Source organism: Sphingomonas sp. CV7422 (assembly GCF_027945725.1).
In the GTDB taxonomy this organism is placed as follows: domain Bacteria; phylum Pseudomonadota; class Alphaproteobacteria; order Sphingomonadales; family Sphingomonadaceae; genus Sphingomonas; species Sphingomonas kyungheensis.
In genome coordinates, this window is record NZ_CP115900.1 from 2,115,582 (window position 1) to 2,170,254 (window position 54,673).

Genomic DNA, 54,673 nt, shown 5'->3' on the forward strand with positions numbered 1-54,673 from the left:
CGATGCTGGTGCCCTTTCCCATCGTCGGGTTCGTCGGCGCGCTGATCACCGATCTCGCCTATCTCAATTCGGCCAACGTGCAGTGGAGCAACTTCTCGATCTGGCTGATCACCGGCGGGCTGGTGATGGGCGGGTTCGCGGCGTTGACCGGAATCATCGATTATGCCGGCGACAAGCGGGTGCGCGCGGCGCGGCCGGCGACCGCGCATATGATCATCAACATCTCGGTCTTCGTGATCGAGATCGTCAATGCCTTCGTCCACAGCCGCGACGGCTGGACCGCGGTGGTGCCGACCGGGCTGACGCTGTCGGCGATCGCGGTCGCCTTGCTCGCGGTCAGCGCATGGCTCGGTGGCTCGCTAGTCTACAAGCATCGCGTCGGGGTGCGTTCATGAGCGCGCGTGTCGCGCTGGCCGGCGCATTGGTCGTCGCGCTCGCCGGATGCAACGACGGCGGGCACAAATTCGATCGCAACAGCCAGATCGGGCCGGATCCGGTGCTGCCCGCGCCGAAGCAATATCTCGTGCCGCCGATCCACGTCGCCGAAGTCGTCGGCTGGCACGGCAGCGAGATGCCGACCGCCGCGCCCGGCATGCGCGTGCAGGCGATGGCGCGGAACCTCAACCATCCGCGCAACATGCTGGCCTTGCCCAATGGCGACGTGCTCGTCGTCGAATCGCAGGGCCCCAATCTCGATCCGATCACCCGACCCAAGAACCCGATCGTCTCCTGGGTGCAGAAGCGCGCCACGGGGCAGAGCGGCGCCAAGCCGAGCGGGCCGACCAATCAGATCACGCTGTTGCGCGACGCCAATGGCGATGGCGTGCCCGAGTTGCGCACCGTGCTGCTCGCCAAGCTCAACTCGCCGTTCGGCGTGGTCTTCGCCGACAATCATCTCTACGTCGCCGCGACCGACGCGGTGTTGCGCTATCCCTTCACGCTCGGCCAGACGCGGATCACCGTCGCGCCGACGCGGCTGACCGAACTGCCCGGCGGGCCGATCGATCATCACTGGACCAAGAGCCTGACGCTCAGCCCCGACGGCCGCCTGCTTTATGCGACGGTCGGATCGAACAGCAATATCACCGAGAACGGCATGGAAGCGGAGAAGAACCGTGCCGCGGTATGGGAGATTGATCGTGCCTCCGGCCGAGCGCGCGTCTTCGCGGGCGGCTTGCGCAATCCCAACAGCCCCAATTTCTACCCCGGCACCAACACCTTGTGGGTCGTCGCCAACGAGCGCGACGAACTCGGCCCGAACCTCGTGCCCGATTATCTGACCTCGGTGCGCGACGGCGGCTTCTACGGCTGGCCCTACAGCTATTACGGCCAGCATATCGATCCGCGCGTGATGCCGCAGCGGCCGGATCTCGTCGCGCGGGCGATCCCGCCCGATTACGCGCTGAGCAGCCATGTCGCTGCGTTGGGGCTGACCTTCTACACGGGCACCAGCCTGCCGGCGCGCTATCGCGGCGGGGCGCTGATCGGCGAACACGGCAGCTGGGATCGCGACGAGCTCAACGGCTATAAGGTCGTCTTCGTCCCCTTCACCAATGCCCGGCCGAGCGGCAAGACGCAGGATTTCCTGTCGGGCTTCCTGTCGCCCGACGGCAAGCAGGTGCGCGGCCGGCCGGTCGGCGTCGGTATCGATCGCACCGGCGCGGTGCTCGTCGCCGACGATGCCGGCAACGTGCTGTGGCGGGTGTCGGCCGGCTAACCGGCGACGATGGTCAGACCGTCTGCCTCGGTGGCGACGGTCAGGCCGCGGTAATCGGGGATAGCGGGATGCGCCGTGCCGATCGGGTGCGTGTGCGTCGCGGTGATCGCGACCGCCGCGGCACCGGCGGCATCGGCGGCGGTGAGGCCGGCGATCGTATCCTCGAACACCAGGCAGTCCGCCACGTCGATCCCGAGCCGCTCGGCGCCGAGCCGGAAGCAGGCGGGATCGGGCTTGCCGTGGACGACGTCTTCCGAGGTGACGAGCACCGGCGGGACCGGGATGCCGGCGGCGGCGAGCCGCGCCTCGGCGAGCGGCCGCGACGCGGAGGTGACGATCGCCCAGCGCTCCGTCGGCAGTGCGGCGAGGAACGCCGCCGCGCCGGGGATCGCCGTGACGCCGCTGGTGTCCTCGATCTCGCGCGCGGTGATCGCCGCCGCCTCCTTCTCGGGATCGGCGACGCCGAGCCGCCGCATCGTCTCGATCGTCCGCACGCCGTGCAGGATCGACAGCACGTGATCCGGATCGATGCCATGACCCTGCGCCCATTCGGTCCAGGCGCGATTGGCCGATTCGATGCTGGTGATCAGCGTGCCGTCCATGTCGAACAGGAAGGCGGCGAAGCGGCGGCCGGGATAGGGCGTCGGGGCGGGATCGGTCATGCGCCGCACCCGTAAGGATAAGCGCCGGCCGTGCAACCTATGTAGCGCGGCGGCGATCGCCTGCGTATAGGCGCGCGATGTTCAGCCACACCCGCCTCCGCCCACTCGTTGCCGCCGCGATCCTGCCGATGCTGGCGATCGCCCTTCCCGCCAGCGGCGCGACCGTCCGCAAGCGCGTCCCCGCGCCCGCCGCGCCCAACACTGCGATCATCCCGCTGCCGCTCAACCCGATCGTCCCCGCCGGCCAGCGGCTGTGCAGCGCGACGACGCCGACCGGCCTCGGCTATACGGTCCTGCGCGCCGGCAGCGGCACGATGCCCGCCAAGAGCGACGTCGTGCTGATCAATTACGTCGGCTACCTCAAGGCGACCGGCGCGGTGTTTGACCAGAACATGCGCGCGCCGCTGCCGGTCGACGGCGTCATCCCCGGTTTCTCGCAGGGGTTGCAGATGATGGCGCGCAATGCCGTCGTCCGCTTCTGCATCCCCGCGACGCTCGGCTATGGCGCGCAGGCCTCCGGGCCGATCCCGGCGAACAGCGACCTCGTCTTCCAGGTCGAGTTGCTCGACTATAAGACCGCCGCCGAAGTCGAGCAGATGCGCGCCGAACCGCCGGCCGCCGCCGCCGCCGCCCCCGCCCCGCAGCCGGCGACGCCGCCCAAGCCTTGACGCGCCACGTGCTTGTGCTTTGATCTCTCCCGGATAAGCGAGGAGAGAAAGCGATGACGCAGGCGCCCACGGACCGCAGCTTCGTCGTCGAGCAACGGGTCGCCGCGCCGCCCGCGCAGGTGTTCGCGGCCTGGGCGCGGCCCGAGCTGTTCCGGCGCTGGTGGCTGCCCGAAACGTCCGGGCTGACGCTGGCCGACCTTGAGATGCGGGTCGAGACCGGCGGCCACTACCGGCTGGCGATCGTGCCGCCGGGGCGCCGCGAGCCGCTGGTCTTCCACGGCCGCTATGTCGAGGTGATCGACGCCCGGCGCATCGTCTGGACCAACGAGGAAGAGGCGGACGGCGCGGTCACCACCGTCACCTTCGCCGAGCAGGACGGCACCACCCGCGTCACCGTCACCGAAGTCTATCCGACCGCCGCCGCACGCGACGCCGCGGTCGCGGAGGGCAGCACGAGCGGCTGGCCGGAGCAATTGCGCCAGCTCGACACGCTCGTCACCGGCTGAGGCGGGTGCCGACCGGCACCTGCGTCCCAACCATCAGAACTTCGCCTGCACGCCCGCATAGACGAAGCGGCCGAGCGTATCATATTGCCCGCTGCCCTGGCCGAGGCCGGTCAGGTCGAGCGGCGGATGCTTGTTGCCGAGGTTGGTCACGCCCAGGTAGAAATTGAACTTGTCCGTTGCATCGATGCCGAGACGCAGATCATGGTAGGCGATGACCGGATAATATTTGTAATTCGCATAATAAGGGTCGGTCGGTGCATTGCCGTTGAGCGAGTTATAATAGCTGTAATCGCCGACATACTGGCGGCCGAACCAACGAAGGCGATAGCCGAGCGTGAACGGCCCGGACTTGAAGTCGGCGTTGATTGTAAAGCGGTCGCGCGGCGTACCGAGATTGTCGAGATCGCGGGTGACGTAATCCGGGCGGGTCGGATCGGTGAAATCGTCCCGCTGGAAGACGTGGGTGTAATTGCCCCGCAGCGATACCTCACCATAATCGGCGATCCGGCGATTGTAGGTCACCGACGTATCGATGCCGCGGGCACGCAAGGCGCCGAAGTTGACGCCCGACGACAGCAGCGATCCTTCCAATACCTGGAACGGGATCTCTCCGCTCGGCCCGCCGCTTGCACCCGCTCGCTGGAACAAGGCGCAGAACTGGTTGCTGAGGCTCGGCAGATCATAGCATTGGTTGATGATGGTCTGCGCATCGACCGAGGCGATCGCCTGCCGCACCTTGATGTTGTAATAATCGACGGTGATCGCCAGCCCCGGAATCCAGTGCGGCTGCAACACGCCGCCATAGGTATAGGAGTCGGACGTTTCCGCACTGAGGTTCGGGTTGCCGCCGCTGCGATACAGCAGCGAGTTCGAATATTGGAAGTTGTAGCCGGTTGGTCGGCCGGCGGCGGCGCAATTTGCCTGGCGGTTGGCGGGATTTGACCCCTTGGTGATGTTGTCCGCCGAGCAGGGATCGGTGATGAATTGATAGTTCGTGCCGTTCGGCGTAAACAACTCGCCGAGATTGGGCGCCCGAACGGCGCGTGCATAGCTTGCACGCAATGTCAGGTCACTGACCGGCCGCCAGATCGCCGACCCGTTATACGACCAGACCGTCCCCGCCGACGTGTTATAGTCCGACACGCGCGCCGCACCCGACACGGTCAGCTCCTTGATCAGCGGAATGTCCTTGAGCAGCGGGATACGGATCTCGCCATAGGCTTCCTTGACCTTCAGCGCCGGCGCGTTGAACGCCGGTATCGCATTGTAGAAGGTGTAGCCGTTCGAGACGAGCGGGTCCTGCGCGTACAGGTTCGTCTCACGCCGATATTCGCCGCCAATCGAGAAACCGATCGGGCCACCGGGCAGGGAGAACAACTGCCGCAGGTCGCCCGAGATGAAGGCGCTGACGTCGAATTGCGTGATCTTGCCGGTCGAAGTGGTGTTGGGCAGCAGATAGGCGCGCTGTGCGTCGGTGAACTGGCCGCCGAGGACATTGATCGGCACGCAGGCGGCCACGTCCTGTGCGAGCACCGCCGCCTGGTTGGGATCGGTCACCCCTGCATAGCCGACGGCCGCGGCAGGATTGATTTGCGAACGGCAGACGATCTGACCGTTGGCGTTACGCGTCGCATCGTTGGCAAGGAGGAAGCGCTGAACGTTGAGATTGCCGAGCACCTCGGTCTTCTCGCGGAACGAACCGTAGTTTCCGGCGATCTCGTAATGCCAATTGTCGTTGAACTCGCCACGAATACCGCCGACGACGCGGAAGGTATCGCGGTCCGACTGTTCGGACCGGTTGCCGAGCCCCGCCATGATCTCGCGAACGTTGACGGTGGTCGCTCCGGTGATCACCCGCGTCGGATTTGCGGCGAGCAGATTGGTGGTGATCGTCGCCAGCGCCTGCGAGGTCAGATAAGGGTTGTCGAGCCGGATCGCTTCGCGGCTGTCGCTGAACACGCCGCCGTTGATGAACGCCGGGCCGCTCGATCCGGAGCCGAACACCGAGGTATGCGAATAGGTCGCCTCGACGAACGGCTCGAAGGCGTCGGCAACGGTATAATGGCCGACCAGGCTGACGTTATAGCGGTTGAGCTGCGGCTGGATCTGGAATTCGGTGCCGCTGCGGAAGTTGCTGCCGTTGCCGCCGATGAACGAGCCATTGGGGCCATAGCCGACCCGCTGCCCGGTCAGCGGCACGAGATTACCGTCGGGAGTGAACTGGTACGGCACATAATAAGCGACGCCGTTCGGGCCGGTGCCGGCATTGAACAGCGAATTGCCGCCGAAGCGGATCACGCCGGTCTCACTGTACGCCGCATTGCGGACGTCGTTGTAGAGGATGTTCTCGGGATTGCCGGCGCTGCCGGTCGGATTGACCTGGACGAACGACGTCTGCTGATCGAGGTACGGCCGGGTCGTCGCGAAATACTGATCCTGGTGCGCATATTCGACATTGACCGCGACGTTGCCGCGTCCGTCGCTGAAGTTGCGACCAGCGAGCAGGCTGGCGAAGCTCGCGCCGCCGTCACCATAGGTGCTGACGCCGCTCTGGCCGCGCATTTCGAGGCCCTGATAATGATCCTTGAGCACGAAATTGACCACACCCGCGATCGCGTCCGAGCCATAGATCGCCGACTCACCGCCGGTGACGATGTCGACGCTCTGGATTAGATCGGTCGGGATGGTATTGGTATCGACCGACGTACCCGAATTGAGGATGTCGCCGGCAACGTGGCGGCGGCCATTGACCAGCACCAACGTCCGCTGCGTGCCGAGATTACGCAGATCGAGCAGGTTGAGCCCGGCGGTACCGAGGAAACGCGTCGAGTTCGACTGGCTGAACGTCGGGGCAAGCTGCGGCAGCTGGTTGAGCTGATCGCCGATCGACACCTGCCCCTGTTTGAAGAAGTCACCGCCTTGGACGGTGGTGATCGGATTGGGCGAGGTCAGGTTCGGGCTGGCGATGCGTGAACCGGTGACGATGATGTCATCGCCCGCGTCGGCGGCGGGCCGGCCGGCGGCGGCATTGGCGGTGTCGTCCTGGGTGACGGCGGTGTCGGTGCTGTCCTGCGACGGAACCGGCGTGGTCTGAGCAGCCGCCATGGTCGGCAGCATCGCAAGCGTGCCGAGCAAGGCCGTGGCGCTAAGCAGATGGCGCATATTTTCCCCTGTTTGCTATCTTGTTGGGGAAGAATTTGAAAGTGTGGGCCTGTCAGGATCGTAACAGGACGATGACAAACCCGACATAAACAGGTTACATTATGTCGGTGTTGTAACCGGGCAACAGAGGCCATCGACCCCGCGCAGATGTCGGTGAGGTCACCATGACGCGAGCGTGTGACATGTCGATGACAGAGGCGGCCGGCCTGGGCCTATGGTCCGCAATCGTGGATCGAAAGCGGACCGACAGGGCTGCCGCCCCGCTTCGCCCGCCCCGCCTAGACCGCCGTACCCAGCGCCCGGCCGATCGCGCCGGTGACGCCCATCGCGATCAGCCCCCAGAAGACGACGCGGAGCATCGCCGGGCCGATCCGCGCGCCGCCCACCCGCGCGCCGATCGCGCCGAGGATCGCCAGCATCACCAGCGCGCAGGACGACACCGCGATACCCGTGACGGCACGCGGCACGAACGTAGCGACGAGCATTGGCAGGATCGCGCCGGCAAAGAAAGCCGCCGCCGAGGACAGCGCCGCCTGGATCGGACGGGCGGCCAGTTCGTCGGAGATGCCGAGTTCGTCGCGCCGGTGCGCGCCGAGCGCATCATGCGCCATCATCTGTGTCGCCACCTCGAACGCGACATCGGGGGTGACGCCGCGCCCCTCGTAGATCGCGGCGAGTTCGGCACGCTCCTGCTCGGGTGCGCGGGCGAGTTCGAGCCGCTCGCGGGCGAGATCGGCCTGTTCGGTATCGGCCTGCGAGCTGACCGAGACATATTCGCCCGCCGCCATCGACAGCGCGCCGCCGACCAGAGCGGCGGTGCCGGCGAGCAGCACGCCGCCATGCGTCGCACCCGGCGCGGCGGCGACGCCGACCAGCAGGCTCGATACCGAGATGATGCCGTCATTGGCCCCCAGCACCGCCGCCCGTAGCCAGCCGGTGCGATGGACCAGATGATGTTCGGCGACCGGCTCGGACATCGCATTCCCCTTCAAGGCGTTAGTCGCCCGTGCCGGCGCCTTTGTCGAGCCCGCTCAGCCGCCGGCGCCGGGCATCATGATCGGGCGGCCCGCGTTGAGATCGGCGCCCGTGTTGGGATCGGTCGGGGTCGGCTGGATCATCGCGCGCATCTGCCACTGATATTTGTCGATGGCATGCTGCACCTCCTGCAACAGATTGGAGGTGGTCGGGTCCTTGTCCTCGGTCGCCTTGATGCCCTGGCCGATCTCGGTGCTGGTGGTGAGGTAATAGCGCGCGAACCAGCCGATCACCTGGGCGTCGTCGGTGAAGCCACCGGGATATTCGGGAATGCGGCTGGTGCGGACGATGGTATTGGCGCGCCCGTCCGACGAAGCGCCGATCGCGAGCAGCCGTTCGGCGACCTCGTCGGCATATTTGCCGACGCCCTCATAATGATCCTGAAGCAGTTCGTGCAGCGGATAGTAAAGCGTGCCCGAGACGTTCCAATGCGCTTGCTTGGTCTGGAGCTGAAGCTGCTGAAGCTCGGTCAGCGTCTGTTGCAGCGCCTGGATCGAGGCACGCTGGTCGGCGCCCTGCGGGCCGCCGTGCGGCCGGTCGCTGAGGCTGTTGGTCGGAAAGCCGCCTGTCGCACCCTGCTGGGCGATGGCAGGGCTGGCGATCGCGGTGGCGAACAGTGTCGCGGCGAGGAGGGTATAGCGCATCGTCGTCCTTTCGTTGTCCGCCCGGGTCGCCGGGCGCAGCGGGGTTGATGCGGATCAAACGGACGTCGCGCGGCGCGGTTGTCTAAATTCGTGTTCAGTCTCGACGCAGCGGCATGACCAGCAGCACGGCGCTGCCCTGTTCGGCGAAACGCAGGCTCAGCCCGTGCATGTCGGCGATCGCCTTGACCAGGCTGAGCCCCAGCCCCGCGCCCTGGCAATCGTGCCGGCCCCGGTAGAAGCGCTGGGTCACCAAGTCGCGCTCCGCGGCGGGAATCCCCGCCCCCTCGTCGGCGACGCTGACGGTGATCGCGGCGGCGCTGCGCTCGACCGTCAGCGTGACGCGGCCGCCGGCGGGACCGAATTTGATCGCATTGTCGAGCAGGTTGGACAGCGCCTCGATCAACAGGCTGGCATCGCCCTCGATCGGCGCGGCCGTGTCGATCCGGCAGACGAGGTCGATGCCGCGATCCTCCGCGGTCGGCCGATAGAGGTCACAGGCATCGGCGGCGACGCGGGCGAGATCGACCGGCGCGAAGCGGCTGCGGCGGGCATGATCCTCCAGCTCGCGGATGCGCAGCAGCGCGGCGACGATGCCGAGCAGCTGGTCGATCTCGGTCAGCGCCGCCTCGGCGACCGTCTGGAAATCCGCCGGCGCGCGCGCCTCGCGCATGCCGCGTTCGACGCGCGCCCGCAGCCGGGTGAGCGGCGTGCGCAATTGATGCGCGATATCGTCGCCGACGCCGCGCACGTCGGCGACCAGCACCTGCAAGCGATCGAGCATCGCATTGATATGCTCGGCGAGCAGGCCGAAGCTGTCGGGGCGGCGCTCCACCGGCAAACGTTCGTGGAGGCCGCCCGCGACGATCCGCGCGGTCAGCGCGCGCACGGTATCGACCTGCCGCGCGGCGCGGCGTCCGGCGACGAGCCCGAAGCCGAGCGCCAGCACGAGCGCCGGCAGCAGACCGAGCAGCATCGCCCGCCCGGCAAGGTGCAGCGCCTCCTCGGCATCGTCGAGGTCGAAGCCGGTGAGCAGCCGCTCGCCACCCGGCAGCGGACAGACCGAAAGTCGGGCGACGTCGCTGGTCTTGCCGGGCAGCTCGGTCGGCGCCACCGCGGTGGTGACGATGCGCGCCCGGCCGGGCGGCAGATCGGGCAAACGCGCGACATTGCCGTCGATCAACCGGCCGGACGCGTCGAACAGGCCGAGGAAGCGTTCGCGATGGATGTCGCGGGTGAGCATCTCGCGCACCTCCTCGCGGCGTTCGGCGGCGGGGGTCTTTGCAAAGAAGCGGCAGTCGCCGGCGAGCGCCTGGTCGATCGCATGCGCGTGACTGGCGTTGACCAGCGCCCAGACGATCGCCGCGGTGACCAGCGACTGGACGACGAGCAGCGCGGCGATCGCCCCGCCCCAGCGCAGCGTCGCACGGGTGCGCGGATCAGCCCGCATGATCGAAGACATAGCCGCGGCCGCGCACGTTGCGGATCAGCTGCGGTTCGCCGGCGACATCGACCTTGCGGCGCAACCGGCCGATATGGACGTCGACGACGTTGCTGTTGGGTTCGAACGTATAACCCCAGACGTCCTGCAACAGCATCGATCGCGTGACGATCCGCCCCGGCCGGCGGACGAGATAGTCGAGCAGCTTCATCTCGCGCGGCAGCAGTTCGAGCGGGCGGCCGGCCCGCGTCGCGGTGCCGGCGAGCAGATCAAGATCGAGCGGCCCGACGATCAGCCGTGTGTCGCGCGTCTCGTTGGGGCGGCGCAGCAGCGCCTCGACGCGTGCGACCAGCTCGACCAGCGCGAACGGCTTGGGGAGATAATCGTCGCCGCCGGCGCGCAGCCCGCGGACGCGATCGTCGAGGCTGCCGAGCGCGCTCAGCACCAGCGCCGGGGTGCGGCAGCCGTCGCCGCGCAGCCGCGCGATCAGGTCGAGTCCCTCGCCGTCGGGCAATTGCCGGTCGACGATCAGCAGGTCGACGCCCGGTGCCTGCGCGCAGGCCAGCGCCGCCGCGATCGTCAGGTGATGGGTCAGCCGATGCCCTGCCGCGACGAGTTCGAGGGCGATCTCGTTGGCGGTGCCCGCGTCGTCCTCGATGAGCAGGATATGCGCCACCGCTTCTGATCGCCCGCGCGCCGCATCTGCGTCAAATGAAATGCAATTCAGAGTTTGAGCGCGGTGGCGGCGGGCAGTTCGGCGGCGAGCGCGTCGATCGCAAGCCGCAGCCGCAGCGGCAGGCGCGGTGCCTGCGGCCATAAGGCATGGCTGGTGAAGCTGTGCGCCGGCAGCGCGTCCAGCACCGTCGCCAGTCGCCCCGCGGCGACATCGTCGCGGATCAGCCAGCAGGGCAGCCAGGCGAGGCCGTGGCCGGCGACCGCGGCGTCGCGGATCGTGCCGAGATCGTCGAAGCGCATCCGGCTCGGCGGCACGATCTCGCGCGGCGCGGCGCCCGGCTGCGGGAACAGCCACGACCGGATCCGCCCCGGCCGGCCGTAGAGCATTGCGCGGTGCCGGGCGAGGTCGTCGAGCGTCGCCGGCCTGCCCGCCTCCGCGAAATAGCCGGGAGCGGCACAGACGCGCATATGCTGCGTCGCCACGCGCCGCCCGGCGAGCCCCGGCCAGTCGCGCAACGGGCCGTTGCGGAGGACGAGGTCGAAGCCGTCCTCGATCACGTCGACGAGCCGGTCGTTGAAATTGCAGTCGATCTCCAGCCGCGGGTGCGCCTCCACCAGCCGGATCAGGATCGGGGCGACGCATTGCCGCCCGAACAAGACCGGCATCGATACGCGCAGCCGCCCCGCCACCTCGCAGCGCTCCGACTGCAATGCCGCGGTCGCCGCCTTGAGCTCGTCGAGCGCGCGGCGGCAATGATCGAAGAACGCCTGCCCGTCCTCGGTCAGCGTCAGCCGCCGCGTGGTCCGGTGGAACAGCCGCACGCCGAGCCGCCGTTCGAGCCGGGCGACCGACCGGCCGATCGCCGACCGGGTGAGGTTGAGCGTCGCCGCGGCGGCGCTGAACCCGCCCGCTTCGACCGCGGCGACGAACACCGGCACCTCCGCCAACACATCTGCCCGCTTCATTGTCGCGTCCCATGCACCAAAGCCGGTCCCGACTATCGCCACCGGGGCGTGACGATCAACGCTAGATCGGCCCGGTCTGGACGAAAGGAGACGCATGATGACGATGACGCGTTGGGAGATGACCGACTATGGCCGCGCCAATCTGCGGCTGGCGCGCGTGCCGCGGCCCGAGCCGCGCGCGGGTGAGGTACTGGTCAAGGTCGCGGCGGTGGCGCTCAACTATCGCGACAAATTGGTGATCGACAACGGATTGGGGACGCACTTGCCGTTCCCGTTCACGCCGGGGTCCGATCTTGCCGGCACGGTGGTCGCGACCGGCGCGGGGGCGACGCGCTTCGCTGTCGGCGAGCGGGTGATATCGGTCTTCTTCCCCGGCTGGATCGACGGCAGCTATGCGGGCAGCGCCGCGAACCCGCCGGGCGCTGCGCTCGGCGGCAATTACCCCGGTGTGCTCGCTGAATATGTCGCCATGCCCGAAGACTGGTTCGTCGCCGCGCCGCACAGCCTCGATCCCGTCGCGGCGAGTACGCTGACCTGCGCCGGACTGACCGCATGGTTCGCCCTGGTCGAACAGGGTCGCCTCAAGGCGGGGGCGAGCGTCTTGGTCCAGGGGACCGGCGGCGTCGCGCTGTTCGGCCTGCAGATCGCCAAGGCGCATGGCGCGACCGTCTTCGTCACGTCGGGCGATGCGGCGAAGCGCGAACGGGCCGCGGCGCTCGGCGCGGATCATGCGATCGCCCGCGACGGCTGGGTCGAGACGGTGCATCGCCTCACCGCGGATCGCGGCGTCGACCATATCCTCGACATCGTCGGCGGCGCGCATCTGGCGCGGTCGCTCGAGGCGGTGGCGGTGCAGGGACGGATTGCGCTGATCGGGGTGATCGACGGCGTCGAGCTGGCCGGCGCAGCGCGGCATCTGATGCTCAAGAACGCGGTCGTGCAGGGCATCCGCGTCGGCCACCGGCGCGCGCTCGACGATCTGGTACGCGCGATCGACGCCAATGCCATCCAGCCGGTGATCGACCGCCGCTATGCCTTCGACGCGCTGCCGGCTGCGCTCGACCATCTCGATCGCGGCGCGTTCGGGAAGATCGTGGTGACGCTCGACTGACCGGACCGGCGGCCGCATCGTTGGACGCGGCGCAGGCTGGTCGCTCGCCCGGCTGCCACGCCGGTGTGGCGGCTGCGGAGCGCCGGTCCCGTTCGCGGCCGCCCTCCCCTCAAAACTCTAGCGGTGCCGCCTGCCCGGGGCAAATGGCCGCGGCGCAGCCAAGCACTGCTGCGAAGAGCCGCGTGAACCGGATCTGGCATCGTGCCAGGCATGACCAGCTTCGCCCGGGGGCATCGCAGGTCGAATTGGGATTGCGCCTTATCGTATACGGTATCAAACCATTTTAGAAGGACGTAACCGCAACGGGAGGCGATGTCGGGCATGAGGCGCTGCGCGTTGATCAGAGAAAGCACGGCTGCGCCCTCCGCCGGCTGGTTGCCGCACCAGACGCGTCACGCCGCACAACCGCTTTCCCGCCCGGATCACGGCATCACCGCCGGCCGATGCGCCACCGGTGCCGTTGGATCTCGCCACGGCGGTCGAGGCGAACCGACGCTGGCCGCCGGCGCTCGCGGCGGCGTGAGCCGGTGTCTCGCCGCCGCTTCGCTCGCGGTGCTGCCTGCCGCGCTGCTCGCCGACGAGGGACGCCCGGTCATGGCGTCCGGCAACCCGATCCTCGCCGACGGGCGTTATTATTCGACCGACCCCGCGCCGTTCGTCGATGGCGACACCTTGTGGATCCTTGCCGGCCGTGACGAGGCGCCGACCAACGTCAACGACTTCATTATGAACGAGTGGCAATTGCTGTCGACCAGTGATCCGGCCTCCGGGCGCTGGCGGCACTATCCGGCGATCGCGCGGCCGGAGACGGTATTCGCCTGGGCGGAGCCGGGCCGTGCCTATGCCGGACAGATCGTCAAAGGCTTCGACGGGCGATATTATATGTACGCTCCGGTGCTTGAGCGGAACAGCGATGCGCGCGACCGGTTCGCGATCGGGGTCGCGGTCGCCGACCGGATCACCGGGCCGTGGCGGGACGCGCATCCCGCCGGCCCCATCGTGTCGCAGCGCGTGCCGGTGCGCAACGCCATCCAGAATATCGATCCGACCGTGCTGATCGACGACGACGGGCGGGTCTATCTCTATTGGGGGACGTTCGGGCAGCTGCGCGGCATGGAGCTAGCGCGCGACATGCTGACGCCGAAGGGCGCACCGATCGCCGTCCCCTCTCTCACCGGCTTCTTCGAAGCGCCGTGGCTGATGAAGCGGCGCGGCACCTACTACATGCTCTACGCCGCCAACACTGCCGGGCCGGACTCGCCCTGCACGCCCGCCATCTATCACGCCTGCACCGCTTACGGATCGGCGCCGTCGCCGCTGGGGCCATGGACCTATCGCGGCACGGTGCTGCGCCCGGTCAGCTCGACGACCAGCCATTCGGGGGCGGTCGCGTTCAAGGGCCACTGGTATCTCGCCTATCACACCGCGGATGCGGTGGGCGGCGGCCATTTCCGCCGCAGCGTCGCGATCGACCGGATGGCGTGGGACGACAGCGTCACCCCGGCCGCGATCCGGCCCGTCATCCCGACCCGCCGCCGGCAGCCGCCCGCCGCGCCGACGCGCAACATCGCCAGCGCTGCCTATGCCACCGCCTCCAACGAGCCGGTGCCGGTGCAATATTGGATCAAGTCGCTCAACGACGGCGTGGTCAAGGACGCACCGCTGCCGCCCGATCTGTGGGGCAGCTGGTCGCCGAACAATCCGCCCCGGCAGTGGATCGAGTACCGCTGGCCGCAGCCGGTGACCTTGGACGGCAGCCGTATCCGGTTCTGGGCGGATCATCCCGCCGGTGCCGATGAAGGCGTCGCGCCGCCACGCGGGTGGCATCTCGAATATTTGCACGATGGCTGGAAGCCGGTGTCCGGCGCCAGCGGCTATGGCACCGATCCGGACGCCTGGCAGGCGGTCCGCTTTCCACCGATCACGACACGCTGTCTGCGCGCCCTCTTCGACGCCTCGGGTCGATCCGGCCGATACGCCGGGGTCGCGGTGCAGGAATGGGAAGCGCTCGCCCCGAGCGCCGCCGTGCCGTCGCGCACGAAGCCGCTAATTGTCCCGGGTTGCACGCGGTCCGACGGGTGAATGCAGGACCGGACGGTCGGAGAAGTTCTGCGACGGTCCGGACCGGAGATCTGGCTGGGGCGGCAGGATTCGAACCTGCGGATGGCGGCACCAAAAGCCGCTGCCTTACCACTTGGCGACGCCCCAACGAGGAGGCGGCCTTATAGCGGGGCCGGCGGGGTTGGGAAGCCCCGCCGGCCGGCTATTTCGCCGCCGCGGCGACAATCAGCCGAGCCGGTCGAGCCAGCCGTGCGGGTCGGCGGCGCGGCCGCGCTGGATCGCCGACAGGGCGTCGAGCATCCGCTGGGTCAGCTGGCCGGTGCCACCGCTGCCGATGGTGAAGCGGCCGGCGGGTTCGGCCACCTCGCCGATCGGCGTCACCACCGCCGCGGTGCCGCAGGCGAAGGCCTCGGTCAGCCGGCCGCTCGCCGCATCGGCGCGCCACTGGTCGATGCCGTATTTCTCCTCGCGCACCGTGATCCCCTGATCGCGCGCGATGCGGATGATCGAATCGCGCGTGATGCCGGGGAGGATCGTGCCGGTCAGCGGCGGGGTCACCATCGTGCCGTCGTCGAAGACGAAGAAGACGTTCATGCCGCCCAGTTCTTCGACCCAGCGGCGCTCGACCGCATCGAGGAAGACGACCTGGTCGCAGCCCTGGCGGATCGCCTCCGACTGGGCGAGCAGGCTGGCGGCGTAATTGCCGCCGCATTTGGCCTCGCCGGTGCCGCCGGGCGCGGCGCGGGTGTAATCCTGGCTGACCCAGATCGACACCGCGCGCGCGCCGCCCTTCCAATAGGCGCCGACCGAGGAGGCGATCACCATATAAAGATATTCGGACGACGGCTTGACGCCGAGGAACGCCTCGCTCGCGAACATGAACGGGCGCAGATACAGCGCCCCGCCCTCGATCTGCGGGAACCAGTCGCGCTCGGTCTGCACCAGCTGGCGGCAGGATTGCAGGAACAGCGCCTCGGGCAGTTCGGGCATGGCGAGGCGGCGGGCGCTGTTGTTGAAGCGGCGCGCATTCGCCTCCGGCCGGAAGAGCGCCATGCCGCCATCGTCGAGCCGATAGGCCTTGAGGCCTTCGAAAATCTCCTGCGCATAATGGAGCACCGCGGTCGACGGATCGACGGTGACCGGCGCGCGCGCGGTGATCGTCGCATCGTGCCAGCCTTCGCCTTCCGCATAGCGGATCACCGCCATATGATCGGTGAAGACGCGCCCGAAGCCGGGATCGACGAGGCGCGCGGCGCGCTCGTTGGCGGCGACCGGGGTCGCGCTGCGATCGAAGCGGAAGGTCGGCGCGGCGGCCGGCGAAACGAGGGTCATCGATTTCTCTCAGGCATCAGGGGTTGCGAAGGCCTACGGGCGGGGGCTAGACCGGTCAACATGGCTGCCACAGCTCCCACCGCTTCCGCCCAATTTCTCCGCGAGCCCGAACTGCGTCGCGGCATGGAATTGCTGTATTTTGGCCATAGCCATCTCACCCGCTCCGTCGATCAGGGGCTCGCCGCCCAGGGTCTGGGCCGCGCGCATCATCGTGCACTGTATTTCATCGCGCGCAAACCGGACCTGACGGTCAGCGAATTGCTCGGGCTGCTCGCGATCACCAAACAGTCGCTGGGTCGCGTACTCAACGAATTGACCGATCGCAAGTTGGTCGAAACCCGACCGGGCGAGCGCGACCGGCGCCAGCGGCTGCTGCGGCTGACCGAAGAGGGCACGCGGATGGAAAGCGAGCTGTTCGAGGCGGTGCGCGTCAAGATGTCGCAGGCCTATCAGATCGCCGGACAGGATGCGGTGTCGGGCTATTGGGCGGTGCTGGAGGGCATGATCCCCGACGGCGACCGGCCGCTGATCGAAGCGCTGCGCAGCTAGGCGCGCCGCGCCGCCGCCGCCATCTCGCGATTGCGCGCCGCCGCCGCGGCGAGCGTCTCGCGCAGCAGCGGCGCAAGGCCATCGGCGCGATCGAGCACGTCCAGCCCCTGCCGCGTCGATCCGCCGGGACTGGCGACACGGTCGGCGAGCACCGCGGGGCCGACATCCGCCTGCGCCGCCATCTCCGCCGCGCCGCGGATCGTCGCCAGCGCCAGCCGCGCCGCCTGATCCTGCGGCAGCCCGAGCGACGCACCGGCGGCGGCAAGCGCGTCGGCGAAGCGGAACAGGAAGGCGGGGCCGCAGCCGGCGAGCGCGGTGACATCGTCGAACTGCGCCTCGTCGGCGATCCATTCGACCAGACCGAGCGGCGCCATCAGCGCGGCGACCTCGTCACGCGCAGCGGTCCCGGCATCGGCGGCATGGAGCGCGACCACCCCCGCGCCGATCGCGACGGGCAGATTGGGCATCGCCCGCACCACCGTCGCCGCCGGGCAGAGCGGCGCCAGCGTCGCCACCTCGACCCCCGCCAGGATCGAGACGAGCAGACGTGGCCTGTGCCCGGCGAGCGGCCCGTCGCGCAAGGATGCAAGCTGCTGCGGCTTAAGCGCGAGCAGGATCAGGTCATAATCCCCCTCGCACACGTCCGGGATCGCCCGCAGCACGCGCACGCCGTCCGGCATCGGACGGCCGCTCGGACTGACGACGGCGACCTCCGCGGGCGACAGGCCGGTGGCGAGCCAGCGGCGCAGCATCGCGCCGCCCATATGGCCGGCGCCGACCATCAGCAGGCGTGTCACGCCTCGCCCTGCGTCTCGATCAGCGCGGCGGCGAGCGCCTCCTTGGGCGTCTTGCCGCCCCACAGCACGAACTGGAACACGGGGTAGAAGCGCTCGCACTCCTCGATCGCCGATTCGACGAGCAATTCGGTGGCGCCGAGCGACATCGTCCCCTCCTCCTCGCCGTCGATCATCGCGGCATGGCGGTAGAGCAGCACGCCCGACGACGACCACAGTTCGAAATGGCCGATCCACAGCTGTTCGTTGACGAGGCCGATCGCTTCATACACCGCGCCGCGCCGGTCATCGGTGACCTTGATGTCCGGAAATGCGAGGAATTGCAGCACGCTGTCATCCTCGCGCCAGAGTGCGCGCAATTCGTAGCTGGTCCAGCTGCCCTTGACCGTGGCGACGATCTCATCATCGTGACGCTCATGGTCCCAGCCATGCGCGGCATAATAGGCCTCGAGCATGTCGATCGGGGCATCGGGTTCGGATTCGTGTTCAGCGTGGTCGAGCATCGTTACGCCTCTATCGCACGACAAGGCTGCCGAGGCAAAAACGCCCAGGCAACCCCTTAGTGGACAACACTGTCGATAAAGCTGTGGAAAACGTCGCTCAGGCCGTGGGAAGCGGGTCCGCCGAGGGGGTAGCGGCGGCACCGAGCTTCGCCTCGAGCGCGTTGAGCCGCGCGCGCAGCGCGTCATTCTCGTCGCGGGCGGCGACCGCCATCGCCTTGACCACCTCGAATTCGTCGCGGCTGACGAAGTCGAGCCCGCCGATCCACTCGCGCGCCCGCGCCCGCGCCCCCGATTCGGCCTCGCGGCCGACGCCGGCGAGCGTGCCGGCGGCACCGTTCATCAGCTTAACGAGATCATCGAACAGGCGATTGTCGGATTGCATTGGATTGGGTCCCGGTCAGCGTAACGTGTCACAGCATCTGGGACGTATGCGCCGCCGGCACAAGGGTTTCGGCATCGGGGTTGAGCTGGCCGATGCGCCAGGTGAGCACACCGGCGAAGCTGATCCAGACGAGATAGGGCACCATCAGCCAAGCGGCGACCGGCCGGATCCGCCCGAACAGCACGGTGGTGATCGTCGCGACGACGAGGATGGCGATGATGACGAACAGTGCCGCTCCGACCTGATGCATGCCGAAGAACAGGGGCGTCCAGGCGAGATTGAGCACGAACTGCACCGCGAAGGCGGCGAGCGCCGCGCCGCGCCCGCGTGCGCCCCTGGCGTGGAGGATCATCGCCACCGCCAGTCCGAGCAGCACGTAAAGCGAGCTCCAGGCGACCGGGAAGACCCAGCCCGGCGGAGTCAGTGCCGGCTTCTGCAAGGCGACATACCAATTGTTGTCGGCACCGGCGGGCACCGCACGGCCCGAGGCGAAACCGAGCAACAGGATCAACGGAACGGTAAAGACGGCCCAGCGCAGGAACGACACCCGCAACTGCCCTTTGGATGCGATACCGCCCACCCGATGCTCCCTAACAATCTGCGCCCCTGCTTTGCCGCGGCGCGCAGCCTTCGTAAAGCACCCGTATCGGTGATCGTTCCCATTGTAGATCAATCACGTATTGCGGCGACCAAATATTCCACATTGCCTTCGGGGCCGGTGATCGGACTCTCGGTGACCCCGGCCACCGACCAGCCCGAAACGCTAAGCCAGTCGACCACCGCCGCGCAGACACGCGCGCGTATCGCGGGATCGCGCACGACGCCGCCCTTGCCGACTTCGTCGCGCCCCGCCTCGAACTGCGGCTTGATCAGCGCCAGCAGCCGCGCGGCGGGCGCCGCGAATGTCATCGGCCGCTCCAACACTTTGGCAAGACCGATGAAACTCGCGTCGCAGACGATCAGGCCGATCGCCTCTGGGATATGCGCGGGGGTGAGGATGCGCGCGCTGGTCTGTTCGTGGACGATGACGCGCGGGTCCTGCCTGAGCTTCCACGCCAGCTGGTTGGTGCCGCTGTCGACCGCATACACGCGCGCCGCGCCGCGATGGAGCAGCACGTCGGTAAAGCCGCCGGTGGACGACCCGACGTCGATCGCCACCGCGCCGGTAACGTCCCAGCCAAAATGGTCCAAGCCATGCGCGAGCTTGATGCCGCCGCGCGACACCCAGGGATGATCGCGCCCACGCACGTCGAGCGTCACGTCGTCGGCGAGCGCCTGCCCCGGCTTGTCGATCTTGCGCGTCCCCGCGAAGACCAGCCCGGCCATGATCAGCGCCTGCGCGCGCGTCTTCGATTCGGCGAGGCCACGATTGACAAGCATCTGGTCCGCACGCGTCTTTGCCATGCCCTCCCCTAGCGCCGAAGCGCCGCGATCGTCACCCCGTTTGACGGCACCCTCGCCCCGCCGCCTGCCACCATCGGCTGGGCGCATCGCTTATTGCCTATCGGAACGGTAGGATTAAGCTCGGCGTTGGGGATGAGGTGGTGCGCGACGGCTCCGGCCGCTGCCCGCCACCCGCCCGTAACGGAGGGAGATGCAGCCATGACCGGATTTTCCAGTTTCGACAGCGCGCAGCCGACCATCCTGACCGTACCCGGCCTCGGCGGCTCGGGCCCGTCGCATTGGCAGACCTTGTGGGAGGATTCGCGCCCCGATACGATGCGCGTCGAGCTCGGCATGTGGAACACGCCGCATCGCAATGCCTGGGTGACCAAGCTTGACCAGGCGATCGCGCGCGCCGAGGCGCCGGTGATCCTCGCCGCGCACAGCCTCGGCTGCCTGGCGGTCGCCTGGTGGGCGGAGCTCAGCCCGCAGCCTTATGGCTGGCCGGTGGCCGGCGCGCTGCTCGTCGCCCCCGCCGACGTCGACCGACCGGGCGCACCGGAGGAATTGCGCGGCTTCGCGCCGACGCCGAAGACGCCCTTGCCCTTCCCCTCGATCCTCGTCGCATCGAGCGACGATCCGTGGATCGGCATCGATCGGGCGCACAGCCTTGCCGCACAATGGGGCAGCCATTTCGTCGATGCCGGGCCGCAGGGCCATCTCAACGCCGCCAGCGGCATCGGCTGGTGGGCGGAAGGGCAGGAACTGCTCAACCGCGTTATCACCGCGGGCAGCGACGGCCGCGGCCACGCCCGCCCGCCGGGCGACGCGCGCTCGATCCTCGCGATCAACGCAACGGACGCGGCACAGGCGCATTACCTGCACCGCTGATGCGGCTCAGACGGGCGCGAACGGATCGAGGATCCGCACCCGCCCGTCGATGACGAGGCCGTGGTGCATGTCCTCCGAATAGAGCGTGTCGCAGCCGCCGATCACCGCGGCGGCGGCGATCATGCCATCGTAGACGGACAGCGTGTAGCGGTCGGCGAGGCGTAGGCCGAGGTGGTGGAGGTCGACGATGAGAGTGATGATGGCCGGGCAACGCACGATGACGTCTCGAACCGCTCGTCTGACATCGTCCCAAGCCCAACGATGCTTGCGGCGAAGAACGTTGGCCAATTCGTTCAGCGATTGTGTGCTGATGACGCCACCGTCTTCCACAAGCTTGAAGGCCGTGGCGCTCCGCGGATCAACTCCGAACGCATAGGCAAGGATATTGGAGTCGGGGAACGCCCGCATTAGCGTGCGTTGGCTTCCTCGCGGTCGAACTTGTAATCCGCGGGGAAGGGTCGCGCTAGCCGCTTCATGTCCTCCAAAGCCCGTTCCCGCTGTTCCTCGCTCACAGGGATGACGACCACCCCAGACCGCACGAATTGCACGTCATCGCCGTCATGCAGGCCGAGCGAGGCAACCACCTCGTCGGGGACCTTCACGACATAGCCGTCCGATGTCTTCGTCAGCTTCATGAGGCCATGATAGCAGCTCAGACCGGCGGCGGCGACTCACCGCGCGCCTGCTGCTCACGCGCCTTCGCGGTCGCCGCCTTCATCATCCGCCACAACCGGACGTTGAGCCCGATCAGCATCACCAGCGCGAGGCCGGTGATGACGACGACCGCGGTCCAGCCCTTCACGCGCGCGCGCCCGCCGGCACCTCGGCGCTGTTGTGGCGGAGCGTCTTTAGGACCGTCTGGACGATATGATCGGCGTCGAGACCCGCCTCGGCATATTGCTTCTCGGGCTTGTCCTGATCCTGGAAGACATCGGGCAGCCGCATCGTGCGCAGCTTGAGCCCGCCGTCGATCAGCCCTTCGTCGCTCGCCAGCGTCAGCACATGCGCGCCGAAACCGCCGACCGCATTCTCCTCGATCGTCACCGCGACCTCATGCGTGGTGAGCAGGCGACGGATCAGCGCCTCGTCGAGCGGCTTGGCGAAGCGCAGATCGGCGACGGTGGTCGACAGGCCCTTGGCCTCGAGCACCTCGGCCGCCTTGAGCGCCTCCTCCAGCCGCGTGCCGAGCGACAGGATCGCGACGGTCTTGCCCTCGCGGACGACGCGGCCCTTGCCGATCTCGAGCCGTTCGGGGACGGCGGGCAGGTCGATGCCGACGCCATTGCCCCGCGGATAGCGCAAGGCGATCGGACCGCTGTCGTGCAGCGCCGCGGTATGCGTCATATGGACGAGCTCGGCCTCGTCCGCCGCCGCCATCACGACGAAATTGGGCAGCGTCGCCAGATAGGTGACGTCGAAGCTGCCGGCATGCGTCGCGCCGTCTGCGCCGACCAGCCCGGCGCGGTCGATCGCGAAACGCACCGGCAGGTTCTGGATCGCCACGTCATGGACGACCTGGTCATAGGCGCGTTGCAGAAAGGTCGAGTAGATCGCGCAGAACGGCCGCATCCCCTGTGCGGCGAGTCCCGCCGCAAAGGTGACCGCATGCTGTTCGGCGATGCCGACGTCGAAGGCGCGGTCCGGGAAGGCCTTGGCGAAACGGTCGACGCCGGTGCCCGACGGCATCGCCGCGGTGATCGCGACGATCGTCGGATCGCGCTCGCCTTCCCTGACCAGGGCGTCGCCGAAGACGTTCTGATATTGCGGCGGACCCGGCGGCGCCTTGGCCTGCGCGCCGGTGATCACGTCGAACTTCTGCACGCCGTGATATTTGTCCGCCGCCGCCTCGGCCGGGGCATAGCCCTTGCCCTTCTTGGTGACGACATGGACGAGGATCGGCCCCTCCTCGGCGTCGCGGACATTCTCCAGCACCGGGATGAGATGGTCGAGATTATGGCCGTCGATCGGGCCGACGTAATAGAAGCCCAGCTCCTCGAACAAGGTGCCGCCCATCGTCATGCCGCGGGCGAATTCGTCGGTCTTGCGCGCGGCGGCGTGGATCGGCCGCGGCAGGCGGCGCGCGAACTTCTTGAAGATGTCGCGGATGCCGAGGAACTCGCGGCTCGACACGATGCGCGACAGATAGGCGGACAACCCACCGACCGGCGGCGCGATCGACATGTCATTGTCGTTGAGGATGACGACGAGCCGGTTGCCGGCCTGTTCGGCGTTGTTCATCGCCTCATAGGCCATGCCCGCCGACATCGATCCGTCGCCGATCACCGCGATTCCGCGGCCCGGCGTGTCGGCCAGCTTGTTGGCGACGGCAAAGCCCAGCGCCGCCGAGATCGAGGTCGAGCTGTGCGCCGCGCCGAACGGATCATATTCGCTCTCGCTGCGCTTGGTGAAGCCGCTGAGCCCGCCGCCCTGGCGCAGGGTGCGGATGCGATCCCGCCGCCCGGTGAGGATCTTGTGCGGATAGCATTGGTGGCCGACGTCCCACACCAGCCGGTCGCGCGGCGTGTCGAAGACATAATGGATCGCCGTCGTCAGCTCGACGACGCCGAGCCCCGAGCCGAGATGGCCGCCGGTGGTGCCGACCGCCGATATCGTCTCCTGCCGCAGCTCGTCGGCGAGCTGCCGCAATTGCTCCGGTGCGAGTTTTCGTAGCTCTTCCGGGGTGTTGACGGTGTCGAGCAGCGGCGTTTCGGGAAGTTCGGCCATCACCTTCGTCTACGCGCTTGCATCAAAGGTGTCGATTGGTGACCGATGTAACGATCACGCGCAGTCGGCGCAGCGGCCGCGCACCTCGATGACGGGACGAATCGGTGCAAAACCAACGGCTTGCGCCGCGTTACGGACGCCGCGCGTGACCGAATCGTCGTCGAGGTGCACGGTTTGCCCACAGGAATCGCACACCAAAAAGATACAGTCGTGCAGGCAATCGGGATGCGCGTTGGCGACGTAAGCATTCGAACTCTCGACCTTTCTTGCCAGATTGGTGGCGACGAAGACGTCGAGGATACGGTAGATGCTGTTGGCGGCGACACGCCGGCCCTCGCTCTTCGACATCGCCTCGGCGATGTCATAGGCACTGGCGGGCTTGGTGAAGCCGGTGAGCGCGGCGAAGACGTTGGCGCGCATCTGCGTCCATTGTTCGCCGGATTTCTCGAGCGTCGCCCGCGCCGCGGCGGTGAGATCGGCGCCTTGCGGCTCGTGATGATCGTGATGCGCGGAAGCTGCCATCCCCGCGATTTAGGAGCCGTCAGGGGCGATCACAAGCCGGGTCAATGTGCCGCCCGCCGGTTCAGATCGTGACCGAAGGCGAGCAGGCCGACGCCGATCACCGTCCACAGCGTCTCGGCGCCGCCGCCGTCGTGCGGCAGGGTCATCGCGCCGGCCATGATGCCGAGCCCGAACGCGCCCATCGACGCGGGCATGACATAGCCGTGATCGAGGATACCGCGACCGAGTGCGATCGCACCCAGCACGATCGCGATGCTCAGCCCGATCTCGTGGAAGATCGGATTGAGCAACAGTCCGCCCGCCGCCGACAGCATCGCGAGCAGCACCGCACTGGCGATGCAATGGACGACGCACAGTCCCGACAGTGCGATCGCGGCGCGATCGAGCCAGGCCCAGCCGAGGCGGCGTACAGGAGTCGAAGCGACCATTGCGGCGCCTATCTAGGCCGATCGCAGGCAGGTTACAATATCACATGTCCGCGCCAAGGCCGATTTCCTGCGCGACGTCGAGACCGCCGCGCGCGCCCTTTACCATAAGACAAACGGCTTTTTGCGAGACCGTTTTCGGGCTATCCGCACCAACCGATCGCCAGTCGTCGCTACGGCACCTGACACGTCCATGCCGGCCCGACACGGCCAGGCGCATGCGACGCCGGTGCCGCGTCGCACATAGGAATCAGCGCGCCGCCAGCGCCGGATTATCGTTGCCGGGACGCGCCAGCGCAGCCACCACCGCGGCGGGCGGCATCGTCGGACGCAGCTCGCGGACCGGCGGCGGCATCGCGGACGCGCCCGCCTGGCTCAGCCGGAAGCTGCCCGCGTCGCGCGCCAGCGCGTCCGCCTCCGCAGCGAGCGCACGGGCGGCGGCGGTCGCCTGCTCGACCATCGCGGCATTCTGCTGGGTGACGCCATCCATCTCGCCGACCGCGACATTGACCTGGTTGAGGCCGCGCGCCTGTTCGTCCGCCGATTGAGCGATCCCCGACACGAGGCCGCTGACCTCGCCGATGCGCGCGAAAATCGTCTCCAGCGCCTCGCCGGTCTCGGTGACGAGATCGACGCCGTCGTGGACCAGCGCTCCGGACGCGGTGACCCGGCTCTTGACGTCCTTGGCCGCCTCCGCCGAACGTTGCGCCAGCGCGCGGACCTCCTGCGCCACCACCGCAAAGCCACGCCCCGCATCGCCGGCGCGCGCCGCCTCGACCCCGGCATTGAGCGCGAGCAGGTTGGTCTGGAAGGCGATACCGTCGATCACCGAGATGATCTCGGATATCTCGTTGGACGAGCGTTCGATCTTCGCCATCGCCTCGATCGCTCGACGGACGACGTCGCTGGAATGTTCGGTCTGCTTGCGCACCGTCCGCACGATCGTGTCGGTGCGCGTCGCGCCCTGCGCCGCCTCGCCGACCGAGGCGGTGATCTGGTGGATCGCCGCCGCCGTCTGTTCGAGCGCCGCCGCCTGCTGTTCGGTGCGGATCGACAGATCGTCGGAGGAGGAGCGCAATTCGGTGGTCGACACCTTCACGCGCATCGCCGCATCGGCGACGCGGGTCAGCGCTTGCGTCAGCCGTTCGGTGGATCGATCGAAGGATCGCGCCAGCTCCCGATATTCCTCGGGCAGCCTGTCGCCGATCCGATAGCTGAGATTCCCGTCGCCGAGCTGGCCGAGCGCGGTCGCCAGCTCGCGTACGACGATCTCCTGCTTGCGCGCATTGGCGCGCTCCGCCTGCGCCGCGGCGCGGAACACCTCCACCGCCTGCACCATCGTGCCGATCTCGTCGCGGCGATCGCCGCCGGCGAGGGTCAGCTGGAGGTCACCGCCGGCCATCCGCTGCATCGCCAGAGCGGTTTCGCCGATCGGGCGCAACACCGCCCGCAACAGATACAGGATGCCGGCGATCGTCGCGGCGATCAGCAACAGCCCGATCAGCGTCAGCAGCGCGATCGCCCGGCCGAGCGTATAGGCATTATGCGCCATCAGGTCGCTTCTGACCTGGTTCGCCGCCGTCACCACCCGATCGATGGCATGGCGATGCCTGTCGTACAGGGCCGTCAGCCGCATATAGCTCTGCGACGCGGCCTGCCGATCGCCGCGGTGCAGGGCCGGCAGCATGACCTGATCGAGCTCGGTCCAGAATTGGTCGGCGGCGGCCGTTGCCTGTTGGAACGGGGCGCCGATCGCGGTCGTGCTGAGCTGCGATGCCTTCCACCGCGCGACGCTGACCCGGAAGTCGCGCTCCTTGCGCGCCAACACGGCTTCGTGGCGGGCGAGCGCGGCCGGGTTGCGTGCCAGCAACGTCGTCTCCAGAAAGGCTTCGACGATATAGGCGGGCGGCGGCAATACATCCGCATCCAGCTCACTGATCTCGTGATTGCGCGCCTGGATCGGACCGCCGACGCGGATCGTGTTGATCTCCACCCCGGCGACGATGCCGCACACGATCACCGAGACGATCGCAATCGTGCCGGCGATCTGGCATCTACGTTGAATATCCATGCCTTGCCCCCGCCGCGTTCGCGGCCTCTGCCGAAAACATCATCCCGACCGGTCCACCCGCGCAGCCGCGCCCGATCTTAATCTACTATAGAGGCGAACACCCCCCTCAGGGCGGCGGGGATGCGCCATCGTCGAGCGTGCCGAGAAAGGCGATGATCGCCGCGATCTCCACGTCGGTCAGCGGCGGCGTGTCACCGCGATGGCGGCCGAACGGCGCGTCGCTACGATCAATATTCGCCCGGTAGCGCCGCGGCAGATCGTCGGGGACGCCTTGCGGATAGATACGCTGCGGCGCGACGTCGCGCCAATTGTAGAAGTCGAGCACCTGCCGCAGGCTGCGATAGCGGCCGTTGTGGAAATAGACGCCGCGCCGCGCACTGTTGCGCAGCGTCGGCGTCAGGAACATGCCGCAATAATCCGTCTGCCTGGCGAGATCGGTACGGAGCGGCCCGCACAGCCCCAGGTCGACGAAATGCGGATCGCGATTGGCGGGCACCGCCGGATTGCGCGGCACCGCGAGCGCTTCATATTCGCTGTCGGTGAACAGCGGCGGCAGGCCGTCCGCCGTCGGCCGGCTGATATGGCAGGCCGCGCAATTGCCCTTGGCGGGATCGTTGAACAGCCGCAGCCCGCGCATCTCCTGGCGGCTGAGCCGCGTCTTGCCCTCCAGCCAACGGTCGTAGCGGCTGTCGAACCGGTGGAAGGCGGGGTCCTCGATCTGATAGCGCGACACCGCCGACATCGCCTCGGCGAAGAGCAGCGGCGGATTGCGGACGATCGCAGCGCCGAACAACGGCCGCAGCGCCTCGCCATAACCGGCGCGCAGCAGCTTGCTGACCACCGTCGCGGTATCGGAATTGGCCATCTCATTGGGATTGAGCAGCGGTCCGGCGGCCTGATCCATCAGCGTATCGGCACGCCCGTCCCAGAACAGCCCGCCATGCGGCACCATCGCGGGCCCGGCCGCCACGCTCGCCTGTTTGGCGGCGCGCGGTCCGGCCGGCGCCGGAGGCTGCGCCGCTGGATCGGGCGGCGGCGCATCGTCGTCGACTGCCGGGCCGATGCCGAACGGCTCCTGCCGGTAGAGATAGGCGAGCGACGGCGGCGGTCGCAGGCCCTGCGCCACCATCGTCATGCCGCCCGGCTGCAGCAGCTGGCCGTCGGGCGGGCCGAAGCTGCGCGCCGGGCTGTGGCACGAGGCACAGGACTGGCGGCCCGACGCCGACAGGCTGCGGTCGTAGAAGATGCGCCGACCGATCTGCGCGAGTAAGCTGAGCGGCTGCGCCGGCGGACGCAGCAGCGTCACCGGGTGCGGATTGAACCCGGTGACGTCCTGCAGCACGTCGCCGAACAGCGCCGGCGCCCGCTCGGGGTGCTGCACGAAGATACCGCCCGCGCCGACCAGCGATGCCAGCAACACCGTTGCGGCGAGCATGAGGGCGACGCGGCCGGTCCGGCGCAGCGACGCGGCGTCGCGCGTCATGATGGTCACATCGCCGGCGCGGCGGCGACCTTGGTGCCGGTGGTCGGATCGAGGAACAGCGGCGTCAGATGCGGCGCATTGGTGAAGTCGAACATATTGAGAATCTTGCCCGCATTGGCATCGTTCGACCCGCCACCGATCCGCGCGTCCTTGAGCCAATTATATTCGATGAAGCGCAGCACCGATGACTGGGTGATCGGCGTCGAGTCGACATAATTGACCCGCGACCAGGGCGAGATGACGAGGAAGGGAATGCGCGATCCCGGCCCGCAGCGGCCGTTGACCGGCTTGCCGGTCAGACCGACGCCCTGCACCGCGCCGAGCCCGTCGCACTTGCCGGGGGCGGTCATCTGATCGACCGTCGCGTCGAAGGACGAGGTGAGGATGTTGGGCGAGCGGTGATCGTACCAGCCGTCCGAATCGTCATAGAGGATCAGCACCGCGGTGCTCTTCCAGTCGGGCTGCTGCTGGAGGAAGTTGAGCGTGTTGACGAGGAAGGTCTGCTCGTCGAGCGGATTGGAATTGCCGGGATGGCCGTCGCCGATCGCCTGCGCCTTGAGGTAGCTGACCGAGGGGAAGTTGCCGGCCTTCACCGCGGCGATGAAGTCGTTCAAGTCATATTGGTGGTGGACCGGGGTGGCCGACCCGGCGGCATCGAGCGTCGGCTCGGTATGGCCGATCATCGCCACCGAACTCGGCCGCGTATGTTTGAGGTTGGCGGTCGAGGCGAAATACTGGAACCAGGCGTGGTGCGGCTTGTAGTCGACGACGCTGCGGCTGGTGATCGGCGAGGTCATCGAACGCCGGCAGCCGGTGGTCATGTCCGGATTATGGGCGGTCAGGTCGAATCCGCCCATGAAGCCGCCCCAGGTGATCCCCGCGGCGTTGAGCAGGTCGCCGATATTCTTGCCGGCAAGCGACACCGGCGTCCTGTCCTTGGTGCAGACGTCCCCCGCCGGCTCGGGATCGCCGATCACCGTCCAGCCGCCCTGACCGTCGGCGACCGTGCCGGTGCCTTGCGTCGCGCCGGCATTGGTACCCGCGACGACGTGCAGCGCCCCCGGCGTCGACGGGCCGAAGGTGTCGGTATAGGCATTGTCGCTCATCGCGAAATTCTGGGCGTAATTCCACAGGGCGGTGACGGTGTTGCCGTCGAAATAGGCCATCACCTGCGCGGCGGTGCCGAACGCCCCCGACCCCGGCTTATTCTGGTTGCTGCGCCCGGTATAGGCGACGAACGAGTCCATCCGGCCATTGTTGCTGGCCAGCTGTTCGGCGAGATAATTGTGGTTCTGGCTGGTCGTATCGGCCTGCGCGCGATCGATGCGGAACGGGTTCATCAGCTCCGGCGCGACGGACGTCTTGAGGTTCGCGGCGCTGGTCGTGTTGGGATTGTTGGTCAGCAGGGTGGTGTTCGCGAGATAGCCGTTGACCCACGGCGTCTCCGCGGCGGCGGTGAACACCGGCTGGCCGGCCGGATTGGCCGCCTGCGGATAGGTGCCGAAATAATGATCGAACGAGACGTTCTCCTGGAAGATGACGACGAGGTGCTTGATCGGCGTCGCGGTGGCGAGCGCATTCTGTTCGGAGACCGCGGGCGAGGCCGCGGCGGTCGGCGCGGGCGTGGCGCCGCCCGACCCGCCGGGCGTATCGGACGAGCAGGAGCTCAGCACCAGAGCCAAAGCGATCACCGCGCGCGATGCGCCACGCCACGTCGTCATCATCGTCCTCCACAAGCATTGCCCGTCGGCGCGCGTCATCCGACGCCGCCCCGCGGGCGCGTCGCAATGCTCATCCGACCTCGACCCCCCGGCCGATGGTGCCGCCCAGAGCAGCGGACGGTGACACGATGATGACGGGTGGGACGGGACTTGCCGCATCGCGGCCGATCGCTGGCGCAAGCTGCGCCAACTTCACCAACAACTTCCGGCAGGTAGACGATAACCTCCGGATCGCATCATTTTGTCGCGGCGGGGCCGAATGCAACGGTCGGGGGATGGTGCGGGCGGTCGGACTCGAACCGACATGTATTGCTACGGCAGATTTTGAGTCTGCTGCGTCTACCATTTCGCCACGCCCGCACACCGGCCGCGCGCCGACGCGACGCGTCGGTGGCAAGGTCGCGGCGGTAGCGGCATGACGGGCGGTTCGCAAGCTGCTTGACGCGGACTGATCCATGTCGTTGTGATCGATCAGGGTCCGTGGTTTCCTCGCCGCCTCTCTGGCCGGTGGGGTGACCGGAATGTCGGACCAACAGGACACGCTCGAGGCGCGCGTCGTCGCCGCGTTGCAGCGGGCGGATGCGGATCACGATGGCCTGATCGCGGCACTGCTCAGCCAATGCCTCGCGCTGATCCGCCAGCGGCGCCACGCCGCAGCCAGCGATCAGCCGCTCGGCGCGCGCCGCCTGTAGCTCAGCGCCTCGGCGACATGCGCCCGCGTCACCGTCGCCGATCCGGCGAGGTCGGCGATCGTGCGCGCGACGCGCAGCACCCGGCCATGGCCGCGCGCCGACAGCCGCATCGCCTCCGCCGCCTCGGTGAGCAGGGCGCGCCCGGCCGCATCGGGCGTCGCGACGCGGTCGAGCACCAGCCCGTCCGCCTCCGCATTGGTGCGGATCGCATCCGCGTCATAACGGCAGCGCTGGACCACGCGTGCCGCGGCGACGCGCGCGGCGACCTCGGCCGACCCTTCCGCCGCGGGTGGCAGGGCAAGGTCCGCCGCGCTGACCGCCGCCACCTCGACATGCAGATCGATCCGGTCGAGCAGCGGCCCCGACACCTTCGCCTGATAGTCCGCGGCGCAGCGCGGCGCGCGTGCGCAGGCCAGGCTGGCATCGCCGAGATGCCCGCAGCGGCACGGGTTCATCGCCGCGACGAGCTGGACGCGCGCCGGGAAGGTGACATGCGCATTCGCCCGCGCGACGCTGACCACGCCGGCCTCGAGCGGCTGGCGCAGCGAATCGAGCACCGCGCGCTGGAATTCGGGCAGTTCGTCGAGGAACAGCACGCCGAGATGCGCGAGACTGACCTCGCCCGGCCTGACGCGCAGCCCGCCGCCGGTCAGCGCCGCCATCGACGCGCTGTGATGCGGCGCACGGAACGGCCGCGCCCGCGTCAGCCGCCCCTGGCCGAGCGTCCCCGCCACCGACTGGACCATCGACACTTCGAGCGCCTCGGCGGCGTCGAGTGGTGGCAGGATGCCGGGCAGGCACGACGCCATCAGCGACTTGCCCGCGCCGGGCGGCCCGATCATCAGCAGATCGGATACCCCTACACTTTTGTGCTAACACGATAAAAAATTATCGGTTTTATATTTGTTTTCAATCGCTTGAGGGCGATTCGGGCTCGGCCTATCCTCCGTCTATTCCAATCGGAGACCTAGCATGAGCACCAAGATCGAAGTCCTGAACGTACCGGCCCGCGCCCACGACGATCCCGCGACCGGACGCGCCAAGTACTACTTCCAGAAGATCAAGGTTTCGTCGCTCGACCGCGATGGTGAGCAGGAGATCCAGACGCTCGACATCATCAGCAACCCGGATGCCGTTCTCGAGCCCGCCGACGACTACATCGTCGACCCGAGGTACGCCCGCGTGAACTCGTACAAGGACGAGAAGAACCGCGATCGTCGCTACATTTCGCTCGGCTTCAGCTCGCGCCTCATCCGCATCGGCGACTTCATCGCGCGCGAGACCAAGGCCTTGAAGGCCGACAAGGTCGCCTGACCGTGGACGTCGACTTCGCCAGCCTGATCCATGCCGTCTCCGTCACTACGGTTGTCGCCGGGGTGATCGTGGTTGGCTCGTCGATGATCCTTCCTCGTGTAGCCCGCCTGGGTGTCGATTGGATCAAGGGCACCGTTGACGACAGCGCGGGCGATCGGTGGGACCGCTATGCCTCGAAGAACGGCATCTGGTACGACGACGACGGCTACGCACGTACCAAGGATGGGGGCTTCTACTGATGCCTGCCGGGGCCGTCCTCGTCTGCACTGTCGACGTCGTCGACGGCATCTGCCCGGAGGCATCGCAGCGCTGGATTCCGGCGTCAGCTTTCGACCCGTTCGCGCTGCCGTCGACGGAACACCTCACTGCGGCCTTCAACACCGCCATCGTCGTCTTCTTCATCCCCACCATGATCGCGATGCTCGTCGCACTCGGCGTCCGGTGGCTGCTGGAAGCAATTTCCTAGAATCGACCCCAGCGGGGGAAGATGGGCGCCGGCCCTTTCCGGCACAGAAGGGGGGAAACCCACATGCGTAACATCGGACTGACCCTGGCGGCTGCGGCCGCTTCCATCGCCGGCACGGCACCCGCGTTCGCTCAGGCGGCAACCGGCCCCGATTTCACCAGCCTGACCAACTCGGTGAGCCCGACCACGCTCGTCACCGGCCTCCTGGCCGTCGGCGCCGTGATGATCGGCCCGCGCCTCGCCCGCATGGGCATCAACTGGATCAAGGGTTCGGTGAAGTAATTCGCCGACGATCCCCGACGCGGGCTCTGGCCCGCGTCGGCACCCGTCCAATTCGAGCCAGGGGGGGCTGATGTGGTACTTTCTGATTTTCGCATGGGTCGCCGGCCTGTCGCTCGTTCTCGCAGCGATCATCGGCTCGCAGCGCTGACGCCCTTCCGGCTCGCGCTCGCCGTTCTCGCCTCGCTCTTCGTCGTCACTGCGTCGATCGCAGGTACCGTCACCGCTGGCAATTTCGGACGTTCGCCTGCATTCCCGACAACCCCGAACGGCCGCTTCCCACAGGAGACGGCCCAGATCATCCAGTTCAAGCAGGCCAAAGTCATGCGTGACGCTGACGTCGCCGCTGGTCGCCCCGAAAAGACGCCACTGGAGTACCGTAAGTTGGCGGCCGGCGGGGTTACACTTTCTGGCCTTGCGATGGTGGCTCTTGGTGAAACCCACGCTGAACAATCACAGCGCCTCGGAGTCGGTGCTGGTGTCGTAGGGTCCGTTGGCGGAATCATGTGCGCAACGGGCTACGGCTGTGCCATCGGCGGCCCCCTCATGGCGGTTGGCGGCGTCATGTACCTTGGCAGTGTCGGCATGTGCATAGTTGCCGACTGCTCCGTTAAGACCACTGGCGATGGCACTGTTGATGGTACCGGCATAACCGGTAACGACGTGAAGGCTACTGAAAAGAAGTCGACTTCTGCTAACACTGACTTTCCGGCGTTCGACACCTACTACTGGACCATTTCGACCGACGGCCTGTACGTAAAGTACGGCGTTGGAAAGGAATTCATCGTGACGGCCTCCCAAGGCGGTTACCACACCGCCATGATCGTCGGATATACTGGCTCCGGAATAGCTGGGATGCGTTCAATTTTCGGCGATGTCCTGTACACTGGTGGCAAGATTCAACCCCCCGGCAGTGTCCGGGACCGTGACACGCTGATTCCATGCAGTTTCGGCGTCGAGCCCTGTTCGAGGCAATTTTATCAGCCGTCTTCATCCTCGATCACTTGCGCGGGCTATGCTGCCTGCGAGGTGATCATCACGAAGGTCGGATCTCCAGGTGCCGCAGGCCAAGTGTTGAGCCAGTATGTCCCTGTGAAAGAGGTTCCGTTCCTCGGGCTTGGCAGCGGCTCGCAACTCCCCCCCCAGTCTGCCGCCAAGCTGACATCCCTCGATTTTATGTCCGCCGTGGCGAATTCGGTTTGGAAGGCACAGGGTGCTACGGCTCCCGTTCCTTTCGAAGACAATCTTAAGGTCACGCAGGAGGATGTTGACGCGTTTCGCAAGGCCTACCCCGAGCGCGCGAGCAACCTCGGTGATCTTGCTCGTCCGATATCAGCACCCGGCCAGCCTCCTAAGATCGGGCCGATCGACGCGCCTGAGTCACCGCCTCAGCAGGTTGAGGTAACCAACCCCAAGGTCGACGACGGCTCAACCCCAACGAACACCAAGGAGGATGAACCGGATACTGAGCTCGACAACGACGAAGCCGGACTGCTCGGAGACGTCATGTCTCCAGCCCGCGACTTCCTGGCTGGTCCCTTCAAGAAGTTCATGACCCCCGGCATCGCCTTGCCTGCGACCGAGTGCCCTGTCTGGACGATCGACCTGCCGACCCTCCTCGGCCACTCGCGCGAGTCCAAGCCCGTGTCCTCGGCCTTCCTCTGCGACTGGTTCACCCAGCAACGTCCGCTGATCGTCGGCATCCTCCACCTCATCTACAGCCTCGGCGCGCTGATCGTCGTCTTCAAGAGAAGCTGACACTATGGGCATAAAGTCGTTCCTGACGAGCAAGGCATCCGGCGGTGTCGTCGGCTACCTCACCAAGGGCATCGGTTCGAAGCTGATCGCCTTCGTCGTGCTGATCTTCGTGTTCAAGGCCGCCTTCGCCCTCCTGGGTGAACTGCTTCCTTCCATGAACCTCACGACGATGTTCGACGGTCTGCCCTCGACGTTCCTGTGGGGCTTGTGGTTCGTCGACGCGCCGTTCGCGCTCAACGTGCTGATCCCTGCGTACGCTGTCGCGTTCTTCATCAAGCGCCTGCCGGTGATCGGCTGATGGCCTCGGAGACCATTTTCGCCTACGTCGGCCCGAAGGGTAGCGGCAAGACGCACGAAGGTACGCGTGTCGTTCTGGAGCAGCTTCGCCTCGGCCGCTTCGTCGTCGCCGTCATCCCGTCACTCGACGTCAACCGCGTGGTCGAGCTGCTTGACGACGATACCGTTCGAGATCGTCTTCGCGTCGTCGACTACGACGCCGTCGAGCGGGACGACTTCTTCCCCGATGAGGACCGTATCAAGCTCATCAAGGGCCCTGAAGGCGAGATGATAGCCGGCCCCATGTTCGATGGTCGCGCCTGGCGTGAGACCATTGTCCCGACCGGTGCCGTCGTCGTCATCGACGAGGCCTGGCGCTGGCTGGAATCGACGCAGTCCATCCCGCCTCGCTTCAAGAAGGCTTTGCACATGGCCCGGCACTGGCGGGGTCCTGCCAACTGGCGATCCGCGGAGGACCGCGAGCGGTTCATGGCCGACCCGTGCGGCTCGTGCGAAAACTGCACCGAGGGTCTCGTCCGCCAGTGCGTCGAACTATGGCATCCCGGCAAGGGTGGAGACGTCGCCAAGGGTGGTGACGGGACCGTCCTCGTCTCGATGAACATCCTGCTGCTCACCCAGGACTACAGCTCGCTCAACCGCACCCTGCGGAAGCAGATCGATCAGATCTGCGATATCAAGAGCTACAAGGCCGGAGCCGTCCCCCCGATCATCCAGAAGCTCTTTCCGTTCTGGCGTACCGACGGACGCTACAGCGTCTCGACCTTCGAGGGGCACAAGATCCCCGATCGCCGCTCGAAGGCCTACAACGTCGAACGCAAGGCGTTTGAGATCCTCCCCCACCTCCCCGAGATCCACGGCCTCTTCGAATACGCCGGCGGTCAAGCCTTGGAGCGCGCCGTCGACGATCGCTCGTCCGCGTCGAATGATTCGCGGCTTGGCTACATCAAGTACGCCGCGTTCCTTGCCGTCGTCGCCATCGGTGTCTTCGGATATTGGACCTACACGGGAATTCGAGACATGGTCACGCCCAAGAACGCCGCTGGAGCCCCCGTGGAGGCCGTCGCGTCCTCCACCGCTACATATGCCCCTGCTACAGCGAAAACAGCACCAGCGGCTCCTGTTCGGCAGCGTCGCCCTACCCTCGCGCGGGTCGCAGGTGCCGTAGCGGGCACCACCTTCGTCGTCGATGATGAAGGCAGGCTCCACCCTTCAGACACCCCCCTCGATTTTGACCAAAACGGTCCCCAAGGAGAGTACGATGGCTATCAGGTTTCCCTCTGGTCCGCTCCTGTCCGGGCTTCTGGCAACGGCAGGCGCGGCGGCAACGGCGTCACTGGCCCTGGCGCAGGGATCGGCGACGCAGCCATCCGTTTCGCGGACCCGGATTCAGTCGGCGTCGCTAAACCCCCGCGGAATTGACCTCGTGGGCGTTCAGCTTGCGGATCTCGTCCGCGTCTATCTCGAACGGGTCGATGACCGTTCCTACGTCGCCTGCACCGAACTTGTGGAGGACACCCGTCTCGTGTCGCTGCGTGCCGACCAGCTGAAGGTCGCGAGTGCCATCGAGGGCGTCCTGCGCCGCCACGGCTATGCCTTCACCTCGTCCGGCGGCATCACCTACGTCTGTCCGATCGCCGCTCCCGCCCCCACTGCTCAGGCCTACGATCCAACCGCACCGGGGCCCCTCTCTGGTTCGTCCGACGTCAGCCAGCCAGCGGCGGTCCAGCCACCTATTCGAGAAGTACACGCTGTATTCTCGCGTCCTCAGGGAAACTATGTCGACGTCCTCGCCGCGCAGGGCTTTCAGTACGCCGGCTGCATCGAGACGGACAAGGGAACCCGCGTCGCGATGAAGGGCCAGGGGAGGACGTACACGTTCGATCTTTCGTTGGTTCGGAAGTCCGGCATCAGCCCGATCGTCCAGTGTCGCATCTGAGCAGCGGAGCCGAGCTTGCGAGGCCACGCAGCGCAGGATGCGTCACTGGACCGCATCGGCTTAGCGGCCAGTTCCCCGTCCTCCAAGGAACGACTTGATCGCCGCCAGTTCCTGGGCCTCCTCGCTCGACGCGATGCGTGCCGCCGCCGGCCCCTTTGTCCCCAGTGCCAGACGCGCCAAGGTCGACGGCGTTTTCAGGTACTCGTCGGCGAAGCCCCGGACCTTCGTCATCAACGTCTCGACGACGCTGACCATGCGTTCCAGCTTCTTCTGCAAGATGCCGACTTCCCGGCGCGCGTCGTCCAATTCGCGTTCCTTGACCGCGAGGGCGGTCGACGATGCGTCCTCCTTGCGCCGCAGCATCTCTTCCCGGAGACCCGCGAGACGGATCGCTTCCTCCGCCTCACGATCGGCCCTCGCCTTCACCTCGGATGCATAGTCCCTCGCATCGCGCTTGATGCGCTCCGCCTCCGCTTCTGCGGCCTTCAACACGTCTTCCTGCTTCACGTTCGCCTCCCTCAGCGTTCTCGACAGGTCGGCCTGTTCCGCCTGCCATTCCTTCAACGGCTTGTGGTCGACGGTCCCTGTCGGGCGATCCTCGCCGCGCACCAGGCCGAACCTAGCCATCCTCTTCGCGTACTCCGTCACGATCGCCTTCATGGCGGAAGGTCCGGGTAGGAACTTCTCCGCCGAAAGGCGCCATGCGACCCGCCCCGCGTCCTCGCCCTTCTCGCGCCCGTCGACACGGTGCTGTGCGCACACGACCAGGGCGTGCATGTGGGGCGAGGCCTCGTCGCCATGATAGACGACCGATGCGATCAGGCGGTCGTCGAACCGGGACCGCAGGTACGCCAGCTGCTGCTGCTTCCAAGCCTCGACCATGATCGCCGCCGTCCCGGTCGGTTCCTCGCCACGGACCCAGCCCTGCGCCTCCCACCACTCCGGGGACGCACCCATGAAGACCTCGATCGCGACGTTGCCGTTCTTGCGGATTTTACCGACCTCCAGCGCCTTCAGCACGTCGTCGACGTCGCGCCATGGTTTCTCCGACCCGACGAGGATCTCAACAGGCGGCGCGTTCTTGTCGGCGTTCGGCGTCTTCACGCCGCGGATGTTGTGGAGACCGGCCGATACGAGGTGCCGACCGTGCTTGATCTTGGCGTGGCGGATGATGGCGAAGGCGGTCACAGCCCCATCGCCTTCATCGCTACGTCGAGCCTTTCGCGGACACCCCAGTCGCCGCGATAGATTGCCCTGATGAGCTTCACGTCCCCGACGCCGGCCAGAAGACCAATCATTCCTTTTGCGTCCACGAACCAGAGCGTCAGCTGCACACTCTTCGGCATGTACGGCAGTATCAGCAGATAAGCGGCCAGCATGGCTCTTACTCTCGCAATCGACGTTGCTTCGAGTATAGGCGCTCGACCGAATCTAGTCTTCCCCCCATCCAGTGGAAGTGGGACGAACGGAGTGACAACTCCGTCACTCAGGACGGAATTTCTTCGAAATTCCCCTTCGCCAAGGAGCGCTGCGCCTCCCTGGACCCTCGGCAATCGCCCTAGCGGGCGATCATCATGCCCTCCGACGCCCAGCCATGTGGGGGCGGCGTCTCCGGGCATGATGCAGGTTCACACCGTCGCATCGAGCGACGGCGTGAACGGCCGGCTGCCGCCGACCTGCTATGACCGGCGGATCGCCGTCGGGTTGCTCTCCGCCACGATCGCGCCCCCGCGCTCGATGATCGTCTTCCGCACCGTGTCGACGCCTTCGTACCCGACCTCGAACGCGACGCGGTTGACCTCTTGCGGATGGCCCCCGAACGCCTCGTGCAGGACCGCCAGGAACTCGACCTGATCGATTGTCTGCGGTGCCGGTGCCGGGTTGTTGCGCGGCGACGGTATCGTTGAGGGCATCACATAGATGCACGGCGGCGGGAGCTGGTACGGCCCCACCACCGTCACGCGGGTCGGATCGACCTCGACCTTCGGGCATGGCCGGCCGATCGTGTTGCACACCATGTCCCAGACGATCAGGCCGTCGACACGCTGGTTCCGCGAGATGATCTCTGCCGATAGCCGGGTGTGGATGCCGGACCATACATTGTGCCGTGGGTTGGCACCGGGGTTCGTGCACACCGACCACAGCACGAATTCGTGACAGTGCGGCGGGCGCTCGAAGATGTTCGTGTTGTTCCCGTCGAGGCAACCCTTCAGCTCGATCGCGCAGACACGGCCGGAGGGCATCTCGACCGTGTAGTCATGTCGGTTCGCTTCGCCGGCGGATTCCCAATCGACGATCGCGCCGCGTTCCTGAAGCCAGTTCAGTACCCGCGACGCGAAGTCCCGCTTATCGCGCATCGTCGCCGAAAACTGGCCGCGGATGCGTTCGATCGCGCCTCGGAACAATCCGCTGTCGTAGAACTCCTGCTCGTCGAGGCCGTGGTCCCCCAGCAGGTGCGCCTGGGTCTTCAGGACCTCGGTGAACTGGAGGATTCGCTCGCGAAGCTCTTCATTAGCAGTGCATGGGATGACGCTCATGCAGCCTTCTTCGCGCGTGCCTCCAGCGAATCCAATAGCGGATCGAATATATGTCGCGCGAGATGGTCGACGACGCCGACCGCAACGCCGTCGCCGATCAGGTGATACGCCTCGTTGTACGCGTCCGGCAGGCGATAGCCCTCGGGCAGTCCCATGAGGCGTGCGGCCTCCCGCGGCGTCATCAGGCGCGAGCGCATGCGTTGACCCTTCACCTCGATCACGATCTGTCGGCTCGATCCGCCCGACGGTGTTCGAAGGCAGCCTGCGATGCCGTCGAACCGGACCTCCGTCCTGACCGTCTTCACGCCCTTCTGAACACGCGTCCGACGGTACGCCGTGCCGTAGATCGTCGCGCCGGCCTTGCGTGCCTTGGCGACCTTGGTCTTGTTCAGCTCGCTCATCCGCTCGATCAGTGTCGCCGTCTCCGCCTCGCTGTGCCACGCTACGCCGACCGGATCGTCCTCGATCACCTCTGCCAACGTCACCGGCGTGGCGGTTGGCGCAGGGACCGCCCAGTTGATCCATGCGTCGACGACGCGCTGCAGGTCGGGCTGATCGACTGCCGCAGCGACGAGGCGATCGTGCGCCGCCGCTACTCGCCCGTCGATGCCGGCCAGCGATCCCGACGCCTCGATCAGCTCGTCCGGGATCACGACGTCGGACAGGACCGCGATGATGAACATGCGAGGGCGGGACTGCGGCACGAACTGCACCGCGTCGATCACGCGGGCACCCACCCGATAGCCAGCGTCGACCAGGGCGAGGCACAGTGCCTCGAAGTCCTTGCCGCCGTGCGAGGTCAGGGTCGCGGCAACGTTCTCCAGCGCTACGATCGTCGGTGCGCGCTTCTCTGCGCCGAGGCGCTCCATCAGTCGCCAGAACGGCCAGAAGACGCCGCTGCGCTCACCACGGAGACCGGCACCGCCACCGGCGAGGGACAGGTCCTGACATGGGAATGAGGCCCAGACGAGATCCGCTGCGCCCGGCAGATCGGCCGGGGTCAGGGTCTTCACGTCGGCGGGCTTCATCGCGCCCTTGCCCCAGTTGTCGTCGTAAGTCGCGGCCTTCTTCAGGTCGATGTCGTTGGCGAACAGGCACTTCCACCCGTTGCCCAGGCCGGCGCGTGCCATCCCGGCACCCGCGAAGAACTCGTAGAATCGTCCCGTCATGCGACCGTGTTATCGTGGAACGGGAGTGGAACGTCGAGCGGAAGTTGCATCGGTTCGGCGCCTATCACGCACGGGTCGGCGCCGCGTGTGCCGCTTCAAGCTCGGCGAGCCAGCGCAACGCCTCCATCGCGTCCATGTGACCCGCCTCGACCATGCGAGCGGCGACCCCACCGGCCCTTTCAGGATGTTGAAGCGCGTGGTTCTCAAACGCGATCATCCCGAACGCCGCCTCGAAGCCCATCCAGGTCTCCTCGCTGAAGGTACGGATCATCGCTTCGCCTCCGTTTCATCCAGCACGTCGATCGCCTCGTCGTGCCCCGCGGGCTCCTGCATCCTCGCCGCGACGGCCCTGATGTCATCGCGACGGCTTTCGTGGACGTACACCTGCACCTGGACGAGCCCCGCCTCCTTGCGCCTGCGGCGGAGCTCGGCCTGGTAATCGGCGTTCCTCGAATGGCTCATGCCGCCACGCGCTCCCCGAACAGCGCGTCATAGTCGTCGAGGAAGGCGTCGATCGCCGTCACGTCGTTCGCGGGGTGGGCGCAACCACAAGGCGCGGGGGCAGCGTCGCGGGCGTCGAAGACGACCCACTTGCCGCAGCAAGCCGGTGCGGCTTCGTCCGCGACGACCTCACCCTGGCGGAGAGCGCGCATCGCCTCGGTGACCCGATCGATAGCTTCACCGGGCTTCCGATCATGCGGTGCCGCATGGGTGAAGCCGTACGACACCACCGGGGCTGCGTCCTCGACGACGACGTCATGGTCGACGCCGTCGTCCATGTAGTTGAAATCCATGCACGGGCAGAAGTTCTCAATCCCAGCGCGCGTAGCGAGGAATACCAATTCGCCAAATCCCTGCGCTTCAAGCGTTGCGCGGATCTCATCGAGCGGCGCGCGCATCGGGCTCTTGCCGAGCACCGGGACGTTCATCATCTCCGCGTCGTCGCGTCGGGCGATATAGAGCGTGCCGTTCACGTCGCTGGGCATCGGGAAGCCGATCGTGATATCGATATCCCCCTTCGCGCCGTTGATGTGGATGAACGAGCGGCCGTTGTCCTCCCCATTGCTCTTGTACGCCTCTGTTTCGAAGAAGGACCAGTTGTCGTTCTCTTCGAGCTTCTGAACCTTGCTGCTGATCACGTCGGTCATTGTCTTCACTCCCGTTCTTGATGCCCAATCTTACTAGTAATACGCGTGAATGTCCAGAGGGGTTCCCGAAAAATGCGACGAACCGTTAAATGGGGGGTGAGTTACTCGCCAGTTGTCGACGATCGCCGTCAACAACCTTGCCGCATGTGCATGGTATAGATCCTCGCCGCCCTCAACAGAGCCTCAACCCGGTCCATAAAACTAGAGCCGCGCACGCACCGCTTGTTTTGCCTTCGACCTCTCTCGACTTCGCCGATAAAAAAATATCGCGCGGAGCCTAGTGACTAGTTGACACCCGCCCGATCATGGTCCTTACTAGTTGCGCTGGATCGGCTTTGGTTGGTGCAGGCGTTGTACGAAAGATAGCGGTCAGTGAGCTGACCATGGTCGCATGCTGATTGACCAGCGGGGCAAGGCCCCGTGTCAGCGCCACCATATCGATCGGACGACCCATGTCGCACATCGCCGAAGCGCTCCAGAACATCAGCACGCACCGCGAGGTCGTGCCCGCCTACTTCGTTCGTTCCACGGGAACGTGGATCATCACTGGGCTGAGCAAGACCCATGGTGGTGCCGTCGTCGTCGACGAGCACGGCCGGATCGTCCGCGCCTTCCCGTCGAAGCGCGCGGCTCTCCGCTCCATCGACACCAAGTAAAAAAAGAACCTAGCGGGTTACCCCACTAGGTTCTGAGCGTCGTACGTTCTGATCAACGACAACTTACAAGATCGACGCCCAAAATCAAGTGGTCGCCCGCGCAATTAGCGAGGCAATCATGCACTATTCTGCATTCCGCGCCGTCTACTATCGCGACGGCATGTCCGAGGTTCACAAGCTCATGGACGAGCTTGAGCAGGTCGGACACATCGTCGCGGTCGAGAACGTCGTTCTCGCCACGACCTCGACCGTCGTCGTCAAGTTCGCGGACGGTCGCGTGTCGCGCATCGTCTACAAGAAGACGTTCGCCGACCGCCTGCTGGGGAGGTCGTTCGCATGAGCGCCCTCGAAGATCGCGCCATCGACGCGCACGATCTTGCGCTCGTCCTCGACGGGCTGGAGATCCTTTCGCACCTGCTGTGGACGCGTGTCCCGGCAACCGACGCCTACATGGACCCGCTGGCGGAGGTCGACAGCCTCGTCGAACAGGTCCGCGCCAAGTACGACATCCCCGCCTCGCCGAGCATCTGGAAATGAGCGCGCGTGTCGGGTTCGAGGACGCCGAAACCGTCCTCGCCGCGATGGTCATGGACCCCTGCCACCCGCAGGGCTCCCTCTCGGTAGATGGTATAAAGGAACAGTCCTGCGGAAATGACGCCCGCAAGCCCTGCGGGCATGGGTGGACGTTCGGCGACTGGACCGACGAGGACGGTGTTGAGCAGTGCCATGAGTGCTTCACGGCCGTCGAGAAGCCCGAGGAATCCCGCCGTCGCCTCAACCGTCGCAGGACCGCCGCAGGCCTGCTGCTGCGCTGGAAGTCGCCTGTCGAAGCCTTCGCCGGCAGCGCGCCGGAAGACCGCCACGTCTTGGACGAACGCAACCGTGGCAAGTGGTTCCCGGTGTCCGCCTGCGGCATCGTGCCGTGGGGACCGGGCATGGCGCTGGAACACCGCCTGACCGGACGCGTCGACCGGCTCGGTATCTTCAAGTGTGGCTCGATCTGGACCTGTCCGTGCTGCGCACAGCACGTCGCCGTCGCCCGATCGAAGCAGGTGAAGACGATCATCGAGACCGCCCGTCAGAAGGGCTTCCGCGTCGCCATGGTGACGTACACCGCCCCGCACGACAAGTGCGTCCCCTTGCGCGTGAGCATCGCCCGCGCGCGCGACGCGATGTCTCGCTTCACGACGCATGGCACCCTGCGCGATCGTCGAAAGGGGCTTGGCTATGTCGGACACCTCGTCGCGATGGAGATCACGCTGGCGCTCGACGAGGACCGTCACGACAACGGCTGGCACGTCCACTTCCATGCCATCGAAATCTACGAGGGAGCCGGCGAAACAACCCGCCAAGACGACGCGGCCTGGGCCTTGAAGATGAAGTGCGAGGTGTTCGAGACGTGGAAACGCTGCGTGCTCGCGTCCGGATCGCCCCGTCCGCCGTCCTTCAAGCACGGGCTTGACGTGAAGGTCGTGTGGACCGCAACCGACTATCCGGTGAAGTCCCCGGAGGCCGCCGAGGCGAAGCAGAAGGCGGGTAAGAAGCGCTGGGGTGCCGAGAACGAGATGACGAAGGGCTACCTCAAGGAGCGCAGCGCCGAGGCCAAGTCGAGGATGCCCTTCCAACTCCTCGACACCGGGGAACGTCGTGACGAGGAACTGTTCCTCGAATACGCCAAGGCGACTTTCGGTCGGCGTCAGCTCGAATGGTCAAGGGGCGCGCGCGATATCCGACGCCTGTTCGGTGCCGTCGATGATCGAACTGACGAGCAACTTGTCGTGTCCGACCCGGAGTGGGTTTTCGACGACGAGCCCATCGTCTTGGATGAGGATGGCGACGTGGTCGAACCGGCCCTGCCGGCGAACTTCGTCATCGAACGCGTCGACATCGCCGCTGATGACGCCTGGCGGGCGCGGCGCTACTCGCGCGGATCGCTCGACCGCGCCATTCGCGATGTTGAGGACGCCGAACTGTCGCTATCAGAGGCCCTGCGTCAGCAGGGTTGGCTTCTCACCACCATCTCCGAGTCGTCGACGATCATGGAGCCGACGTACAACGAAGCGACGGGCGAGATGCTGTTCGAGGAGGTGTTCATCTACGCGACCGAAGACGACGACTTCAAGACGGGCATGCATTTTCGCCCGGTTCTTAAGCCGATCCATGTGCCGAAGAAGTCGATCGCGACCTTCCCGGTGCGGACCAGAACGAACAAGGAGAAGTCATGATCGATCAGTCCCGGCGCGTGTTCTCGCGTCGGGACCTAACGACAATCAGTCGAGGAACCCCTCGTCGAACTTGTACCAGAACTCCGAGTCCGGCCCGCGCCCGCCGACATGATCGATCGCCATCGATAGCCCTGCCTTCGTCATCACCTCAACGCGGGTCGGCTCCCGCTTGAACGCCATCGAAGCCGTCAGCTCGTGGACTGCGTCCATGACGCGTGATCGAGCCTCGAACCGGACGTCTTCGTCGATGTCCTGCATCTGGTCGAACATGCCCTCGATTCGCCGTTGATGCTCTGCCGGCGTGACCGCGCCTCTTGCCGCCGTAATCCTCTTCCGCAGCACGACCAGCGCCGCGTCGCACTCGTCCTTTTCCGCCAATAGCCGCGACCATTCGGACTTCGCTTCGTCCCTGCTCGTCTCGACGTACAGCGTCAGTGCCGTCGTGGCCTTCCTCTCGGCCGCGTCGCGCCGTCGGACAGTCTCCGCCTGTTCGACCTCGATCGCCAAGACCTCGCGCCTCGATGCGAAGTGTCCGTCCCCCATCGCCTTCGTCAGGATTGCGTTCAGGATCGCAGTCTCCCAGGCCCCGTAGTGGTAGTGCTGCCCGTTCCCGCAGCCGCGGCCCCGCTGGTAGCTGTCGCACACCAGATAATCCTCGTTCACGCGTTCGCCGTCGGCTCGTACCTTCTCGCCCTTGCCGCGGAAAGTCATCCGGGAGGCGCAGTCGCCGCACTTCGCGATCCCTGAGAAGATGTTGACAAGGCGGCGCCCGCGACCGGCAACGCGACGGGACCGGCCTGCCATCGCTCGCATCGTCCGTGCGTGCAGATCGGCGTCGACGACGGCCGGATAGTAACCGGGGATTGGTTCACCGACCGCCTCGCGCGCGGTGCCACGCGGCTTCCGCCCCGGCTGCATTTCTCCCAGCACTGTCGGCGACGACAGGATCTTCTGGATGTAGCTCGCGTGCCATCCCGATGCCCGGCCGAACGTTGCGACGCCTTCCTGATTAAGACGCCGGGCGATGGTGTGTTTTCCGTGCCCTGCTACCGTCTCCTCGAAGACGCGACGCACGATAGCGGCCCTTTCGGAGATCAGCACGAACGCTGGCGGCGTGCCTTCGAGCCTGACCCAGGCGGGAGCGCGTGAGGTTGCTACAAGCTTTTCACCAGCCGCGAGCCGTTCCCGCTTCACTTTCCATGCTGTTGCGATCTTGTTCGACTTGTTACGAGACTCGTCCTGCGCCAATTCAGATTTGACCAGTATTTTCATCACCTGAAGCATGTCGGGCCTACGCAGGCGTTCGAAAAACTCGTCGCCGTCGACCGTCGCTAAACTCACACCGGCAGACGTCGCCCTCTTGATCCAGGAATATGTCTCGTCGAACCCTTGACGCGATATTCGGTCTAGACGTTCGGTCAGCAGGATGATCCCGTCGGGCCATTCCCCTGCCTCGGCGTCCTCTAAGAACCTCCCCAATTTGCCTGTTGTCACGTTGACGCCGGTGTAGGCCGACACACCGTCGTCAACGATGACGTCCTTGATGGGCCATTTCTTCCCCTGTGCGTGCCCGGTGCACAGTTCCTTCTGTCGAGCCAAGGACGAGCCACGCGCCTGAATGGCGCTCGACCAGCGGATGTAGATGATGCAATCCATGGGGCTCTCCTACACGAGTGTAGCCCTACCGTATCTTAGCAGATTATGCCCGCCCGCCGCGGCGATCTCCAGCGCGCGGCGTGCCGTCTCCTGCCCGCGCACCTGGCGCAGGTCGGGACCGGCGGCGGCGGCGTCGACCTCCCCCGGCGTCGGCGGGGCGAGCCGGCCATGCCCCTTGAGATGGTTGATCAGCGGCAGGAGCGCCGGCGCGGCAAGCAGGTCGAGCGATCCCGCCCACGCCGCCTCCGACCCCTGCGCCGCGGGGCAGATCAACCCCTTGCCCTCGCCATTGGCGTGGATCGCGGCGAGCAGCACGCCCGGCGACGGCGCGATCCGCCCGTCGAGCGCCAGTTCGCCGACCACCACGTAGTCGGCGAGCAGCGTGACGTCGATCACCGCCATCGCGGCGAGCAACGCGAGGGCGATCGGCAGGTCGAAATGCGATCCCTCCTTGGGCAGGTCGGCCGGCGACAGATTGACGACGATCCGCTTCGGCGGCAGCGCCAGCCCGAGCGCGGAGATCGCCGCGCGCACCCGCTCGCGGCTTTCGGTCACCGCCTTGTCGCCGAGCCCGACGACGTAGAAGCCGGGCACGCCGGGGACGAGCTGCACCTGCACCTCGACCCCGCGCGCCTCCAGCCCGAGATATGCCACCGTCTGCACGATCGCCGCCATCCGCTCACCCCCTGCCCTTCCACCATAGCGGCGTCGCGGGGCGCGACGGTGCGGCGCACAAGGATCGCCGCACCGTCTTGTTCCGGTAACACACGCTCCCTATCTGGCGGATCATGGCCGAACAAAGCCCGCTCGCGTTGACTTCGTCGGCCCGTCTGGGTAAGCGCGCCACATCAAGGCCGTCCGCGTGGCGGCCCTTTTCTATTCAGACGATCAGGGAATGAATCATGAAGCGGACCTTTCAGCCGAGCAATCTGGTGCGTGCCCGCCGTCACGGCTTCCGCGCCCGCATGGCGACGGTCGGCGGCCGTGCGGTGATCCACGCGCGCCGCGCGCGTGGCCGCAAGAAGCTGTCGGCGTAACCTGCGTGACGGACGTCGGCGCTGCCGACGTCCAGACGTCCGCGGGCGCGGCGGCACACGCCGATGCCACGATCCGGACGTTGACGTTGCGCCGCGACTTCCTCGCGGCCAATGCCGGGCGGCGCGCACCGATGCCGGGCTTCGTCCTGCTCGTGCATGACCGCAAAGACGGCGATCCGACGATGCGCGTCGGCTTTACCGTGACCAAGAAGATCGGCAACGCCGTCGTCCGCAACCGCATGAAACGGCGGCTGCGTGCCTTGGCGCGTGAGCTGTTGCCCGTCGGCGGCATCCGCGGCGCCGACCATGTGCTGATCGGCCGCGATGGCGGCATCGAGCGCGATCACCATCTTCTGAAGGCGGAATTCGGCAAGGCGCTCGGCAAGATCGCCCGCGGCGAGGATGCGCCGGCGCGGCCGCGCGGGCCGCGAAAGCCGCGCCGGTGATCGCGCGGCTGCTGATCTGGGTGGCGCGCGGCTGGCAATTGGGGCCGTCGCTGATCCTGCCGCCCTCCTGCCGGTATCAACCGTCTTGTTCTGCCTATGCAATCACTGCGCTTCGCCGCTATGGCGCGGCAAAGGGCGGCTGGCTGGCGGCGAAGCGGATAGCGCGCTGCCATCCCTGGGGCGGGTGTGGACCCGATCCCGTCCCTTGAGCTACGGGGCTGTACTTTGAACAAAGAACGTCAGAATTTCGTCCTGTTCGCGGTGATCGCGGCGGTGATCCTGTTCGGCTGGCCGCTGATCCAGGGCAAATTCTTCCCCGTCGCCAATCCGCCGGTGACGAAGATCGTCAACGGCAAGTCGGTGCCGGTCACCACCAAGACCGCCGACCCGACCGCCGACGCCCCCGCCGCGACGCGCAGCCGCCAGGCGGTGCTCGCCGAATCGCCGCGCGTGCGGATCCAGACGCCGACCTTGCAGGGCTCGATCAACCTCAAGGGCGCGCGGATCGATGATCTCGTGCTGGTCAAATACAAGGAAACGATCACCAAGGATTCGCCGCCGATCCGGCTGCTGTCCCCCGCCGGCGCGCCGGAGGCCTATTTCGCCGGCTTCGGCTGGCGCGACGACGGGCTGAAGCCGCCCGCCGCGGATGCGGTGTGGACCGCCTCGTCGCCATTGCTCGCCCCCGGCCGTCCGGTGACGCTGACCGCCGCCAATGCGACCGGCCAGCGCTTCGCGATCGAGCTGTCGGTCGACGATCAATATATGTTCACCGTCAAGCAGACGGTGCAGAATGCGGGCAACGCCCCGGTGCCGGTCGCCCCCTATGGCTATGTCAACCGCGTCGGCGTGTCGAAGGACCCCGGCACCTGGCAGATCCACACCGGCCCGATGTCGGTTCATGGCGGCGGTGCGGATTATAGCACCAAGTTCAAGGACCTCGACAAGGCACCCGAGAAGTTCACGACGACGGGCGGCTGGCTCGGCTTCACCGACAAATATTGGCTGACCGCGCTCGTCCCCGATCAGGCGGCGCAGTTCGACGGCCAGTTCCGCGCCGGCGCCAACACCGCCTATCAGGCGGATTACGCCTTCGCGCCCAAGCTGCTCCCCGCCGGCCGCGCGCTGACCCAGACCAGCCGCTTCTTCGCCGGCGCCAAGGAGGTCAAGGCGCTTCAGCATTACGAGAATGATGCGGGCGTCGCCAAGCTCGACAAGGCGATCGACTGGGGCTGGTTCGAGATCCTCGAAAAGCCGATCTTCACCTATCTCGACTGGCTGTTCCGCATGGTCGGCAATTTCGGCGTCGCGATCATCCTGCTGACGCTCACCATCCGCGGCCTGATGTTCCCGATCGCGCAGCGCCAGTTCGCCAGCATGGCGAAGACGCGCGCGCTCCAGCCCAAGATGAAGGCGATCCAGGAGCGGTATAAGGACGACAAGCCGCGCATGCAGCAGGAGGTGATGGCGCTCTACAAGACGGAGAAGGTCAATCCCGTCGCCGGCTGCCTGCCGACGCTGATCCAGATCCCGATCTTCTACGCGCTATACAAGGTGCTGATGCTGACGATCGAGATGCGGCACCAGCCGTTCGTCGCCTGGATCAAGGATCTCAGCGCGCCCGATCCGCTGACCCCGCTCAACCTGTTCGGCTATCTGCACTTCACCCCGCCGCACATGATCGCGATCGGCGTGGTGCCGATCATCCTCGGCATCTCGATGTACTTCCAGTTCAAGCTCAACCCGGCGCCGATGGACGACACGCAGAAGCAGGTGTTCGCGGTCATCCCCTGGGTGCTGATGTTCGTGATGGCGAGCTATCCGGTCGGCCTGCAGGTCTATTGGATCGCCTCCAACTTCCTCGCGATCCTGCAGCAGCGGGTGCTCTATGCGCGCCACCCCGATCTCAAGATCGCGGCCGCCAAGTGAGCGAGGACGTCATCATCCCCGAGGACGAGGGCTTCTCGCCCGAGCTGCTCGAACGTGCGCGCAAGACCTTCGCCGGGCCGGTGAGCTTCCTCAAATCGGCGCCGGCGCTGGAGCATCTGCCCGCGCCGGTGGTGCCGGAAGTGGCCTTCGCCGGCCGGTCCAACGTCGGCAAATCGTCACTGCTCAACGCGCTGACCGGGCGCAACGGGCTGGCGCGCACCTCGAACACGCCGGGGCGGACGCAGGAGCTCAACTTCTTCGACGTCGGCGCACCGCTTGCGTTCCGGCTGGTCGACATGCCGGGCTATGGCTTCGCCAAGGCCCCCAAGGATGTCGTCAAAAAGTGGCGGTTCCTGGTCAACGATTTCCTGCGCGGGCGCGATACGCTCAAGCGCGCGCTGGTGCTGATCGACTCGCGCCACGGCATCAAGGACGTCGATCGCGAGATCCTCGAAATGCTCGACAAGGCCGCGGTCAGCTACCGCCTCGTCCTCACCAAGGCCGACAAGGTCAAGGCGACCGAACTCGCCGCGGTGACCGACAGCGTCGCGGCGGAAGCGCGCAAGCGCCCGGCCGCGCATCCCGATATCCTCGCGACGTCGAGCGAGGGCGGCATGGGCATCGCCGAATTACGCGCCGCGGTGCTCGAAGCGATCGGCTGATCGGCGCCATTGGTTGCCCGCGGCCGCAAGCCGTTGGGATCGGCCGCCGAATGACGCCTCCTGTCCTATCTCCCCCGCGCCGCGCATATGATGCGGCATGATCCGCCTGCCCTGCCGCCGCGCCGCCACCGGTCGCAAACGGAAACGATCGATGCGGATCGTTTCCGTTAAGGTGTCCAACTTGTCCATGTTCGCCGGTGCGTGGACGGCTGGACCCGTGGCCCGCCCCCGGCTAGGCCCTTGGTCATGAAGCTCATCATCGGCAACAAGGCCTATTCGAGCTGGTCGCTGCGCGGCTGGCTGGCGTGCAAGCAATCCGGCCTCGCCTTCGAAGAGGTGGTCGTGCCGCTCTACGATGCGGCATGGGACCGCCGCCGCGAAGGCGCTGAGTTCGCCCCCTCCTCGGGCAAGGTGCCGATCCTGTGGGATGGCGAGGCGGTGGTATGGGACAGCCTCGCCATCGTCGACTATCTCGCCGACAAGACCGCGCGCGAGCGGTTCTGGCCAACCGACGAGGCGGCGCGGGCGATGGCCCGCTCGATGGCGGCGGAGATGCATTCGAGCTTCACCGCCCTGCGTCGCAAGCATCCGATGAACATCCGCCAGGTCTTCGACGCGCGCCGCCCCGACGACGACGTGGTCGCCGACCTCGCGCGGATCATGGAGCTGTGGGCGCAGGCCCGCGCGCGCTGGGGCGGTGGCGGCGCCTTCCTGTTCGGCGACTTCGGCGCGGCGGACATCATGTACGCGCCGGTGGTGACGCGCATCCTCACCTATAAGCTGCCGATCGCGCGCTTCGCCGCCGGCTATCTCGACGCGATGATCCGCCATCCGTTCATGCAGGACTGGATCGCCGGCGCGCAGGAAGAGGATTGGGTGATCGAGCAGTTCGAGCAGCCCGCGTGACCGACGTCGTCGCGCTCGCACAGGCCTTGTTGCGGGCGGACAGCGTTACGCCGGCGCGCGGGACCGTCTTCGACGTACTCGAAGCCGCGCTGCGCCCGATCGGCTTTGCCGTCGATCGCTTCGTCAGCGGCAGCGCCCCCGACGGGCCGGTCGAGAATATGATCGCGCTGCGCCCCGGCGCGGGCCCGCATCTCGCCTTCGCCGGTCATGTCGACGTCGTGCCGCCGGGCGACGGCTGGACCGGCTCGCCTTGGTCCGGCGAGATCCGCGGCGACCTGCTCTACGGGCGCGGCGCGGTCGATATGAAGGGCGCGGTCGCCGCCTTCGTCGCGGCGGCGGCGCAGGCGCAGGGACCGACGCTCAGCCTGCTGATCACCGGCGACGAGGAAGGGCCGGCGACCTATGGCACGCCGGCGCTGATCGACCGGATGGCGACGCGCGGCATCGCCCCCGACGTCTGCCTCGTCGGCGAACCGACCTCGGTCCGCCAGCTCGGCGACATGATCAAGATCGGTCGCCGTGGATCGGTCAACATCTGGATCAGCGTGCCGGGGCGGCAAGGCCATGTCGCCTATCCGCATCTCGCCGACAATCCGGCGGGCAAGCTCGCGCGTGCGCTCGCGGCGCTTCAGACCTTGGGCCTCGATCACGGCAATGACTGGTTCCAGCCGTCGAACCTCGAGATCACCGACATCCACGTCGGCAATCCGGCGCATAACGTCATCCCGGCGCGTGCCGAGGCGCGGATCAACATCCGCTTCAACGATCTGCAACGCGGCGAGGCGCTGATCGAACGCGTCGCCGCGGTGGTCCGCGAGCATGCGCCCGCGGCAAGCGTGACCGGCAAGGTATCGGGCGAGGCCTTCCTCACCCCGCCGGGGCCGTGGACCGCCGTGGTCAGCGGCGCGGTCGAGGCCAGGACCGGGCTGATCGCCGAACTGTCGACCTCGGGCGGCACCTCCGACGCACGCTTCCTGTCGCGGCTCTGCCCGACGGTCGAGTTCGGGCTGGTCAATGCGACGATGCATCAGGTCGACGAGGCGGTGGCGGTGGCGGACCTCGCCACGCTCACCGCCATCTACGCCGAGGTGATCGCCCGCCTCGCCGCCTAGAGCATCAGCCCCATCGTCTCCTGCGTCCGGCGCAGCATCGGCGCGGCGAGCGCCCGCGCCTTCTCCGCCCCCTGTTCGAGGATCGCGTCGATCGCGGCACGATCGTCGAGCAGCCGCACCATCTCGTCCCGGATCGGCGCGAGCGTCGCCACCGCCAGATCGGCGAGATCGGGCTTGAACACGCCGAAGCCCTTGCCGGCATAGTCGCGCAGCACGTCCGCCGGCTTGCGATCGGCGAGCGCCGCGAAGATCGTCAGCAGATTGCGCGCCTCGGGCCGCTCCGCCAAGGCCTCGATCGTGTCGGGGAGCAGGTCGGGATCGGTCTTTGCCTTGCGGAACTTGTCGGCGATCACCTCGTCGCTGTCGATCAGCTTGACCACCGATTGCTCGGACGGGTTGGACTTGGACATCTTCGCCGACGCATCGCGCAGCGACATGATCCGCGGCGCGTCGGCGCTGACCAGCGGCTCGGGCAGCGTGAACAGGTCGGTCTCGTAATCGGCATTGAACTTGGTCGCGATGTCGCGCGCCAGTTCGAGATGCTGCTTCTGATCCTCGCCGACCGGGACGTGCGTGGTGTTGTAGAGCAGCACGTCCGCCGCCATCAGCACGGGATAGTCGTAGAGGCCGACGCTGGCGCCCTCGCGGTTCTTCCCCGCCTTGTCCTTGAACTGCGTCATGCGGTTGAGCCAGCCGACCCGCGCGACATTGTTGAGCAGCCAGCCGAGCTCGCTATGCGCGGTGACCCGCGCCTGGTTGAACAGGATCGACCGGTCGGGATCGATCCCCGCGGCGACCAGCGTCGCGGTCATCTCGATCGTATTGGCGCGCAGCTCGGCGGGGCTGATCCACTCGGTCAGCCCGTGCAGATCGGCGATGAAGAAGAGCGTCTCGCCCCCCTCCGCCTGGATGTCGTCCTGCTGCACCACCCACTGCTTCACCGCGCCGAGGTAATTGCCGAGGTGGAGGTTGCCGGTGGGCTTGATACCGGACACGACGCGCTTTGTAGTCATGAAGTGGCTCTGCGACGGAGAATGGAACGGAGATCGGAGACGCGAAACGCACCCGTCACGAAACAGGCAAGCCCGTATATCGCGACGCCCGAGCCGACAAGCACGGCAAGGGCAATCGCACGCACGGGCAGCGACCCGACTAGGTAAGGCTCGATCCACGGCGTGACGAGCAGCAAGGCCCCACCCATGAGCAGAGCGGAAAGGCCAAGGCGCGGCACCTTACGTTTCAGCGCGGGATCAAGCGCGAAGTGCCCACGCCGACCAAGCACGACATAGAGCGATACGACGTTGACAGTCGAGGCGATCGCCGTCGCGAGGGGCGGACCAATCTGACCGATATTCCAATGGGCGAGGCCCGGGATTAAAATGAGATTGCCGACGAAGTTTATCGCGACCGAATAAAGCGCCAACCGCACCGGCGTGCGCGTGTCGGCCCGAGCATAGAAGCCGGGCGTCAGCACCTTAACCAGTACATAACTAGGAAGACCCAGGGAGAAGGCGGCAAGTGCCTGTGCCGCGCGAACTGTATCGCCTGCACCGAATGCGCCGTGCTGAAACAAACCGCGGACCAATGGCTCGGCAGCAAATACAAAGGCAGCAGTCGCGGGAAGCGTAAGAAACAGCGCAAGTTCCAGACCGCGGTTCTGCATTTCCATCGCTTCTGCCTCACGCCCCTCGGATAATTGTCGCGAGACGACGGGTAGGAGGATTGTCCCTAATCCTATCCCGATTAATCCGAGTGGCAATTGATTGAGTCGGTCGGCGTAATAGATTGCGGAAATCGATCCGGCCGCAAGCAGATGCCCCGCCAGTGCAGTAGATATGGCGAGATTGATCTGCGCCGCACCCGCGCCTGTTGCCGCCGGGATAATCAGCTTGAGCATCTTCTTGACGTCGTCATCGATACGCGGGCGGCGGAGGCGGAGGCTCACACCGGCGCGGCGGCACGCGAACCACAGCCATGCCAGCTGTAAAGCGCCGCCCGCAGTGACAGAAATCGCTTGCGCCCGCGCGGTCGCGTAAGGATCACCGCCGTGAAAGAAAATAAGTGCTGCGACCATCGCAACGTTAAGCAGAATCGGAGCTGCTGCGTTGACCCAAAATCGGTGCATCGAATTAAGAATGCCGCCGAGTAAGGAAACGAGGCTGATCAGCATCAGATACGGAATAGTAAAGCGCGACAACGTCACGGCGAAGTCAAATTGTTCGGGGGTAGGATGTTGCCGATCGAAGCCGCCTGACAGCCCCCAGGTGATTGGATAGGCGGCCGCCAGCATCAGCAAGGTAAAGCCAAGCAGCACCGGGAAGAGTACGGCTAGCGCCCGTTCGGCAAAATCAATCCCCGCAGCTGTCCCACCGCCCTCTGCGACCTTGCGATTGAACAGCGGGATGAAGGCAGCGGAAAACGCCCCCTCCGCAAAGAGGGCGCGGAACATGTTGGGAAGACGGAAGGCGACAAAAAAAGCGTCGGACGCAAAGCCCGCCCCGACATACGTCGCCTGTAACGTGTCGCGGACGAGCGCGAGCACCCGGCTGGCGAGCGTCAGCCCGCCGACCGAGCCCAAGGCCTTGGTCAGGTTCACGCCGCGACGCCCCCCGCGCGGTGATCAGGCGTGGCCGACCTCGCCGACCGAGAAAGCGCCGCCCTGTTCCGCCTGCTGCAGGTAGAGCTGGCCGAAATCGATCGGCTCGAGCAGCAGCGGCGGGAAGCCGCCGTCGCGGACGCAATCGGCGAGCACGCGGCGCGCGAAGGGGAAGAGCAGCCGCGGCGCTTCGCCGAGCAGGAATGGCTGGATCGCATCGGCGGGAACGTTGCGCAGCCCGAACAGGCCGGCATAGGTCAGGTCGACGATGAACGCGGTCTGGCCCTCGGCCTCCGCCTTGACGTCGATCTTCAGCAGCACTTCGTGCACTTCCTCGCCGACCTGCGCGGTGCCGATGTTGAACTGCACGTCGATCGCCGGCGGATTCGGGTTCTGGAAGATGCCGGGCGCGTTCGGATTCTCGAAC

The 54,673-nt window shown here is 66.6% G+C and carries 61 protein-coding genes, 2 tRNA genes and 2 pseudogenes (2 of these 65 only partly in view); 28 read left to right on the forward strand and 37 right to left on the reverse strand.

Annotation, left to right across the window (positions count from 1 at the left end):
• Positions 1-395: the 3' portion of a DUF2231 domain-containing protein gene (locus PBN85_RS10250; RefSeq protein ID WP_271298888.1), read on the forward strand. It extends 61 nt beyond the left edge of the window; the window shows 395 of its 456 coding nt (coding positions 62-456); the start codon falls outside the window, past its left edge; its stop codon occupies positions 393-395.
• Entirely contained in the window at positions 392-1,717 is a 1,326-nt protein-coding gene (locus PBN85_RS10255) for a PQQ-dependent sugar dehydrogenase (protein ID WP_271298889.1), read from the forward strand. The genes PBN85_RS10250 and PBN85_RS10255 overlap by 4 nt, the downstream gene beginning before the upstream one ends.
• Here PBN85_RS10255 and PBN85_RS10260 read toward each other — a convergent pair.
• A complete protein-coding gene (locus tag PBN85_RS10260; protein WP_271298890.1) occupies positions 1,714-2,379 on the reverse strand; it encodes an HAD-IA family hydrolase in 666 nt (221 codons plus the stop codon). The genes PBN85_RS10255 and PBN85_RS10260 overlap by 4 nt on opposite strands.
• Positions 2,380-2,456: 77 nt before the next feature.
• Here PBN85_RS10260 and PBN85_RS10265 point away from each other — a divergent pair, with 77 nt between their 5' ends.
• A complete protein-coding gene (locus tag PBN85_RS10265) occupies positions 2,457-3,047 on the forward strand; it encodes an FKBP-type peptidyl-prolyl cis-trans isomerase (RefSeq protein ID WP_271298891.1) in 591 nt (196 codons plus the stop codon).
• A gap of 53 nt (positions 3,048-3,100) precedes the next feature.
• The gene (locus PBN85_RS10270) at positions 3,101-3,553 is read left to right on the forward strand and encodes an SRPBCC domain-containing protein (RefSeq protein WP_271298892.1); all 453 of its coding nucleotides are present in this window, start codon (positions 3,101-3,103) and stop codon (positions 3,551-3,553) included.
• 33 nt (positions 3,554-3,586) lie between these two features.
• Here the strand turns inward: PBN85_RS10270 and PBN85_RS10275 are convergent, their stop codons facing one another.
• From PBN85_RS10275 to PBN85_RS10300, 6 genes are all read right to left on the reverse strand, one after another.
• Positions 3,587-6,715 carry a TonB-dependent receptor domain-containing protein gene (locus PBN85_RS10275; RefSeq protein WP_271298893.1) on the reverse strand — a complete coding sequence of 1,043 codons (3,129 nt, stop codon included), beginning with the start codon at positions 6,713-6,715 and terminating at the stop codon, positions 3,587-3,589.
• Positions 6,716-6,993: 278 nt separating this feature from the next.
• The gene (locus tag PBN85_RS10280; protein WP_271298894.1) at positions 6,994-7,692 is read right to left on the reverse strand and encodes a VIT1/CCC1 transporter family protein; all 699 of its coding nucleotides are present in this window, start codon (positions 7,690-7,692) and stop codon (positions 6,994-6,996) included.
• Positions 7,693-7,746: 54 nt separating this feature from the next.
• Positions 7,747-8,394 (reverse strand): Dps family protein, encoded by a 648-nt coding sequence (locus PBN85_RS10285; protein ID WP_037534317.1) that lies wholly within the window; start codon positions 8,392-8,394, stop codon positions 7,747-7,749.
• Positions 8,395-8,488: 94 nt separating this feature from the next.
• Positions 8,489-9,841, reverse strand: coding sequence for a sensor histidine kinase (locus PBN85_RS10290; protein WP_271298895.1), 1,353 nt, complete (start codon positions 9,839-9,841; stop codon positions 8,489-8,491).
• Entirely contained in the window at positions 9,831-10,508 is a 678-nt protein-coding gene (locus PBN85_RS10295) for a response regulator transcription factor (protein ID WP_271298896.1), read from the reverse strand. The genes PBN85_RS10290 and PBN85_RS10295 overlap by 11 nt, the downstream gene beginning before the upstream one ends.
• Positions 10,509-10,555: 47 nt before the next feature.
• Entirely contained in the window at positions 10,556-11,473 is a 918-nt protein-coding gene (locus tag PBN85_RS10300) for a LysR family transcriptional regulator (RefSeq protein WP_271298897.1), read from the reverse strand.
• A 97-nt stretch (positions 11,474-11,570) separates the two neighbouring features.
• On the opposite strand from PBN85_RS10300, the gene PBN85_RS10305 reads away from it, so the two are divergent.
• Positions 11,571-12,584 (forward strand): zinc-dependent alcohol dehydrogenase family protein, encoded by a 1,014-nt coding sequence (locus tag PBN85_RS10305; RefSeq protein WP_271298898.1) that lies wholly within the window; start codon positions 11,571-11,573, stop codon positions 12,582-12,584.
• 519 nt (positions 12,585-13,103) lie between these two features.
• On the forward strand, positions 13,104-14,666 hold the full coding sequence (locus PBN85_RS10310) for a family 43 glycosylhydrolase (RefSeq protein WP_271298899.1): 1,563 nt from the start codon (positions 13,104-13,106) through the stop codon (positions 14,664-14,666).
• A gap of 51 nt (positions 14,667-14,717) precedes the next feature.
• On the opposite strand, the gene PBN85_RS10315 is transcribed toward PBN85_RS10310, so the two are convergent.
• Positions 14,718-14,792 (reverse strand) — tRNA-Gln (locus PBN85_RS10315).
• A gap of 78 nt (positions 14,793-14,870) precedes the next feature.
• Positions 14,871-15,977: a branched-chain amino acid aminotransferase gene (locus tag PBN85_RS10320; protein WP_037534327.1), complete on the reverse strand. Its 1,107-nt coding sequence runs from the start codon at positions 15,975-15,977 to the stop codon at positions 14,871-14,873.
• Positions 15,978-16,037: 60 nt separating this feature from the next.
• On the opposite strand from PBN85_RS10320, the gene PBN85_RS10325 reads away from it, so the two are divergent.
• Positions 16,038-16,526, forward strand: coding sequence for a MarR family transcriptional regulator (locus tag PBN85_RS10325; RefSeq protein WP_037534329.1), 489 nt, complete (start codon positions 16,038-16,040; stop codon positions 16,524-16,526).
• Here the strand turns inward: PBN85_RS10325 and PBN85_RS10330 are convergent.
• From PBN85_RS10330 to PBN85_RS10350, 5 genes are all read right to left on the reverse strand, one after another.
• Positions 16,523-17,308 (reverse strand): pyrroline-5-carboxylate reductase family protein, encoded by a 786-nt coding sequence (locus PBN85_RS10330; RefSeq protein ID WP_271300878.1) that lies wholly within the window; start codon positions 17,306-17,308, stop codon positions 16,523-16,525. The two genes, PBN85_RS10325 and PBN85_RS10330, sit on opposite strands and share 4 nt — an antisense overlap.
• Positions 17,309-17,319: 11 nt before the next feature.
• A complete protein-coding gene (locus tag PBN85_RS10335) occupies positions 17,320-17,823 on the reverse strand; it encodes a YbjN domain-containing protein (protein ID WP_037534330.1) in 504 nt (167 codons plus the stop codon).
• A 97-nt stretch (positions 17,824-17,920) separates the two neighbouring features.
• Positions 17,921-18,205, reverse strand: coding sequence for an accessory factor UbiK family protein (locus PBN85_RS10340; protein ID WP_271298900.1), 285 nt, complete (start codon positions 18,203-18,205; stop codon positions 17,921-17,923).
• 28 nt (positions 18,206-18,233) lie between these two features.
• A complete protein-coding gene (locus PBN85_RS10345; protein ID WP_200870402.1) occupies positions 18,234-18,785 on the reverse strand; it encodes a TspO/MBR family protein in 552 nt (183 codons plus the stop codon).
• A gap of 89 nt (positions 18,786-18,874) precedes the next feature.
• Positions 18,875-19,609: a TlyA family RNA methyltransferase gene (locus PBN85_RS10350; protein ID WP_271298901.1), complete on the reverse strand. Its 735-nt coding sequence runs from the start codon at positions 19,607-19,609 to the stop codon at positions 18,875-18,877.
• A 198-nt stretch (positions 19,610-19,807) separates the two neighbouring features.
• Here PBN85_RS10350 and PBN85_RS10355 point away from each other — a divergent pair, with 198 nt between their 5' ends.
• The gene (locus PBN85_RS10355) at positions 19,808-20,479 is read left to right on the forward strand and encodes an RBBP9/YdeN family alpha/beta hydrolase (RefSeq protein WP_037534336.1); all 672 of its coding nucleotides are present in this window, start codon (positions 19,808-19,810) and stop codon (positions 20,477-20,479) included.
• A gap of 6 nt (positions 20,480-20,485) precedes the next feature.
• Here PBN85_RS10355 and PBN85_RS10360 read toward each other — a convergent pair whose 3' ends face one another.
• The 10 genes from PBN85_RS10360 to PBN85_RS10405 form a co-directional block, all read right to left on the reverse strand.
• Positions 20,486-20,887, reverse strand: coding sequence for a PIN domain-containing protein (locus PBN85_RS10360; RefSeq protein WP_271298902.1), 402 nt, complete (start codon positions 20,885-20,887; stop codon positions 20,486-20,488).
• A complete protein-coding gene (locus PBN85_RS10365; RefSeq protein WP_271298903.1) occupies positions 20,887-21,114 on the reverse strand; it encodes a hypothetical protein in 228 nt (75 codons plus the stop codon). The genes PBN85_RS10360 and PBN85_RS10365 overlap by 1 nt, the downstream gene beginning before the upstream one ends.
• Positions 21,115-21,131: 17 nt before the next feature.
• Positions 21,132-21,281, reverse strand: a complete 150-nt coding sequence (locus PBN85_RS10370) for a hypothetical protein (protein WP_271298904.1) — start codon at positions 21,279-21,281, stop codon at positions 21,132-21,134.
• The gene (dxs, locus tag PBN85_RS10375) at positions 21,278-23,203 is read right to left on the reverse strand and encodes a 1-deoxy-D-xylulose-5-phosphate synthase (RefSeq protein WP_037534342.1); all 1,926 of its coding nucleotides are present in this window, start codon (positions 23,201-23,203) and stop codon (positions 21,278-21,280) included. Before dxs ends, PBN85_RS10370 begins: the two co-directional genes overlap by 4 nt.
• Positions 23,204-23,257: 54 nt before the next feature.
• Complete coding sequence (locus tag PBN85_RS10380) at positions 23,258-23,725, reverse strand: Fur family transcriptional regulator (protein ID WP_037534344.1); 468 nt, start codon at positions 23,723-23,725, stop codon at positions 23,258-23,260.
• A gap of 41 nt (positions 23,726-23,766) precedes the next feature.
• Positions 23,767-24,153, reverse strand: a complete 387-nt coding sequence (locus PBN85_RS10385) for a MerC domain-containing protein (protein WP_037534345.1) — start codon at positions 24,151-24,153, stop codon at positions 23,767-23,769.
• A gap of 247 nt (positions 24,154-24,400) precedes the next feature.
• Positions 24,401-26,221: a methyl-accepting chemotaxis protein gene (locus PBN85_RS10390; RefSeq protein WP_271298905.1), complete on the reverse strand. Its 1,821-nt coding sequence runs from the start codon at positions 26,219-26,221 to the stop codon at positions 24,401-24,403.
• Positions 26,222-26,327: 106 nt separating this feature from the next.
• Positions 26,328-27,704 (reverse strand): cytochrome-c peroxidase, encoded by a 1,377-nt coding sequence (locus tag PBN85_RS10395; RefSeq protein WP_271298906.1) that lies wholly within the window; start codon positions 27,702-27,704, stop codon positions 26,328-26,330.
• A 5-nt stretch (positions 27,705-27,709) separates the two neighbouring features.
• Positions 27,710-29,425, reverse strand: coding sequence for a phospholipase C (locus PBN85_RS10400; protein ID WP_271298907.1), 1,716 nt, complete (start codon positions 29,423-29,425; stop codon positions 27,710-27,712).
• 276 nt (positions 29,426-29,701) lie between these two features.
• Positions 29,702-29,785 (reverse strand) — tRNA-Leu (locus PBN85_RS10405).
• Between the two features lie 161 nt (positions 29,786-29,946).
• Here PBN85_RS10405 and PBN85_RS10410 point away from each other — a divergent pair.
• A complete protein-coding gene (locus PBN85_RS10410) occupies positions 29,947-30,117 on the forward strand; it encodes a hypothetical protein (RefSeq protein WP_153810802.1) in 171 nt (56 codons plus the stop codon).
• Here the strand turns inward: PBN85_RS10410 and PBN85_RS10415 are convergent.
• Positions 30,090-30,971: pseudogene (locus PBN85_RS10415) on the reverse strand (YifB family Mg chelatase-like AAA ATPase); the annotation flags it as partial. The gene PBN85_RS10410 and the pseudogene PBN85_RS10415 sit on opposite strands and share 28 nt — an antisense overlap.
• A gap of 118 nt (positions 30,972-31,089) precedes the next feature.
• Here PBN85_RS10415 and PBN85_RS10420 point away from each other — a divergent pair.
• From PBN85_RS10420 to PBN85_RS10455, 8 genes are all read left to right on the forward strand, one after another.
• A complete protein-coding gene (locus PBN85_RS10420) occupies positions 31,090-31,431 on the forward strand; it encodes a hypothetical protein (RefSeq protein ID WP_271298908.1) in 342 nt (113 codons plus the stop codon).
• Between the two features lie 2 nt (positions 31,432-31,433).
• Positions 31,434-31,670: a hypothetical protein gene (locus PBN85_RS10425; RefSeq protein ID WP_271298909.1), complete on the forward strand. Its 237-nt coding sequence runs from the start codon at positions 31,434-31,436 to the stop codon at positions 31,668-31,670.
• Positions 31,670-31,897 (forward strand): hypothetical protein, encoded by a 228-nt coding sequence (locus PBN85_RS10430; RefSeq protein ID WP_271298910.1) that lies wholly within the window; start codon positions 31,670-31,672, stop codon positions 31,895-31,897. The genes PBN85_RS10425 and PBN85_RS10430 overlap by 1 nt, the downstream gene beginning before the upstream one ends.
• A gap of 63 nt (positions 31,898-31,960) precedes the next feature.
• Positions 31,961-32,179 carry a hypothetical protein gene (locus PBN85_RS10435; protein WP_271298911.1) on the forward strand — a complete coding sequence of 73 codons (219 nt, stop codon included), beginning with the start codon at positions 31,961-31,963 and terminating at the stop codon, positions 32,177-32,179.
• Positions 32,180-32,251: 72 nt separating this feature from the next.
• A complete protein-coding gene (locus PBN85_RS10440) occupies positions 32,252-33,934 on the forward strand; it encodes a hypothetical protein (RefSeq protein WP_271298912.1) in 1,683 nt (560 codons plus the stop codon).
• A gap of 4 nt (positions 33,935-33,938) precedes the next feature.
• Complete coding sequence (locus tag PBN85_RS10445; protein WP_271298913.1) at positions 33,939-34,232, forward strand: hypothetical protein; 294 nt, start codon at positions 33,939-33,941, stop codon at positions 34,230-34,232.
• A complete protein-coding gene (locus tag PBN85_RS10450; protein WP_271298914.1) occupies positions 34,232-35,650 on the forward strand; it encodes a zonular occludens toxin domain-containing protein in 1,419 nt (472 codons plus the stop codon). The genes PBN85_RS10445 and PBN85_RS10450 overlap by 1 nt, the downstream gene beginning before the upstream one ends.
• Before the next feature lie 4 nt (positions 35,651-35,654).
• A complete protein-coding gene (locus PBN85_RS10455; protein ID WP_271298915.1) occupies positions 35,655-36,167 on the forward strand; it encodes a hypothetical protein in 513 nt (170 codons plus the stop codon).
• 60 nt (positions 36,168-36,227) lie between these two features.
• Here the strand turns inward: PBN85_RS10455 and PBN85_RS10460 are convergent, their stop codons facing one another.
• From PBN85_RS10460 to PBN85_RS10490, 7 genes are all read right to left on the reverse strand, one after another.
• Positions 36,228-37,355 carry a plasmid recombination protein gene (locus PBN85_RS10460; RefSeq protein WP_271298916.1) on the reverse strand — a complete coding sequence of 376 codons (1,128 nt, stop codon included), beginning with the start codon at positions 37,353-37,355 and terminating at the stop codon, positions 36,228-36,230.
• On the reverse strand, positions 37,352-37,546 hold the full coding sequence (locus tag PBN85_RS10465) for a hypothetical protein (protein ID WP_271298917.1): 195 nt from the start codon (positions 37,544-37,546) through the stop codon (positions 37,352-37,354). Before PBN85_RS10465 ends, PBN85_RS10460 begins: the two co-directional genes overlap by 4 nt.
• A gap of 300 nt (positions 37,547-37,846) precedes the next feature.
• Positions 37,847-38,704, reverse strand: a complete 858-nt coding sequence (locus tag PBN85_RS10470) for a hypothetical protein (RefSeq protein WP_271298918.1) — start codon at positions 38,702-38,704, stop codon at positions 37,847-37,849.
• Positions 38,701-39,873, reverse strand: a complete 1,173-nt coding sequence (locus PBN85_RS10475) for a DNA cytosine methyltransferase (protein ID WP_271298919.1) — start codon at positions 39,871-39,873, stop codon at positions 38,701-38,703. The genes PBN85_RS10470 and PBN85_RS10475 overlap by 4 nt, the downstream gene beginning before the upstream one ends.
• A 64-nt stretch (positions 39,874-39,937) precedes the next feature.
• On the reverse strand, positions 39,938-40,144 hold the full coding sequence (locus PBN85_RS10480) for a hypothetical protein (RefSeq protein WP_271298920.1): 207 nt from the start codon (positions 40,142-40,144) through the stop codon (positions 39,938-39,940).
• Positions 40,141-40,335, reverse strand: coding sequence for a hypothetical protein (locus tag PBN85_RS10485; protein WP_271298921.1), 195 nt, complete (start codon positions 40,333-40,335; stop codon positions 40,141-40,143). Before PBN85_RS10485 ends, PBN85_RS10480 begins: the two co-directional genes overlap by 4 nt.
• On the reverse strand, positions 40,332-41,021 hold the full coding sequence (locus tag PBN85_RS10490; RefSeq protein ID WP_271298922.1) for a hypothetical protein: 690 nt from the start codon (positions 41,019-41,021) through the stop codon (positions 40,332-40,334). Before PBN85_RS10490 ends, PBN85_RS10485 begins: the two co-directional genes overlap by 4 nt.
• Positions 41,022-41,473: 452 nt before the next feature.
• Between PBN85_RS10490 and PBN85_RS10495 the strand changes: the two genes are divergently transcribed.
• The 4 genes from PBN85_RS10495 to PBN85_RS10510 all read left to right on the forward strand — a co-directional run bounded on the left by PBN85_RS10495 (position 41,474) and on the right by PBN85_RS10510 (position 43,902).
• The gene (locus tag PBN85_RS10495; RefSeq protein ID WP_271298923.1) at positions 41,474-41,677 is read left to right on the forward strand and encodes a hypothetical protein; all 204 of its coding nucleotides are present in this window, start codon (positions 41,474-41,476) and stop codon (positions 41,675-41,677) included.
• Positions 41,678-41,837: 160 nt separating this feature from the next.
• Positions 41,838-42,017 carry a hypothetical protein gene (locus PBN85_RS10500; protein WP_271298924.1) on the forward strand — a complete coding sequence of 60 codons (180 nt, stop codon included), beginning with the start codon at positions 41,838-41,840 and terminating at the stop codon, positions 42,015-42,017.
• Positions 42,014-42,214 (forward strand): hypothetical protein, encoded by a 201-nt coding sequence (locus PBN85_RS10505; RefSeq protein ID WP_271298925.1) that lies wholly within the window; start codon positions 42,014-42,016, stop codon positions 42,212-42,214. The genes PBN85_RS10500 and PBN85_RS10505 overlap by 4 nt, the downstream gene beginning before the upstream one ends.
• Positions 42,211-43,902: a hypothetical protein gene (locus tag PBN85_RS10510; protein WP_271298926.1), complete on the forward strand. Its 1,692-nt coding sequence runs from the start codon at positions 42,211-42,213 to the stop codon at positions 43,900-43,902. The genes PBN85_RS10505 and PBN85_RS10510 overlap by 4 nt, the downstream gene beginning before the upstream one ends.
• Positions 43,903-43,947: 45 nt before the next feature.
• On the opposite strand, the gene PBN85_RS10515 is transcribed toward PBN85_RS10510, so the two are convergent.
• Both PBN85_RS10515 and PBN85_RS10520 read right to left on the reverse strand, forming a co-directional pair.
• Complete coding sequence (locus tag PBN85_RS10515) at positions 43,948-45,558, reverse strand: recombinase family protein (RefSeq protein ID WP_271298927.1); 1,611 nt, start codon at positions 45,556-45,558, stop codon at positions 43,948-43,950.
• Positions 45,559-45,585: 27 nt separating this feature from the next.
• Positions 45,586-46,233, reverse strand: a pseudogene (locus PBN85_RS10520) (magnesium chelatase domain-containing protein); the annotation flags it as partial.
• A gap of 227 nt (positions 46,234-46,460) precedes the next feature.
• On the opposite strand from PBN85_RS10520, the gene rpmH reads away from it, so the two are divergent.
• The 7 genes from rpmH (at position 46,461) to dapE (ending at position 51,650) form a co-directional block, all read left to right on the forward strand.
• Positions 46,461-46,595, forward strand: a complete 135-nt coding sequence (gene rpmH, locus PBN85_RS10525; RefSeq protein ID WP_031393806.1) for a 50S ribosomal protein L34 — start codon at positions 46,461-46,463, stop codon at positions 46,593-46,595.
• Positions 46,596-46,600: 5 nt separating this feature from the next.
• A complete protein-coding gene (gene rnpA, locus PBN85_RS10530) occupies positions 46,601-47,041 on the forward strand; it encodes a ribonuclease P protein component (protein ID WP_268747116.1) in 441 nt (146 codons plus the stop codon).
• Positions 47,038-47,250 (forward strand): membrane protein insertion efficiency factor YidD, encoded by a 213-nt coding sequence (gene yidD, locus PBN85_RS10535; protein WP_081793046.1) that lies wholly within the window; start codon positions 47,038-47,040, stop codon positions 47,248-47,250. The genes rnpA and yidD overlap by 4 nt, the downstream gene beginning before the upstream one ends.
• Before the next feature lie 16 nt (positions 47,251-47,266).
• Entirely contained in the window at positions 47,267-48,970 is a 1,704-nt protein-coding gene (gene yidC / locus PBN85_RS10540; protein WP_271298928.1) for a membrane protein insertase YidC, read from the forward strand.
• Positions 48,967-49,632 (forward strand): ribosome biogenesis GTP-binding protein YihA/YsxC, encoded by a 666-nt coding sequence (gene yihA, locus PBN85_RS10545; RefSeq protein ID WP_051583435.1) that lies wholly within the window; start codon positions 48,967-48,969, stop codon positions 49,630-49,632. The genes yidC and yihA overlap by 4 nt, the downstream gene beginning before the upstream one ends.
• 246 nt (positions 49,633-49,878) lie before the next feature.
• A complete protein-coding gene (locus PBN85_RS10550; protein ID WP_271298929.1) occupies positions 49,879-50,538 on the forward strand; it encodes a glutathione S-transferase family protein in 660 nt (219 codons plus the stop codon).
• A complete protein-coding gene (dapE, locus tag PBN85_RS10555) occupies positions 50,535-51,650 on the forward strand; it encodes a succinyl-diaminopimelate desuccinylase (protein WP_271298930.1) in 1,116 nt (371 codons plus the stop codon). The genes PBN85_RS10550 and dapE overlap by 4 nt, the downstream gene beginning before the upstream one ends.
• Here the strand turns inward: dapE and trpS are convergent.
• The 3 genes in view from trpS to secB are tightly spaced (at most 24 nt apart) and all read right to left on the reverse strand, a layout consistent with a single transcriptional unit that may run on beyond the window.
• Positions 51,647-52,663: a tryptophan--tRNA ligase gene (trpS, locus tag PBN85_RS10560; RefSeq protein ID WP_271298931.1), complete on the reverse strand. Its 1,017-nt coding sequence runs from the start codon at positions 52,661-52,663 to the stop codon at positions 51,647-51,649. The genes dapE and trpS overlap by 4 nt on opposite strands.
• Complete coding sequence (gene murJ, locus PBN85_RS10565; RefSeq protein ID WP_271298932.1) at positions 52,660-54,246, reverse strand: murein biosynthesis integral membrane protein MurJ; 1,587 nt, start codon at positions 54,244-54,246, stop codon at positions 52,660-52,662. The genes trpS and murJ overlap by 4 nt, the downstream gene beginning before the upstream one ends.
• Positions 54,247-54,270: 24 nt before the next feature.
• Positions 54,271-54,673 carry the 3' portion of a protein-export chaperone SecB gene (gene secB, locus PBN85_RS10570; protein WP_037534356.1) on the reverse strand. 107 nt of this gene lie beyond the right edge of the window, so only the last 403 of its 510 coding nucleotides appear in the window; its start codon lies beyond the right edge, outside the window; it ends in the stop codon at positions 54,271-54,273.

Excerpts from the sequence above, each read along its gene's own strand:
- PBN85_RS10255 (WP_271298889.1), top strand. The coding sequence starts at position 392 with ATGAGCGCGCGTGTCGCGCTGGCCGGCGCATTGGTCGTCGCGCTCGCC.
- PBN85_RS10260 (WP_271298890.1), bottom strand. The coding sequence starts at position 2,379 with ATGACCGATCCCGCCCCGACGCCCTATCCCGGCCGCCGCTTCGCCGCC.
- PBN85_RS10265 (WP_271298891.1), top strand. The coding sequence starts at position 2,457 with ATGTTCAGCCACACCCGCCTCCGCCCACTCGTTGCCGCCGCGATCCTG.
- PBN85_RS10270 (WP_271298892.1), top strand. The coding sequence starts at position 3,101 with ATGACGCAGGCGCCCACGGACCGCAGCTTCGTCGTCGAGCAACGGGTC.
- PBN85_RS10275 (WP_271298893.1), bottom strand. The coding sequence starts at position 6,715 with ATGCGCCATCTGCTTAGCGCCACGGCCTTGCTCGGCACGCTTGCGATG.
- PBN85_RS10280 (WP_271298894.1), bottom strand. The coding sequence starts at position 7,692 with ATGTCCGAGCCGGTCGCCGAACATCATCTGGTCCATCGCACCGGCTGG.
- PBN85_RS10285 (WP_037534317.1), bottom strand. The coding sequence starts at position 8,394 with ATGCGCTATACCCTCCTCGCCGCGACACTGTTCGCCACCGCGATCGCC.
- PBN85_RS10290 (WP_271298895.1), bottom strand. The coding sequence starts at position 9,841 with ATGCGGGCTGATCCGCGCACCCGTGCGACGCTGCGCTGGGGCGGGGCG.
- PBN85_RS10300 (WP_271298897.1), bottom strand. The coding sequence starts at position 11,473 with ATGAAGCGGGCAGATGTGTTGGCGGAGGTGCCGGTGTTCGTCGCCGCG.
- PBN85_RS10305 (WP_271298898.1), top strand. The coding sequence starts at position 11,571 with ATGACGATGACGCGTTGGGAGATGACCGACTATGGCCGCGCCAATCTG.
- PBN85_RS10320 (WP_037534327.1), bottom strand. The coding sequence starts at position 15,977 with ATGACCCTCGTTTCGCCGGCCGCCGCGCCGACCTTCCGCTTCGATCGC.
- PBN85_RS10325 (WP_037534329.1), top strand. The coding sequence starts at position 16,038 with ATGGCTGCCACAGCTCCCACCGCTTCCGCCCAATTTCTCCGCGAGCCC.
- PBN85_RS10330 (WP_271300878.1), bottom strand. The coding sequence starts at position 17,308 with ATGGTCGGCGCCGGCCATATGGGCGGCGCGATGCTGCGCCGCTGGCTC.
- PBN85_RS10335 (WP_037534330.1), bottom strand. The coding sequence starts at position 17,823 with ATGCTCGACCACGCTGAACACGAATCCGAACCCGATGCCCCGATCGAC.
- PBN85_RS10340 (WP_271298900.1), bottom strand. The coding sequence starts at position 18,205 with ATGCAATCCGACAATCGCCTGTTCGATGATCTCGTTAAGCTGATGAAC.
- PBN85_RS10350 (WP_271298901.1), bottom strand. The coding sequence starts at position 19,609 with ATGGCAAAGACGCGTGCGGACCAGATGCTTGTCAATCGTGGCCTCGCC.
- PBN85_RS10355 (WP_037534336.1), top strand. The coding sequence starts at position 19,808 with ATGACCGGATTTTCCAGTTTCGACAGCGCGCAGCCGACCATCCTGACC.
- PBN85_RS10360 (WP_271298902.1), bottom strand. The coding sequence starts at position 20,887 with ATGCGGGCGTTCCCCGACTCCAATATCCTTGCCTATGCGTTCGGAGTT.
- PBN85_RS10365 (WP_271298903.1), bottom strand. The coding sequence starts at position 21,114 with ATGAAGCTGACGAAGACATCGGACGGCTATGTCGTGAAGGTCCCCGAC.
- dxs (WP_037534342.1), bottom strand. The coding sequence starts at position 23,203 with ATGGCCGAACTTCCCGAAACGCCGCTGCTCGACACCGTCAACACCCCG.
- PBN85_RS10380 (WP_037534344.1), bottom strand. The coding sequence starts at position 23,725 with ATGGCAGCTTCCGCGCATCACGATCATCACGAGCCGCAAGGCGCCGAT.
- PBN85_RS10385 (WP_037534345.1), bottom strand. The coding sequence starts at position 24,153 with ATGGTCGCTTCGACTCCTGTACGCCGCCTCGGCTGGGCCTGGCTCGAT.
- PBN85_RS10390 (WP_271298905.1), bottom strand. The coding sequence starts at position 26,221 with ATGGATATTCAACGTAGATGCCAGATCGCCGGCACGATTGCGATCGTC.
- PBN85_RS10395 (WP_271298906.1), bottom strand. The coding sequence starts at position 27,704 with ATGACGCGCGACGCCGCGTCGCTGCGCCGGACCGGCCGCGTCGCCCTC.
- PBN85_RS10400 (WP_271298907.1), bottom strand. The coding sequence starts at position 29,425 with ATGACGACGTGGCGTGGCGCATCGCGCGCGGTGATCGCTTTGGCTCTG.
- PBN85_RS10410 (WP_153810802.1), top strand. The coding sequence starts at position 29,947 with ATGTCGGACCAACAGGACACGCTCGAGGCGCGCGTCGTCGCCGCGTTG.
- PBN85_RS10420 (WP_271298908.1), top strand. The coding sequence starts at position 31,090 with ATGAGCACCAAGATCGAAGTCCTGAACGTACCGGCCCGCGCCCACGAC.
- PBN85_RS10430 (WP_271298910.1), top strand. The coding sequence starts at position 31,670 with ATGCCTGCCGGGGCCGTCCTCGTCTGCACTGTCGACGTCGTCGACGGC.
- PBN85_RS10435 (WP_271298911.1), top strand. The coding sequence starts at position 31,961 with ATGCGTAACATCGGACTGACCCTGGCGGCTGCGGCCGCTTCCATCGCC.
- PBN85_RS10445 (WP_271298913.1), top strand. The coding sequence starts at position 33,939 with ATGGGCATAAAGTCGTTCCTGACGAGCAAGGCATCCGGCGGTGTCGTC.
- PBN85_RS10450 (WP_271298914.1), top strand. The coding sequence starts at position 34,232 with ATGGCCTCGGAGACCATTTTCGCCTACGTCGGCCCGAAGGGTAGCGGC.
- PBN85_RS10465 (WP_271298917.1), bottom strand. The coding sequence starts at position 37,546 with ATGCTGGCCGCTTATCTGCTGATACTGCCGTACATGCCGAAGAGTGTG.
- PBN85_RS10470 (WP_271298918.1), bottom strand. The coding sequence starts at position 38,704 with ATGAGCGTCATCCCATGCACTGCTAATGAAGAGCTTCGCGAGCGAATC.
- PBN85_RS10475 (WP_271298919.1), bottom strand. The coding sequence starts at position 39,873 with ATGACGGGACGATTCTACGAGTTCTTCGCGGGTGCCGGGATGGCACGC.
- PBN85_RS10480 (WP_271298920.1), bottom strand. The coding sequence starts at position 40,144 with ATGATCCGTACCTTCAGCGAGGAGACCTGGATGGGCTTCGAGGCGGCG.
- PBN85_RS10485 (WP_271298921.1), bottom strand. The coding sequence starts at position 40,335 with ATGAGCCATTCGAGGAACGCCGATTACCAGGCCGAGCTCCGCCGCAGG.
- PBN85_RS10490 (WP_271298922.1), bottom strand. The coding sequence starts at position 41,021 with ATGACCGACGTGATCAGCAGCAAGGTTCAGAAGCTCGAAGAGAACGAC.
- PBN85_RS10495 (WP_271298923.1), top strand. The coding sequence starts at position 41,474 with ATGTCGCACATCGCCGAAGCGCTCCAGAACATCAGCACGCACCGCGAG.
- PBN85_RS10500 (WP_271298924.1), top strand. The coding sequence starts at position 41,838 with ATGTCCGAGGTTCACAAGCTCATGGACGAGCTTGAGCAGGTCGGACAC.
- PBN85_RS10505 (WP_271298925.1), top strand. The coding sequence starts at position 42,014 with ATGAGCGCCCTCGAAGATCGCGCCATCGACGCGCACGATCTTGCGCTC.
- PBN85_RS10510 (WP_271298926.1), top strand. The coding sequence starts at position 42,211 with ATGAGCGCGCGTGTCGGGTTCGAGGACGCCGAAACCGTCCTCGCCGCG.
- PBN85_RS10515 (WP_271298927.1), bottom strand. The coding sequence starts at position 45,558 with ATGGATTGCATCATCTACATCCGCTGGTCGAGCGCCATTCAGGCGCGT.
- rpmH (WP_031393806.1), top strand. The coding sequence starts at position 46,461 with ATGAAGCGGACCTTTCAGCCGAGCAATCTGGTGCGTGCCCGCCGTCAC.
- PBN85_RS10550 (WP_271298929.1), top strand. The coding sequence starts at position 49,879 with ATGAAGCTCATCATCGGCAACAAGGCCTATTCGAGCTGGTCGCTGCGC.
- trpS (WP_271298931.1), bottom strand. The coding sequence starts at position 52,663 with ATGACTACAAAGCGCGTCGTGTCCGGTATCAAGCCCACCGGCAACCTC.